Genomic DNA, 55,218 nt, shown 5'->3' with positions numbered 1-55,218 from the left:
GGCGGTGCGCAGCCGGACGCCGCCGCGGCCCCGCCGGCCGCGCTGCACCGCACCCTCGCCGAGCAACGGCAGCTGCTGAACAGCCTGGTCGGCCTCTACGCCCGCCAGTCCGGCGAGCCGCACGCGATGGTCCACGCCGAGCTGCGGCGGCTGTGCGGTGGCCCCGCCGTCTCGCACGCGACGGTCGCGCAGCTGCAGGCCCGCATCGACCTGCTCCGCCGGCGCGTGCGGAGCTGATCGCGCCGGAGCGCTATCCTCGCCGCAACGACCTTCGGAGCCGCCCGTGACCGCCGCACCTCGTCCCGAGCCGACCGCCCGCGAGCGACGCCGGTGGGCGCGCTACCTCGTCGACGAGCGCGCGGAGGCGTCGGTGTACCGGCACCTCGCCGAGCGTCGGGCGGGCGAGGACCGCGAGATCCTGCTGGCGCTGGCGGAGGCGGAGGGCCGTCATGAGCGGCACTGGCTCGCGCTGCTGGACGGCGAGCCGCCGCGCCTGCCGCGAGCGTCCTCGCGCACGCTGGTGCTCGGCTGGATGGCCAGGCGCTTCGGCTCGATCTTCGTGCTCGCCCTCGCACAGAACGCGGAGGACCGGTCGCCGTACGACGACGATCCGTGGGCGACCCCGGCGATGCGCGCCGACGAGAAGATCCACCGCGAGGTGGTGCGCGGTCTCGCCGCCCGCGGCCGACGGCGGCTGTCGGGCACGTTCCGTGCCGCCGTGTTCGGCGCGAACGACGGCCTGGTCTCCAATCTGGCGCTCGTGATGGGGATCGGCGCCACCGGGGTCGGCGCGGGCTTCGTGCTGTTCAGCGGCATCGCCGGACTGCTCGCCGGCGCGCTGTCGATGGGGGCCGGGGAGTTCGTGTCGGTGCGGTCGCAGCGCGAGCTGCTGGAGGCCACCGAGCCGAACAACTACGCCGACGAGGTGCTGCCCGACCTGGACCTCGACGCCAACGAGCTCGCGCTGGTGTACCGCACGCGTGGCATGAGCGACGAGGAGGCGACCGCTCAGGCTCGCCGTGTGGTGGAGGCCGCACGCGCCGCCGACCGCACCGCCCCGTACCGACGGCCGGCGGAGGCCGCCCCGGATCACGAGGTCGTGGGCAACGCCCTGGCGGCGGCGGCGTCCAGCTTCCTGTTCTTCGCCTCGGGCGCGCTGATCCCGGTGCTGCCCTGGATCTTCGGCCTTTCGGGGCTGACCGCGGTGCTGCTCGCCCTCGGCCTGGTCGGCATCTCGCTCATGAGCACCGGCGCGATGGTGGGTCTGCTCTCGGGCGGCCCGCCGCTGCGCCGCGCACTGCGACAGCTCGCGATCGGCTTCGGGGCCGCCGCGATCACCTATCTGCTCGGGCTCCTGTTCGGCGTCGCCGGCGCGGGCTGACGGGGCACTACAGCTGGTGCGACGCGAGGTATGCGGCGGGGTCGGCGGAGAAGAGCTCCGCCCGGGCGATCTGCTCGGGGGTGGGGGCGACGCCGGTGTAGAGCTCGAACTGCTCCTTCGCCTGGCGCACCATCACCTGGTCGCCGGTGATGACCGTCTTCCCCTCGGCGCGAGCGAGATCGACCAGCGGCGTGTCCGCCGGCAGGTAGACGACGTCGAAGACGTAGTCGGCGGCGGCCACGGCGGCTGCGTCGAAGGCGAGCGTGCCGGCCTCCGGCCCGCCGGACATGCCGAGCGGGGTCGCGTTGACGAGCAGTGCGGGGCGACGGCTGCCGAGCTCCGTATCGGTCTCGACGCCGTAGCGCCCGGCGAGGCGCGCGCCGCGCTGCGGGTTCGTGGGCGCGAGCACGACGCCGTCGCGGAGACCGGCGTCGACGAGTGCGGCGAGGACGGCCTTGGCCATGCCTCCCGCGCCGAGGAGGGCGAAACTCGCCGTCGACGGGATCCCGTGCTCGTCGAGCAGCGATCGCACCGCGATGAAGTCGGTGTTGAGACCGGTGAGCCTCCCGCCGTCGTTGACGATCGTGTTCACGGAGTCGATCGCGCGCGCCGAGTCCTCCAGGGCGTCGAGGAACGGGATGCACGACTCCTTGTACGGCATGGAGACGCTCGCGCCTCGGATGCCGAGTGAGCGGATACCGCCGATCGTGGCGCCGATGTCGGTGGAGCTGAACGACTTGTACAGATAGTTGAGGCCGAGCTCCGCGTAGAGGAAGTTGTGGAAGCGATTCCCGTGGTTGCCAGGGCGGGCAGCCAGCGAGATGCACATCGTGGTGTCTCGATCGACCATGTTCACCATATGGACGGTTCCTCGTCTTCGACGCCGGCGGGCTGCCGTTCCCCGCGGAAGCCGCCGCGGTGTGAACGAGTATATGTGGCTTTATGCCTGTTTAGTTGCGTTTGCTTCCGAATGCGACACGGCCAGCGCCGCATCCTGACGTGAGCGGGCACCGAGCCGCCACCCGGTCGCGGCGTCCTGTTCGCGCCAGAAGTCCGCGAACCGTCCGCCGGCGGCGAGGAGGCCGTCGATCGTGCCGTCCTCGACGATCCGCCCCGCCTCGAGGAAGATCACGCGGTCGGCGGCGCGGATGCTGCTGAGCCGGTGGGCCACGATGACGCGCGTGCGCGGAGTCGGATCGTCGGAGAGGGCGGCGGCGACGGCGGCCTCGTTCTCGGTGTCGAGCGCGCTGGTGGCCTCGTCCACCAGGAGCACCGGCGCAGGCTTCAGCAGGGCGCGGGCGATCGAGACGCGCTGTCGCTCGCCGCCGGACAGGCCGGTGCCGGCCTCGCCGACCCTCGCCTCCCAGCCGTCGTCGAGGCGACGCAGGATCGGGTCGACGCGCGCGAGACCGGCGGCACGGCGGAGAGCCACGTCGCCGGCGGCGGGGTCGCCGACCAGGACGTTCCCGCGGATCGTGCCGTCGAACAGGTAGGGATGCTGGAACACCATGCTCGTCAGCGCGCGGCGGGAGTCGGCGTCCAGGTCCGTGACATCGACGCCGTCGACGAGGATCCGTCCCGCGGACGGCTGGTGGAGACCGGCGACGAGTGCGAGGACGGTGCTCTTACCGGAGCCGGAGGGACCGACGATCGCCGTGGTCGTGCCGGGCTCGAGCACGAGGTCGAGCCCGTCGAGCACGGCGGGTGCGTCGGCGCCGTAGCGGAAGCCCACCCCGCGCAGCTCGATCCGGGGCGCGCCCACGGGCGACGTGCTCGTGGTCCCGACGGGCTCGGTGGGGGCGTCGAGGACGTCGCGGATGCGGCGCAGCATCCCGGTCGCCGCCTCGATGCCCGGCGTCAGCTCGGCGAGGACCGTGAACGGCTCCAGATATCGGACGATGACGACGATGAGGGCGATCGCCTGGGGCACGGTGAGCACGCCCTGCGCGGCCAGCAGCACGGTCGTGCCGGCGAGGATCAACAGCGCGAGCTGGCTGGCGAGGCCGAAGATCAGCTCACCCGGGATCTGCATCAGCAGCAGTCGGGTCGTGGCCGCGTGCTGGGCGGCGAGGGCCGCTCCGGCATGGCTTCGGGCGGGTTCGACGCGGCGGGCGGCGCGGAGCGCCTGCTGGGTGCGGGCGAACTCGACGATCCGCTCGGTCAGGGCGCTGTTCGCGTCGGAGGCGGCCCGCTCGGCCGAGCGGCCGAGCCGGCCGGCGGCCCAGAACGCGGCGAGCAGCACGGGGACGCCGCCCAGCGCGGCGAGTCCGAGCACCCAGGAGACCGGCAGCAGCGCGAGCGCGATGGCGATCGGCAGCAGGATCGCGCCGATCGCGGGGGTGATGAGGTAGACCATGAGCCCGACCAGCTCCGGGCCGGTGGCGGCGACGGCCTGACGGGCGGTGGCGGTGTGCTCGGCGGTGAACCAGGCGAGTCGGACGCGGGTGAGCCGGTCGGCGACGGTGCGCTGCCCGGTGTCGAGCAGCCCGAACCCGAGGTCGTAGCCGAGCCGGGCGGTGGCGGCGTCGGCGGCCCAGCCGGCCGCCGTCACAAGGACGAGCGCACCGGCCCAGGGCCATGCGCCGGCCGGGCGGTCGCTGAACAGCGCGCCGACCAGCGGGATGAGCAGGACGCTGCCGGCGGCGCGCAGCAGCACACCGAGCACGGACAGCGCCAGGTGGCCGGTGACGCGGCCGCGGCTGGCGTCCGGGAGCAGGGCGAGGACGGTGCGGATCATCGGGCGGCCTCCGTCTCGATCGGGCGGGCGGGCGCGGCCACGGGCCGGGCTCCCGCGTCCCAGAGCTGCCGATAACGCCCGTCCACGGCGAGGAGCTCGGTGTGCGTGCCGGTCTCGGCGATGCGGCCGTGGTCGAGGACGACGATCCGGTCGACGCCGCTGATCGTGTGCAGGCGGTGCGCGATGACGAGCACGGTGCGCCCCGCGGTCAGGCTGTTGAGAGCCTGCTGCACGAGATACTCCGATTCGGGGTCCGCGAACGCGGTCGCCTCGTCCAGGACGAGCACCGGGGTGTCGGCCAGGATGGCGCGGGCGATCGTGAGCCGTTGCCGCTCGCCGCCGGACAGGGCCGCGTCCGGGCCGAGGACGGTGTCGTAGCCGTCCGGAAGGCGCAGGATGCGCTCGTGCAGCTGCGCGGCGCGGGCGGCCGCCTCGACCCGCTCCGATGCGGCGTCGGGCACGGCGAGGGCGATGTTCTCGCGCACGGTGCCCTGCACCAGCTGGGTCTGCTGGAACACGAAGCCGACCCGCGCGTAGAGCTCGTCGGCGCTGAGCTCGCGCAGATCGACGCCGCCGACCCGGATCGCACCGTCCTCGACGTCGTGGAAGCGTGCGAGCAGCGCGGCGAGCGTCGACTTGCCCGAGCCGGACGGTCCTACCAGGGCGGTGACGGTGCCCGGCTCGAGCCGCAGCGACACGTCCTCGATGACGGGCACGCCGGGCCGGTAGGAGAAACCGACCCGGTCGAGCTCCACGAGGCCCGGCGCGACGGATGGCGCGGCGCCCGTCGGCGTCGTGGTCTCGAGCTCCCGCTCGTCGAGCGCGACCTGGATGCGGCGGGCGGCGAGGAGCCCGGCGCTCAGGCCCGACAGCCCGTAGCCGATGCCGAGCAGCCGAGAGCCGAAGGTGGTGCCCAGCAGCAGGAACGGCAGCAGCGCGACCGGCGCCATGCCGCCGGTGGCGACCAGCGCCGTGCCGGGCACGGCGATGAGGACGAGGAAGGTCGCCGGCCGGGTGACGAGGTCCATGAACGTCTTCTGGCCGACGAACGGCCGCTGCCAGTCGTTCAGGAAGCCGATGTACTCGCCGAGCCGGCCGCGGAAGGTCGAGGCGGCGGCGCCGCCGAACACCCGGATCACCGGCTGACCCTCCAGGTAGGCCCCGGCCTCGACGTTCATGCGCTCCGACCAGCGCAGCGCCTGCCCGACCTTCGGGCCGGACTGCGTGACCATGATCGACATCGTCACGACGTACACGAGCACCGGCAGGAGCAGCAGCAGTGCGATCCGCCAGTCCACGATGAACAGGTAGACGAGCACGGCGACCGGCGCGACGACCGCCGCGACCGCGTCCGGCACGGCGTGGGTGACGAGGTAGTGCAGCGAGAGCGTGTCGTCCTGCACGAGCTGCTTCACCTGGCCCGAGCCTCGCGCCTCGAACCAGCCCAGCGGCAGCCGGGCGAGCTTGGCGAGGAGGCGCTGCCGCACCGCGCGCGCGAATCGCGCGTCGACCCAGTGCAGCCAGAGCATGAGCGCGGCCGACAGCAGCACGCCGCCGCCCATGAGCGACACCGCCCAGATCCCGACCGCCCAGAGCTGCGCCGACTCGGCACCGGCCAGCAGCAGCCGGGCGAGCTCGACCAGCAGCACGAACGGGGCGAGCTGGACGAGCGTGAGGATCGCCTGGGCGATGCCGGCGACGACCATCCCCGTGCGCAGCGGCGCGATGAGCCGGCCCCCGGCTCGTGCCCGCCACGCGCCCTTCCCTGGCATGGGCTGCGCGGCGTCGTCCGGGGTCGTCTCGATACGCTCCGCCGGCGCGTCGGCCGGCACCGGCTCGGGCGCCGCCTTGGAACGATTTGCCCCGAACGCCCGTCCGTAGTACCAGTACGCCTGCGCGTGGACCTCCGACTTGGGGAAGCCGAACTCCTCGCGCAGCCGCACCCGCAGATGCTTGAGGGTGCCGGACTCCGTCGCCATCCAGGCCGCCCAGTCCGACCAGTCACGTGCCTCGATCGCTGCCGCCAACGAGGCGGCGCCGCGGCGCGGCACCCAGCGCACCGTCGCCCGCGGATGCGCGGTGAGCGGGACCAGCCGGTCGTCCTCGTGATGCTCCTCCAGGTACACCTCGATCGGGATGTCCGCAGGCACCTCGCCGAGGATGGCGTTGATCGCCGGGAGGGAGGCGGCGTCCCCGATCAGCAGGTACCCGGCCGGCAGCTCGTCCGGCAGCGAGAACCGGGTCGAGCCGAGGGACGCCGCCTGCACGGTCGTCCCCGGCACGGCGTTCCGGGCCCACGCGGAGGCGGGACCTGCCGGCTCGTGGATCACGAAGTCGCAGGCGAACTCGCCGGTCGCCTCGTCCCAGGAGGCGAGCGTGTAGCCGCGCTGCTGCTCGGCATCCGGGTCGTCGAGGTCGGGGAACCAGAACCGCAGGTACGCGGTCGGCCCGACCTCGGCCTCGCGCAGCAGGGTGGGCGAGCTCATCCGCACCCGCAGGAACTTCGGCGCGAGCCACTCCGTGCCCGTCACCGTGACGTCGTGGTCCCGCGCGCCGTAGCTGCGCATCATCACGCCGGTGAAGCCGCGTTTGGCCATCAGGCCCCCTCTTCTCGAGCATCGTGCACCCGTTCGAAGTTAGCCTTACCTAACCACCTTGCTCAAGCTCGGATCCGGCGGAGTGGGAGCCCCGTCTGTCCGGGCAGCGATGCTGCGCCCGCGGCGGGCGGACCCTGCGACAATCGAGCATGCCCAGCCCTGAGACGCTTCTCGCATTCCTCGGCGCAGCCGCGGTGCTCGCCGTGATCCCGGGCCCGAGCGTGCTGTTCGTCGTGGGCCGGCGGTCCTCGTCGCCTTCGGCGTCGGCGCCCTCATCACGGCATCGGAGATCGCCTACTGGGTGATCAAGATCGGCGGCATCCTCTATCTGATCTCCCTCGGCATCCAGGCGATCCTCACCGCCGCGCTCCCGCAGTTCGTCAGCCCGGCCGCGGGAGCGACCTGGGCGCAGCTGCTCGCATTCGAGAGCCGCGCACGGTGATAGAGCCGCAGCCGACCCGGCTCGGAGACCCCACGAGAAAAGTCCCGAGCCGCGACACGTTCGTGAACGATGTCGCGGCTCGGGACGCTCTGTGCGCGAGGGGGGACTTGAACCCCCACGCCCTATACGGGCACTAGCACCTCAAGCTAGCGCGTCTACCTATTCCGCCACCCGCGCATGGGTGTTGTGGTCGTGCAACCGAGGATCGAGCCTAGCACGTCCGGCATCCGCGGCCGACCGCCGCCGCGACCGCAGGCGAGCGCGCGCCCGCGCACCCGTTAGCCTGGGACGCATGACCTCGCCCCCGGCCTCGGACGAACTCCCCGAGGTCGTCCGCGTCGCCCGCGACCTCATCCGGATCGACACGACGAACTACGGCGGAGGACGGGCGAACGGGGAACGCGAGGCGGCCGAGTACGTCGGCGCGTACCTCGAGGCGCTCGGTCTGAGCCCGGACTTCTACGAGCCGATCGCACGGCGCACGAACGTGCACGTCCGGATCCCGGGCCGCGACCGCGCCAAGCCGGCGCTCGTCGTGCACGGCCATCTCGATGTCGTCCCGGCGGTCGCGGACCACTGGCAGGTCGACCCGTTCGCCGGCGTCATCCGCGACGGGATGCTGTGGGGCCGCGGCGCCGTGGACATGAAGGACATGGACGCCATGATCCTCACCTCGGTGGCCGACATCCTGCGCGCCGGCGAGCAGCCGGGCCGCGACCTGATCGTCACGTTCTTCGCCGACGAGGAGAACGGCGGTGTGGAGGGCTCCACGCTCGTCGTACGCGACCGGCCGGAGTGGTTCGAGGGGGCGGCCGAGGCGATCAGCGAGGTCGGCGGCTTCTCGGTCGACGTGGGCGACCGCCGCGCGTACCTGCTGCAGGTGGGGGAGAAGGCGCTCATCTGGATCCGGCTCGTCGCGCGGGGCGCGGCCGGGCACGGCAGCCGGTACCATCCCGGCAACGCGGTCACCCGTCTCGCGGAGGCGGTCGCCGCGCTGGGACGCACGGAATGGCCGATCCGGCTGACCGACACCACCCGCCAGTTCCTCGACGGCGTCTCGGCGCTGTCCGGCGTCGATCCGGCCGATCCGGACGCCGTCGCCGCGCAGGTGGGCCCGGCGGCCGCCTTCCTGAAGGCCACCCTGCGCACCACGACGAACCCGACGGGGCTCACCGCCGGCTACAAGCACAACGTCATCCCGGACCGCGCCGAGGCGCTCATCGACGTCCGCGTCCTCCCGGGCACCGAGGAGGACGCCCTCGCCGACATCCGCGCCATCGTGGGACCGGACGTCGAGATCCAGACGGTCGTCCGGGACATCGGACTGGAGACGCCGTTCGAGGGCGCCCTCGTCGACGCGATGGTCGCCGCCCTCGGCCGGCACGACCCCGGCGTGCCCGTCATCCCGTATCTCATGGGCGGCGGCACCGACAACAAGGCGCTGTCGCGCCTGGGCATCACCGGCTACGGATTCGCGCCGCTGCGACTGCCGGCCGGGCTCGACTTCACCGGCATGTTCCACGGTGTCGACGAGCGCGTGCCGCTCGACTCCCTCCTGTTCGGCCAGCGGGTCCTGACCGACCTGCTGCGCACCTACTGACCGCACCTCCCGACTCCGAAAGGCGCGCATGCACTTCCTCGAGGCGATCTTCCTCGGCCTGGTACAGGGCCTGACCGAATTCCTCCCCGTGTCCTCGAGCGCGCACCTGCGCATCGTCGGCGCGTTCCTGCCCGGCGCCGAGGACCCGGGCGCCGCGTTCACCGCCATCACGCAGATCGGCACCGAGGCGGCGGTCGTGATCTTCTTCTGGCGCGACATCGTCCGGATCATCTCGCACTGGTTCCGGGCGCTGTTCGGCCGCATCCCGCGGGGCGACCCGGACGCGCGGATGGGCTGGCTCATCATCGTGGGCTCGATCCCGATCGTCGTCCTCGGGCTGCTGTTCCAGGATCAGATCGAGACGGTCTTCCGCTCGCTGTGGCTCGTCGCGGGGATGCTGATCTTCTTCGGCGTCGTGCTCGGCATCGCGGACGCCGTCGGCGCCCAGCGCCGCCGGCTCTCCGAGCTGAACGTGGGGCAGGGCGCGGTGTTCGGCGTCGCGCAGGCCTTCGCCCTGCTGCCGGGGGTCTCCCGTTCCGGCGGAACCATCACCGCCGGGCTGTTCATGGGCTTCCAGCGTGCCGCCGCCGCCGAGTACGCGTTCCTGCTGGCGATCCCGGCGGTGCTGGGCAGCGGGTTCTACGAGCTGTACAAGTCGGTCGCCCACCCGTGCGCCTCGGCGGCGGACGGGTGCACGCCGGAGATCTTCAACCTGGGGGAGACCGCCGCCGCGACGATCGTGGCGTTCCTCGTCGCACTCGTGGTGATCAAGTACTTCATGGCATGGATCTCGAAGCACAGCTTCCTGCCGTTCGTGATCTACCGGGTCGCGCTGGGCTCGCTCGTGCTCGTGCTGCTGGCCACCGGCGCGATCAGCGCGTAGCGCTCAGCGCCGTGGCTCGTCGCGCCCGGGCTTGCCCGGTCCGTCGCCGCGCCGGCGCAGATACTGCTCGAACTCGCGGGCGATCGCGTCGCCGGAGGCCTCGGGCGAGTCCCACGTGTCGCGCGTGCGCTCCAGTCCCCGGATGTACTCGCTCATCTCGTCGTCGTCGGCCGCGGCCGCGTCGATCGAGGCCTCCCAGGCCGCCGACTCGGTGGCCAGATCGGCGCGCGGCACGCGTGCGCCGGTGAGGTCCTCGAGCCGGTCGAGCAGCGCGAGCGTGGCCTTGGGGGAGGGCGTGTGCCCGGCGACGTAGTGCGGCACGCTCGCCCACAGCGTCGCGCTGGGGATGCCGGCGTCCTCGGCCGTCTGCGTGAGCACGCTCAGGATGCCGACGGGGCCCTCGTAGCCGGAGCGCTCCAGCTCCAGCTCGTTGCGCAGCCGCTCGTTGTCGCTGCCGGCGAAGACCGAGATCGGGCGGGTGTGCGGCACGTCGGACATCATCGAGCCGAGGCCGACGAAGCCGGTGATGTCCTCCCGCAGCGCGACGTCGATCAGCTCCGCGGCGTAGGCCTGCCATGCCCGCGCCGGCTCGACACCGGTCATGAGCCACAGCTGGGGTGCGCGTCCCGGCGCGACCGGGCGCAGGATCGTCGTCTCCGGCCAGGTCAGGCGCCGGTTGCCCTCCGGGTCGATGGAGACCTGCGGGCGGGTGTACTGGTAGTCGAAGTACGACTCCGGGTCGACGGAGTAGACGGGCTCGTAGGCACCCTCCTCGCGCAGCAGGGACAGCGCCGCCGACGCGGCCTCCCCGGCGTCGTTCCATCCGTCGAAGGCGGCGACGAGAATCCGACGACCGAGTCCGTCCACGCATGTCCTCCCTTGCGACCGGTTCCCCCCAAGGATAGGCCGTCGGTGCCCACCGGGCGCCGCTGGATAGCATGGACGGATGAGTCCGCGCCTGCCCGCCGCCGTGCTGTGGGACATGGACGGGACCCTGGTGGACACCGAGCCGTACTGGATGGCGGCGGAGACGCCTCTCGTCGAGAGCTTCGGCGGCACCTGGTCGCATGAGCAGGCGCTGGCCGTCGTCGGTCTGGGGCTGGACGACGCCGCCCGCATCCTGCAGGAGGCCGGGGTGCGGATGCCGGTGCGCGAGATCGTGGATCACCTCACCGGCTGCGTGCTCAGCGCGTTGCGCGAGGGCGGTGTGCCCTTCCGGCCGGGTGCCCGCGAGCTGCTCGCCGACCTCAAGGCGGCCGGCGTGCCGACGGCCCTGGTGACGATGTCGATGCGCCGGATGGCGGAGACCGTCACCGACCTGATCGACTTCCCGGCGTTCGACCTCGTCGTCGCCGGTGACGATGTCACCCGCCCCAAGCCCTACCCCGACCCGTACCTGCAGGCGTGCGCGGCCCTCGGGGTCGACCCCGCCGACACGGTCGCGATCGAGGACTCGCCGAACGGCATCCGCGCCGCGGTCGCAGCGGGGTCCGTCACGCTGGGCGTCCCGCTCATGGTCTCGCTCACCGGCACGGGGGCGCACGCCCTCTGGCCCACGCTGGAGGGCCGCACCGCCACCGACCTCGCGGCGCTGTCCGCCGCCCACCGCCCGCAGGAGACCACGCGATGACCACACCCGCCGATGCCCCGCGCGGCCCGTTCCGTCTCGGCGATCGCGTGCAGCTGACCGATCCGAAGGGACGACTGCACACCGTGACCCTGCGGGAGGGCGGGGAGCTGCACACCCACCACGGCGTGCTGCGCCATGAGCTGATCGTGGGGGCTCCGGACGGCTCGGTGGTGGTGGGCAGCGCCGGTCACGAGTATCTCGCGCTGCGGCCCCTGCTGCGCGACTTCGTCCTGTCCATGCCGCGCGGCGCGGCGATCGTCTACCCGAAGGACGCCGCGCAGATCGTCGCGCAGGCCGACGTCTTCCCCGGTGCCGTCGTGATCGAGGCCGGCGTCGGCTCGGGCGCGCTGTCGCTCTCGCTGCTGCGCGCCGTGGGCGGCACCGGCCGGCTCCTCTCCTTCGAGCGGCGCGCCGAGTTCGCCGACGTCGCCGCCGCCAACGTGTCGACGTTCTTCGGGACGACGCCCGAGAACTGGCGGATCGTGCTCGGCGATCTCGTGGACGCGCTCCCGCAGACGGTCGCGCCCGGCGGCGTCGACCGCGCCGTGCTCGACATGCTCGCCCCCTGGGAGTGCATCGACGTCGTCGCCGACGCCCTCACGCCCGGCGGCGTCGTGATCTGCTACGTCGCGACGGCGACCCAGCTCAGCCGCGTCGCCGAGTACATCCGCGGCACCGGCCTGTTCACGGAGCCCGAGTCCAGCGAGACGATGGTCCGCGGCTGGCATGTCGACGGTCTCTCCGTCCGCCCCGATCATCGCATGGTCGCCCACACCGGCTTCCTCATCACCGCACGCCGGCTCGCGCCCGGGGTCGTCACGCCCGAGCGGAAGCGGCGGGCGTCCAAGGCGACCGGCACCGATCTCGACGTCGAGCTGTGGACGCCGGGAGCGATCGGCGACCGCGAGATCACCGACAAGAACCTCCGCAAGCGCATACGCGACGCCCAGCGCGCGGCGGACGGCGCCCGCCGCGCGCGGTCCGAGTCGGCCGTCACCGAGAACTAGACTGAGCCGGTGCGTAAACTGCCCGCCGTCCTGGCCGCCGCCGCGCTCGTGACCCTCGCCCTCGCCGGCTGCTCCGCCGGCGGCGCGCCGACCTGCGAACGCGCCGCCTCCTCCTCCGACATCGGCTCGCTCGTGTCCGTGTCCGGCGCCGTCGGCACCCAGCCGGAGGTGTCGGTGTCGACGCCGCTGCACGTGAGCGGCACCGAGGTCGCCGACGTGGTCGCCGGATCGGGCACCACCCTCGTCAGCGACGACCAGGACGTCGCGCTCGGGCTCACGATCCTCAGCGCCGACACCGGAGACGTGCTGACCCAGGAGGGATACGACTCGCTCGACGACGTCACCACGGTCTCGCAGTGGGCATCCGCGATCCCCGGGCTCGAGCAGGCGCTGATGTGCGCCGCCGAGGGCTCGCGCATCGTCGTCGGCCTGGACGCCACGGCCCTGGGCTCGAGCGCATCGACGCTGGGCCTGGGTCAGGACGACTCCGCCGTCGCCGTCATCGACGTCCGGAAGGTGTATCTGTCGGCGGCGGACGGCGCCGACCAGTACAACGCCGGGTTCGGGCTGCCGGTCGTCGTGTACGCCCCGAGCGGGCAGCCGGGCGTCATCGTGCCCGACGCGGCCGCGCCGACGGACACGGTGGTGCAGCTCCTCAAGAAGGGCGACGGCGAGGTCGCGACCGCCGCGGACACGGTCCGCGTCAACTACACGACCGTGGCCTGGGACACCAAGACCGTCACCGGCACGTCGTGGGGCGATGCCCCGTACCAGCTCGACCTGTCGGCCACCGACTCCATCTCGCAGGCGGTGGTCGGCCAGACGGTCGGATCGCAGCTGATGGTGATCCTGCCGGCGGGCAGCTCGGAGACCGGGTCGACCAGCGCCCAGGTCTTCGTCATCGACATCCTGGGCGTCGACGGCTGAGCCGGCACGCTCCGGCCGCCCCTAGGATGGCCGGGTGCCCACCCACCCCGCACCCGAGGAACGCCTCGTCAACCTGGTCGTCGCGCTCATGGCGACCCAGCACGGGTTGACGAAGGAGACGATCCTCGCGTCGGTGTCCGGCTACCGCGAGCAGTCGCAGGCCGGCGCCTCGAAGGATGCGCTGGAGAAGATGTTCGAGCGCGACAAGGAGAGCCTGCGCGACCTCGGCGTCCCGATCGAGACGATCGGCGAGCTCGCAGACCCCGACGACCTGCGCGAGGCCCGGTATCGCGTGCCGTCCGCCGAGTACGCGCTGCCGGCCGACATCTCGTTCACGCCGGCGGAGCTGGCCCTCCTGGGGCTCGCGGGCGAGGTGTGGGGGGAGAGCTCGCTGTCGTCCGATGCCCGCAGCGGACTGCGGAAGATCCGGTCGCTGGGCGGGATCGTCGACGAGCCGATCATCGGCTTCGCGCCGCGGCTCAACGTGCGCGACCCGGCGTTCGCGCCGCTGCAGCGCGCCATCGAGCAGGCTCGCCTCGTCGAGTTCTCCTATCTCAAGCCGGGTCAGGATGCCGCCCGCCGGCGGCGTGTCGCGCCGTTGGCCCTCGTCGAGTACGAGGCCCGGTGGCATGTGCTCGCGAACGATCTGGATGCGGGCGCGGAACGCACGTTCCTGCTCTCGCGCATCGTGGGCCCGGTCCGCAGCACCCGGGACGGGTTCGACCCGGCCGCCCGCGCCGGCGCCGGAGATCGCGGGCTGCGCGATCTCGAGGACCTCGCCGCCCGGCAGCAGGCGCATGTCGAGGTCGATCCCGGCACCGAGGCGGAGCTGCGGCTGCGCCGCCGGGCGACGCCCGCCGCGCAGGGCCTGCTGGTCCCGTACGTCGACGTGCATGTGCTGGCCGACGAGCTGGCCTCGTACGGCCCGGAGGTGCGCGTGGTCGAGCCGCCGCAGCTGCGCGAGCTCGTCGTCGCCCGCTTGCGCGGCGCGCTCGAGCGCCACGGGGGTGCCTGATGAGCCCTGATCGCCGCGCGCCGGCGACCGAACGCGCCGCCCTGATCCTGCAGCTCGTGCCGTATCTCATCGAACGCGGTGAGGTGTCGGTCGCGCAGGCCGCGGCGGACTTCGACGTGACCCCGGAGCAGATGCGCGGCATGGTCGAGAAGCTCACCGTCATCGGCCGGCCCGGCGACGGCGGCTTCTGGCAGCTGCCGCACGATCTGTTCGACATCGACTGGGACCTGCTCGACGAGCGCGACCGGATCGCCCTGACCCAGACCGTCGGGCTCGAGCAGGCGCCCAGGCTCACCGCGCGGGAGGCCGCCGCACTGCTCGCGGGCCTGCATCTGGCGGCCTCGTTCCCCGGCATCGGCGACTCGCCCGCGCTGCCGGGGCTGCTCGCCACGCTCGCCCGCGGCGCATCCGGCATCCCGGCGGAGGTGATCATCGCGCCGGCGCCCGTCGACGAGGTCCGCGAACGCGTGACCGAGGCGCTGCGACGCGGCGTCGCCGTCAGCTTCACCTACCGGACCCCGGAGGGTGCGGCGACCACCCGGACCGTCGACCCGGTGACCGTGCACATCGCCGACGGCCAGTGGTATCTGCAGGGGTGGTGTCATCTGCGGCAGGCGATGCGCACCTTCCATCTCGATCGGGTCGCAGACGTCGCCGTCACCGGCATCTCCGCCACGCACACCGCCGCCCCCGCGACGGCGCTGTTCGACCCCGACCGGGCCGAGATCGTCGCCCGCATCCGTTTCCCCGCGAGCCATGCGCCGCTGCTGGGGGACTACCTGCTCCACGCCGAGGTGAGCGCGTCGGGGGGGATGTGCACCGCCGAGGTGCGCATCGCGGACGAGCGGAGCCTGCGCCGACTCGCCGCCCGCTTCGGCGGCGAGGTCGAGGTCGTGGCGCCGCCGTCGGCGCGCCGGGCCGTCGTCGAGTGGGCACAGGCAGGGCTCGCTCAGTATCCGGACGCGTGAGCGCGCCGAGGTCCCCGACGACGCGCCAGGGGTAGACTCGGAGACCTAGCCGACGTAGGGACTTTGTCATGGGAATCTTTGGAAACGCGTTCGGATGGCCGCATCTGCTGATCATCCTCGCGGTGATCCTGCTCCTGTTCGGCGCGGCGAAGCTGCCGGCGCTCGCGAAGAGCCTCGGACAGTCCGCCCGGGTGTTCAAGGGCGAGATGAAGGCGATGAAGGACGACGACGCGCAGTCGAAGGCCGCGCCCGCCGCGCCGGCCGACACCGCCACCCCCGCCGCGGCCTCGGATCCTGCGATCTCGCGGACCGACGGCACCGATTCCACCCGCTAGCCGCCGGTGGCGACGATCGGCACGCCGCACGTCGAGGAGCCGGAACAGCCGCGCAACGACCGGCGGATGTCGCTGTCCGCCCATCTGGTCGAACTCCGCAAACGATTGATGATCGCGGCCGCCGCGCTGGTCGTCGCGATGGTGGTCGCGTTCTTCATCACCGATCCGGTGATCTCCGTCATCACCGAGCCGATCCGGGTGATCGCGGCCACCCGCGGCGACGACTTCTCCGCGCTCAACTTCGGCACCGTGACGTCGGCGTTCGACATGCGGATGCGGATCGCGTTCACGATCGGCATCTTCCTCTCCGCGCCCGTGTGGATCTGGCAGGTATGGGCGTTCATCATGCCTGCGATGACCCGCAAGGAGGTCCGCTACACCGTCGGGTTCGTGGGGTCCGCAATCCCGCTGTTCTTCGCCGGCTGCTACGTCGGCATCCTGATCATGCCCCATGTCATCGAGCTGATGTGGTCGTTCACGCCCGAGGGCGGTGCGAACTTCTACAACGCCCAGGACTACTACGACTTCGTCTTCAAGCTGATGATCGTCATCGGCGTCGCGTTCGTGCTGCCGGTCTTCCTCGTCGCGCTCAACGTGGCGGGCATCGTCTCGGGCAAGGCGATCCTGAAGTCGTGGCGCATCGCCGTGCTCGTCGTGGTCCTCTTCGCCGCGATCGCCACCCCCGCCGCCGACATCATCTCCATGCTCATGCTCGGAGGCATCCTGATCGTGCTGTACATCGCGGCCGCCGGCGTCTCGTTGCTCTTCGACCGCAACCGGCGCAAGCGTGAGGCGGGCGTCCTCGACGCATGACCGAGACCGAGGTGTTCGCGGCTGCGCAGCGGTTCGCGCTCGACGACTTCCAGCTGGCCGGATGCCGCTCGCTGGAGGCGGGTCGCAGCGTGCTGGTCGCCGCGCCCACCGGCGCGGGCAAGACCGTCGTCGGGGAGTTCGCGATCCACCTGGCGATGCGGCAGCCGCGGACGAAGGCGTTCTACACGACGCCGATGAAGGCGCTGTCGAACCAGAAGTTCCGCGAGCTGAGCACGGTCTACGGCGAGGAGGCCGTGGGCCTTCTCACCGGTGACACGAACATCAACGGCTCCGCGCGCATCCTGGTGATGACCACCGAGGTGCTGCGCAACATGCTCTACGCCGACTCTCCCGCGCTGCGCGACCTGGGCTTCGTCGTGATGGACGAGGTGCACTATCTCGCCGACAGGTTCCGCGGCGCGGTATGGGAGGAGGTCATCATCCACCTGCCCGCGCGGGTGCGGATGGTGTCCCTGTCGGCCACCGTGTCCAACGCGGAGGAGTTCGGGGACTGGCTCGACACGGTCCGCGGCGACACCGACATCATCGTCTCGGAGACCCGCCCGGTGCCGCTGGAGCAGCACGTGCTGGTGCGGGGCGATCTGCTGCCGTTGTTCGACGACCGCGTCGGCACCGGCGTCGCACAGGTCAATCGGGAGCTGCTGCGGCTGAGGTCGGGGTCGGCGATCACCTACGAGAACAACCGGCGCGCGATGCAGAGCCGTGGACGCCGCGGGGGAGCAGGCGGCCGGGTCGCCCCCGCCGCGGGACGGCGACGCGAGACCCGGGTGGAGCGGCCCGAGGTGATCGAGCTGCTGGGCCGCGCGGGTCTTCTGCCCGCGATCTTCTTCATCTTCAGCCGGGTGGGATGCGACTCCGCCGTCGCCCAGACCCGCCGCGCCGGCGTGCGGCTGACCACGACCGCCGAGCGCGCCGAGATCCGCGCGGTCGTGGCCGAGCGCACCGGCGCGCTGCCCGACGAGGACCTCGGCGTGCTCGGCTTCTGGCAGTGGCGGGACGATCTGGAGCGCGGCGTCGCCGCCCATCACGCGGGTCTTCTGCCGGCGTTCAAGGAGATCGTGGAGGAGCTCTTCCAGCGCAAGCTCGTGAAGGCGGTGTTCGCCACGGAGACCCTCGCGCTGGGCATCAACATGCCGGCGCGCACGGTCGTGCTCGAGAAGCTCGAGAAGTTCAACGGCGAGGCACGCGTCCCGATCACGCCGGGGGAGTACACCCAGCTCACCGGGCGCGCGGGGCGCCGCGGCATCGACGTGGAGGGCCACTCGGTCATCCAGTGGTCCGATCAGCTCGACCCGCAGGCCGTCGCCTCCCTCGCCTCGCGGCGCACCTACCCGCTGAACTCGAGCTTCCGGCCGACGTACAACATGGCCGTGAACCTCATCGACCAGTTCGGACGGCCCCGGGCGCGGGAGATCCTCGAGTCCTCGTTCGCACAGTTCCAGGCCGACCGGGCGGTGGTCGGGCTCGCCCGCCAGGTGCGGGACGCCGAGGCGTCGCTGGCGGGCTATGCCGAGGCGATGGCGTGCGACCGCGGCGACTTCGCGGAGTACTCCGGCATCCGTCGTGAGCTCGGCGACCTCGAGAAGCAGAACCGCAAGGACGCGACGGCCTCCCGCACGGCGCGCGAGAGCCGGCAACGGCAGATCCAGTCGCTGCGCAAGCGGATGCAGCGCCACCCCTGCCACACCTGTCCCGAACGGGAGCAGCATGCCCGGTGGGCGGAGCGGTACTGGAAGCTCACGCGTGACGTCGACCGGATGCGACGGCAGATCGAGACCCGCACCGGCACCGTGGCGCGTGTCTTCGACAACGTCGTGGAGGTGCTCGCCGAGCTGGGCTACGTCGCGCAGGCGGAGGGCCGGACCGTGCTCACGGCCGACGGTCGCACCATGCGACGCATCTACGGCGAACGCGACCTGCTGGTGGCGGAGTCGCTGCGCACCGGCATCTGGGAGCGCCTGGACGCGCCTGCGCTGGCGGCGATCGTCTGCGCCCTGGTGTACGAGCCGCGACGCGACGAGGGCGGGGACCGAGCGCTGCCGCGCGGACCGCTGCGCACCGCCCTGGCCGAGACCGAGGCGCTGTGGCAGCGCCTCGACGACCTCGAGCGCGAGCATCGGCTGCCCGGCTCCGAGCCGCCCGCCGCGGGGCTCTCGTCGGCGATGCACGCCTGGGCGCGGGGCGGCATGCTGGACCGGGTGCTCGCGGATGCCGACATGGCCGCCGGGGACTTCGTGCGGTGGAGCAAGCAGACCATCGACCTGCTCGACCAGCTCTCCCTCGTCGCCGACGGCAGCGTGGGCACCGCCGCCCGCGCGGCGCTGGATGCGGTGCGCCGGGGCATCGTGGCGTACAGCTCGGTGTGAGCGCCGCCGTTTAGGCTGAAGCGTGCCCGCGACCCGAACCACGGCTGCCCCCGAACGTCCTGTGCTGCCGCTGTGGGCCGCGCTCGTGGTGTCGGCGGGGGCGGGCCTGCTGCTGACGACGGCGTTTCCCTCGCTGGCCTGGTGGCCGGTCGTTTTCGTCGCCGTCCCCGGCACCCTGGTGCCCCTGATCGGCCGCCGGGTCTGGTCGTCGCTGCTGGTCGGCTTCGTCTTCGGCGCCGCGTTCTTCCTCGTGAACGTCTCGTTCACGGCACGCTATCTCGGCCCGGTGCCGTGGCTCGCGCTGACCTTCCTGGAGGCGGCGCTCACCGCCGTCGCCGGCGTCACGATCACGCTCGCGTACCGATGGCTGCCGCGGCTGCTCGCCGCGCCGTGGTGGCGGCTGACGCTGCTGCCGGCGCTCGTCGCCGCGCTGTGGACCATGCGGGAGCAGTTCCTGGGCTCGTGGCCGTACGGCGGCTTCCCCTGGGCGCGCATCGGGGTGACGCAGGCGTCGAGTCCGCTCGCGCCGGTCGCGTCGTGGGTGGGGATCTCCGGCCTGACGTTCCTCATCGTCTTCGTCGCCGCCGCGGCGGTCGAGTTCGTCCGCGTCGCGCGCCGGCGGCCGCTGACCGCGCTTCCTGCGCTGGTCGTGCTGATCGCGCTGTTCCTCGTGCCGCAGTTCCCGACGACGGACGCCGGCAGCCTGCGCGTGGGCGCGGTGCAGGGCAACGGGCCGGCCGGCTACTTCGACACCCGCAGCCGCAACGCCGTGCTCGAGGCCCAGCTGACGGCGTCCGAGGCGCTCGTCGGTCAGGGCATCGACGTGCTGCTCTGGCCCGAGGGCGGGGTCGACTCCGACCCCCTCACCAGCGCGACCACGGCCGCCGCGCTCGATGCCCTCTCCGAGAGCGTCGACGCACCGCTGCTGATGAACGCCGCGACGGCACGGGGCGGACAGTATTTCAACAGCTCGATGCTCTGGGTGGCGGGGGAGGGGGCCACCGATATATACGACAAGAGGCATCTTGTCCCGTTCGGGGAATACGTCCCGGACCGCTCCGTCTACGCCCAGCTCGCGCCCGACCTCATCGGACTGCTCCAGCTCGACGAGACGCCCGGCACGGCCGCGCCGGTCATGGACGTCGCCGGCACCACCGTCGGTCTCGCGATCTGCTTCGACGTGATCTACGACGACGTGATCTGGGACGGCGCCGCGGACGGCGCCGAGGTGTACCTGCTCCAGACGAACAACGCCGACTTCCGCGGCACCGACGAGAACCTGCAGCAGCTCGCGTTCGCGCGCATGCGGGCGATCGAGACCGGCCGCGCGGTCGTCAATCTCTCGACCGTCGGCACAAGCCAGGTGATCGCGCCGGACGGCTCCGTGATCGACGGGCTCGAGGAGGACACCGCGGGGGCGATGGTCACCGATGTGCCGCTGCGCACGGGACTGACGCCGGCCGTCGTGATCGGGCCATGGATCCAGGTCGTGCTCGGATGGGGGAGTCTGGTCGCGGTCGCAGCGTGCGGCGTGCTCGTCTGGGTGCGCCGCCGACGGACGATCGCGGCGCCGGCCCCCGAGGGAGCCGGCGCCGCGATCGTCGGGTGATGCTCAGGCGGTCTTCTTGGTGACGTCCTCGCCGGAGCCGCGGCGGGCGCGGACGAACGCCAGGCGCTCCTCGAGCAGTTCCTCGAGCTCCGGGATCGAGCGACGCTCGAGCAGCATGTCCCAGTGCGTGCGGGCGGCCTTCTCGTCGCTGTGGTCGACGGTGACGGTCGTGTCGCCGACGCGCAGGACCGCCTCTGCGCCGCAGGCCCGGCATTCCCAGGTCTCGGGCGCCTCGGCGTCGGCGGCGAACGTCAGCGTGGTCTCATGAGCGCACGTGGCGCAGACGTACGTCCGCTGCGTGCGCTCATGCAGGATGACGCCCTCTTCGCTCTGCAGGCTCTGGGCGCCGAGTCGGATGCCGCGAAGGCTGCGATCTGCCATTGTGTGGTCCTCTCGTCGCGTGTGCTCTCCGGTATAACGCGGCGACCTGGGCGGATCATCCGAAGCGGCACAGACTGTGGACAACTCACAGTCGATGTTCAGCCAGCGGCGGGCAGCTCGGCCAGCGCCAGGTCGGCCCGGTCCGTGACGATGCCGTCGACTCCGAGCGCGACCAGCCGGCGCATGTCCTCGACGTCGTTGACCGTCCAGACGTGCACCTCGGTTCCGGCGGCGTGCACCGCGTCGACGAGGCGGCGGGTGACGACGCGCAGCGGGCCGCGCCGTTCGGGTACCTGCACGGCGTCGATCCCGTCCAGCAGGCGGGTGACGCGTCGGCGCGCGCCGAACCGCACCGCCGCCAGCAGACGCACCACGGTGCCGCTGCCGGGCGAGGTCGCGGGCCGCTGCTCGGGGCGGGCTGCGACGGCCGCGGCGAGGGCGGCCCGGCGGCGCTCGTCGGAGAAGCTCGTCAGCAGCACGCGTTCGGCGGCGGGCGCCACGATGCGGCCGGCGGGCACCGCCGCATCCGCCGCCTTGACGTCGATGTTGAACCGAGTGTCCGGGAAGGCGTCCAGCGCCTGCGCCAGCGTGACGAGGCCGCCTCGGTCGGCCATGATCGTCTCGAGCTCGGCCAGCACCACCTCGCGCAGCCCGCGCGGGTCGCCGGTGACGCGGGCGAGGTCGGTGTCGTGGAAGAGCACGACCTCGCCGTCCCGTGTCAGATGACAGTCGGACTCGATGTACTCCGCGCCCGCCGCGTGCGCCGCGGCGAGGGCGGCGAAGGTGTTCTCGACGATGCCGGCGGCGACCTGGTCGGGGCCGGTGAGACCGCGGTGGGCCAGGATGCGCGGCACGCTCGCGCCCTGGAGGTACGGGTGGGTCACGACGCGTCGGAGGCTGCCGGCCCGTCACCGGCCTTCGTGACGAACGCGTCGCCGATGCCCTGCAGCGCGCGGGTGAGCTCGCTCGGCACGATCCACAGCTTGCTGGAGGGGCTCTCGCTGATCTTCGGCAGCGTCTGCAGGTATTGGTAGGCGAGCAGCTTGTCGTCCGGGTTGCCCGCGTGGATCGCCGCGAACACCGCCTGGATGGCCTGCGACTCGCCCTCTGCGCGCAGGATCTGCGCCTGCTTGTCGCCCTCGGCGCGCAGGATCTCCGCCTGTCGCCGCCCTTCCGCCTCGAGGATCTGCGACTGCTTGGAGCCCTCGGCGGTCAGGATCGCGGCTCGACGATCACGTTCGGCCCGCATCTGCTTCTCCATCGAGTCCTGGATGGAGGCGGGCGGGTCGATCGCCTTCAGCTCGACCCGGGAGACGCGGATGCCCCACTTGCCGGTCGCCTCGTCCAGGACCACCCGCAGCTGCCCGTTGATCTCGTCCCGGCTGGTGAGCGCCTCTTCGAGGTTGAGCCCGCCCACGACGTTGCGGAGGGTCGTCGTGGTCAGCTGCTCCACCGCGCCGAGATAGTTCGCGATCTCGTACGTCGCGTCGCGCGCGTCGGTCACCTGGAAGTACACGACGGTGTCGATGGACACCACGAGGTTGTCCTCGGTGATCACCGGCTGCGGCGGGAAGGAGACCACCTGTTCACGCATGTCCACGAGCGGCCTGACCCGGTCGACGAAGGGCACGAGCAGGGCGAGGCCGGGCTGGAGGGTGCGCTGATAGCGACCGAGACGCTCCACGATCCCCGCGTAGGCCTGCGGGATGATGCGGATGGACCGGAAGATCACCACGATCACGAAGATCGCGAGAACCACCAGCAGCAGGATCACGAAGATCTGGCCTACGAATGCATCGATGTCAATCACCTTCCGGACTCCTCTCCTCCGGGTCGAGCGGTGCGACCCTCACGGTGGCACCGGCCACCTCCACGACCACGACACGGGCGCCGACGCTCAGTCCGCGTACCGCCTCACGCACGGCGGGCGCCGCCGTCCACGTCTCGCCGTTGTCGAGCCTGACCGCTCCCGCGCCGTCGACGAAGGGGCCGACGACCCGCGCGCCCATGCCGCGGAGCGCGTCGACGTTCGTGCGCACGGGTTCCCGCCCGCGGCGGATCAGCCGCAGCAGCAGCGGTCGGATCGTGAACAGCAGGAGTGTCGAGATCACGGCCGCGGCGACCACCTGCAGCCACCAGGGGGCGTGGAGCAGACTCAGCCCGAGACCGCCCAGGAGCGCGCCGACGGCGAGCATGAGGAACGTGAACTCCAGCGTCAGCAGCTCGACGATGACGCAGACGAGCGCCAGCACGAGCCAGGCGATCCATAGGTACTGGATGAGGTCGGGGAGCATCGCGCGTCCTTCCCGTGCGCTTGTTCGCACCCTAACAGGCGAGGGCCCCGGACGGCGCGGATCCCGCGAGTCGATAGAGTGGAGAAGGCCGCCTCGCCCTCTGACACGCAGGAGCACCATGTCCCAGCCTCTTCCGGTGGACTCGTTGCGCGGGAAGACCGCCCTCGTCACCGGCTCCTCCCGCGGCATCGGCGCCGACACCGCCCGCTACCTCGCCCAGGCCGGCGCGAATGTCGTCATCAACTACCGGAACAAGGCGCCGCGGGCCGAGAAGCTCGCGAACGAGCTGCGCGACCTCGGCGTCGAGGTGCTCGTCGTCGGCGCGGATCTGACCGACGCGGCGTCCGTGAACGCCATGTTCGAGTCGGTGGCGGTCGCCTTCGGCGGCCTCGACGTCCTCGTGCTCAACGCGTCCGGCGGCATGGAGGGCGGCATGGCCGAGGACTACGCCCTGCAGTTGAACCGGGACGCGCAGGTGCAGGTGCTGGAGACGGCGCTGCCGCTGCTGCGCGAGGGCAGCCGCGTCGTGTTCGTCACGAGCCACCAGGCGCACTTCATCCGCACCACCCCGACAATGCCGGAGTACGAGCCGGTCGCGCTGTCCAAGCGGGCGGGGGAGGACGCGCTGCGCGAGCGCATCCCGGGCCTGAGCGCGCGGGGCGTCGAGTTCGTCGTCGTGTCCGGTGACATGATCGAGGGGACCATCACCGCGACGCTCCTGGAACGCGCGAGCCCGGGAGCGATCGCGCAGCGCCGCGAGTCGGCCGGGCGGCTGTACAACGTGGGGGAGTTCGCCGCGGAGGTGGCCCAGGCCGTCCTCGACCCGGTGCCCGCCGACAACACCCGCCTCGTGGGCGATATCAGCTCGTTCTCCGCGGCGTGACCCCGTCGCCGAGGTCAGATGCCTCGGAAAGTGAAGGCGCGCACGATCTGGATCAGGCCGAGCACGACGAGCGAGACGCCGACGAACAGCCACAGGAACGCGGCCGCGATCAGCGGCGAGAACAGCAGGATGATGCCGGCGACGAGGCTGACGACCGCGAAGAAGACCGTGAGGCCCTTGGAGGCCGCACCGGAGAGCGTGGTCAATGCGACGACGCCCTCCACGATCCAGGTGATGCCCACGAACACGGCGACGAAGATCGCGAGGAACACCGTCGTGTCGCCGAGATTCGACAGCGCGATGATACCGGCGACCACGAACAGCAGCCCGAGCAGGATGTGGCCCACGCGCGACCATCCGCCGAGGGTCTTGGAGAAGACGCCGAGGCCGGCGTAGACCAGACCCGATGCGATCGCGTAGATCGCGATGATCGCCGTTCCGACCGCGGCCGTCTTCAACGGCCAGACCAGGATGAGGATGCCCACGATCAGGGCGATGGCACCCCCGATGCCGAAGGCGGTGCGGATGGCGTTGACGGCGAGCTTGTCGCCGGTGAGAGACTCGGACATGACTGCCCTTTCTGTGAGATGCCTGGGAATGGCACGTCACAGCGTAGCGCCGGGGGAGCGGGTCCTCCGGATATGACGCGCGACGACGGTCGCGGTCAGCTGCGTCGCGGCTTCCGGTTCTCGGCGCTGACCATCCACGACAGCTGCTCGATGCGCTCCAGGACGGCGTGCAGGATGTCGGCGCTGGTCGGATCCTCGTCGTCGACCTCGTCGTGCACCTCACGGCAGGTCGCCGAGACGGCGTCCAGGCGCTCGGTCATCAGGTCGATGACCTCGGTCGTGGCGATCTCGCCCTGCGGGAACTCCGGCAGCGTGGTCGTCTCGGCGACGAGGTCACTGCGGCCGTCGGGCAGCGCGTGCAGTGAACGCATGCGCTCGGCGACGGTGTCGGAGAACTCCCGAGCGGCGTCGATGATCTCGTCGAGCTGCAGGTGGGTGTCGCGGAAGTTGGTGCCGACGACGTTCCAGTGCGCCTGCTTGCCCTGCAGGGACAGCTCGATGAGGTCGACGAGCACGCGCTGCAGGTTCTCGCTCAGCTCCTGGGAGGCCGTGAATCCGTGTTCCGCGTTCTGCTCCTTCGTGAGCTCGGCGCCTTCGCCGCCCTTCGCCGGGCGCCGGCGGTTGCGGGTCGCGGCAGCGGACGAGGTCTTGGCGGTCTGCGTGGGCATGGGAGTCGTTCCTTCCGTCGGGGTCGTTCCGAGCATAGGAATCGACTCCGGGACGGGCGCCGGGATTGCCGGTGCGCAGCCGAGATGCTACGCGCGCCTCACCACGGCGTCAGCGCGAAGCCGGCGCTGAAGAGGGTGATCCCGCCGCCGATGACACCGGTCACGACGAGCAGCGCGATCCCGGCGGCGACGACACCGTCGCTGCGCCGCACACCGGCGACGATGTGGGCGGCACTGCGCCGCGCGACCATGCCGGTCAGCGTCCCGGAGCAGGAGCGGTGCTCAGCCACGCACCTAATAGCCGATAATGCACATTATGTCATTTCAACGAGTGACATCCCGCTCGCCCGGTTCGCGGAGAAGCCCGTCCTCGAGGATCATGCCGACCGAGGTCGCGCATGCGTCACCGCGCCACGCGTCGATGCCCTCGCGGACGGCGAATCCGGCGATGACCAGGCCGGCGATCGCGTCGGCCCACCACCAGCCGAGCGTCGCATTGAGCACGAGGCCGATCAGCACGGCCGCTGAGAGATAGGTGCAGATCAGGGTCTGGCGGGAATCGGCGACGGCCGTCGCCGAGCCGAGCTCGCGGCCGGCTCGGCGTTCCGCCAGCGAGAGGAACGGCATGACGATGACGCTCGACGCGGTGAGGACGATGCCGACGGCGCTGTGCTCCGCCTCGACACGACCGATGAGCGTGAGCAGCGACGTGGCGATCACGTAGGCCGCCAGGGCGAAGAACGCCACCGCGATGACACGCAGCGTCCCCCTCTCCCAGCGCTCCGGATCGGGGCGGGTGAACTGCCACGCCACGGCGGCCGCCGACAGGACTTCGATGGTCGAGTCCAGGCCGAACGCGATCAGCGCGCCCGAGGATGCGAGAGCGCCGGCGCTGAGGGCGACGACGGCCTCGATGAGGTTGTAGCCGATGGTCGCGGCGACGATCCAGCGGATCCGTCGCTGCAGGATGTGACGACGATGGCGCGCGAGGGAAGCGGTGGTCATGCGCAGTGGCACCCCTCCCCCGCGCAGCAGTCGGGCTCAACCGCCAGGACGACCTGCAAGAGCTCGCCGAGGGCGGGAGCGAGATGCGGGTCGGCGAGCCGGTAGGACGAGCGCCGCCCCTCGGGAACGGCTTCCACGAGCCCGCATCCGCGCAGGCAGGCCAGCTGGTTCGACATCAGCTGGCGCGACACCCCCAGGTCGACGGCCAGATCCGAGGGATAGGCCGGTCCGTTCCGCAACGCCAGGAGCACGCCCGCCCGGGTCGAGTCGGAGAGGGCGTGGCCGAGGCGCGACAGCGCAGCGGTGTGCGGTCGCGTCGCCGTCGGCATGCAGGGAACGATACAGCAAAACCTGTACTAATTTCCCGTCGATCGGACATGACACGATGTACGCATGTCAGAGCTCCCGGCCCGCGCACCGGCCGGCGACGAGGAACGGGAGCTCCTGCTGTGGGCGATCGGCTGCGCTCACCGGCTGCTTCCCGTGTTCGCTGCACAACGACCCGGCGACACCCGGCTGCAGCGGTCGCTGGACACCGCGCTCGCCTACATCCGAGGCGATGCCACCCAGGGCGCGTTGCGCGCCGCGACGTTCGAGTGCCATTCCGCCGCGCGGGACGCCGGCGGCGGTGCGCCGACCGCAGCGGCGCGCGCATGCGCGCACGCCGTCGCGACCGCGCTCGCGCCCGAGCATGCCAGCGAGATCTCCTGGTACACGGTCAAGGCGCTCCCCGACGCCGGCGTCCAGCACGCCGAGCTCACGTGGCAGCGGGCGTCGCTGCCACGGCACCTCCGGACACTGGTCTACGACGACTGAGCGTTGCGCTCGGCGAGCAGCTCCACGAGCGCGGCCCAGCTCCGCCGGTCGGCACCCTCACGGTACGCCGGGATGCCGGGGAGCGTGAACGCGTGCGGGGCACCCGAGTAGACCTGCACCTGCCAGTCGAGGCCGGGGTTGGTGCGCAGCTCGTCCTGGAACGAAGCGATGGCGCTGTCCGGGACGACCGGGTCGCTCGCGCCCGTGGCGATGAGGATCGATCCCTGGATGCGGTCGACGTCCGCCGGGTCGTGCGTGTTGAGTCCGCCGTGGAAGGACGCGGTGACGACCAGGGGCGCGCCGGTGCGGGCGAACTCGAGGGACGCCGAGCCGCCGAAGCAGTAGCCGATGATCGAGATGCGTGCGGCGTCCACCTCGGGGTCCGCCGCGACGACGTCGTAGGCGGCGCGGATGCGGCCCGTCAGCAGTGCCGGGTCGGCGTAGAACCGCCCCGCGGCGGCCTTCGCCTGCTCCGGGTCGTCATAGCTGACGCCGGCGCCATACACGTCCACGGCGAAGGCGTGGTATCCGAGCCGGGCCAGCATCTGCGCTCGCGCCTTCGCATAGTCGCGCAGGCCGTACCAGTCATGCACGACCAGGACGGCGGGCCGCTTCGCCCCCGCGTCCGTTCGCCGCGCCTCGTGACCGCGCAGCGCGACCCCGTCGTGGGCGTAGTCGACGTCACGCGCCTCGACGCGCGCGCCCTCGGGCAGGGGCACACGCTCGACGAGCTCGACGTGGATGGGCGAGAGATCGGTCATGCGGGCTCCTTGGCGTCACGGGTGGGAAGGGTCGGCCGCGCGGTCATCGCGTCACCGCCGGCTGCAGCTCCACCCAGTCCGGGTACTTGGCGGTGCGTCCGTCACCCGAGGAACGGCCCGTCAGACGGCGCTTCACCCAGGGCGCCACGTGCGCCCGGTAGTACGCCGGTCCGCCGAGATGGGAGGCCGGAAGACGGTCCGGAAGCGACCACCACTCCCCCGGCGGCTCCAGGCCGAGCTCGGTGAGCACTCGGGCCGCGACACGATGATGGCCGCGCGCGTTCATGTGCAGGCGGTCCGGCGACCAGTAGGCCGACCCCGCCAGCTCCCGGTCCGGCCAGTTCAGGGCGCGTACGACATCGGCCCGGTCTCGGATACGGCCGACCACGGCATCCGAGAGCTCGTCGCCGCGACGCTGGATGAGACGCCGCATCGGAAGCCCGGCCGAGGGGTTCGCGCCGGAGAGCAGGATCAGCGTCACACCCTCCTCGTCGCAGCGTCGCAGCACCCGGCTGAACGCGTCGGCGACGTGCGCGATCGTCGTGCGCGGGCGCAGCATGTCGTTGCCGCCGCCGTTGAACGAGAGGTGCGTCGGCTTCAGCGCGAGCGCCGGCTCGAGCTGCTGCTCCACGATGGGCCAGACGAGCTTGCCGCGGATCGCGAGGTTCGCGTACGAGATCGCCTCGCCGGCGGCATCCGCCCACCCCTGGGCGACGATGTCCGCCCAGCCGCGGACCGACCCGTCCGGCTGTTCGTCGCCCACGCCCTCGGTGAACGAGTCGCCGATCGCGACGTAGCGGACGGATGTCACCGGCTCAGCCTACGCCCGCGCCCGCCGCCTCCTCGGCCAGGAGCTCGCGCACCCGCGGCACGACGCGAGTGCCGTACAGCTCGATCGAGCGCATCAGCTCGCCGTGCGCCAGCGTGCCGTGCGCGAACTTCAGATCGAAACGGTCGAGGTCGAGGCGGTGCACCGTGTCGGCGATCTTGCGCGCGACGGTCTCCGGCGATCCGGCGTAGATCGCGCCGGACGGCCCGACGTCACGCTGGAACTGCAGCCGGCTGTATGGCGGCCAGCCGCGCTCGGCGCCGATGGCGTCCCGGTTGGCGGCCAGCGGCGGGTACAGCTCGTTCCACGCCTGCTCGTCGGTGTCGGCGACGTGCCCGGGCGAGTGCACGCCCACCGGCAGGCGGTCGAAGCCGTGCGCGGGCGCGGCGCGATGGAACAGGTCGACGAAGGGCCGGAACTGCGCCGGCGAGCCGCCGATGATCGCGAGCATGAGACCGAACCCGTGGCGGGCGGTGCGCACGACCGAATCCGGTGAGCCGCCGACGCCCACCCAGGTGCGGATGCCGCCCTCGGTCTTCGGGAACACGTCGGCGTCGGTCAGCGCGGCACGGGTGCGTCCCTCCCAGCTGACGGGCTCCTCGCGCAGCAGCTCGCCGAACAGATCGAGCTTCTCCTCGAAGAGCGCCTCGTAGTCCTTCAGGTCGTATCCGAACAGCGGGAACGACTCCGTGAACGACCCCGGGCCGAGCGTGACCTCGGCCCGGCCCGCGGAGACGGCGTCCAGGGTCGCGAACCGCTCGTACACGCGCACGGGGTCGTCCGAGGACAGCACGGTCACCGCCGTGCCGACCCGGATGCGACGAGTGCGGGCCGCGATGGCGGCCAGCACGATCTCGGGGCTCGAGACGGCGAACTCGTGCCGGTGGTGCTCCCCCAGCCCGAACGCGTCGATGCCGACGGCGTCAGCGAGCTCGGCCTGGGTGACGATGTCGCGGATCGTCTCCGCGTCGGTCTTCAGCGTGCCGTCCGGATTCGTCGTGACGTCGCCGAACGTGTCCAGCCCGAATTCGAGCGTGCGAGCCATGATCCACCTTTCATTCATATGGATGGAACCGGGATGCCCTCGTCGGCATTCCCCCGGCAGCGCACGCTAGGAGGCCACGACGACGACCTCGTCCAACGCGGCCTGCAGCCCGCCCGGCTCGCGGATCGCACGACGCGCATCGCCCAGCGCTCGACGCGCGCGCGGATCCGGCGCGGCCAGGAGCAACGCCGTCGCCTCACGGCTCCGGTCCACCCATCCCACCGCCCGCGGACGCCACGAGGCGGGGAGCCACCGCACGGGGCCGTCGAAGGGGCGTGCCCGGCGGTCCAGCGCGCGCAGCGCGGTCCTCACCCGCAGTGCCGCCTCGTCCCGCCCCGATCCCTCCTCGCCGGCGGCGACCGTCAGCCAGTCGGAGAGAGCTGCCAGGACATCGGCGATCGCGCGGCGGACGCTCGCCTCCGAGGGCACGGGCAGCACCAGCGCCGCGACCACGACGGCGATGATCCCGCCGACCACGATCTCCTCCCAGCGCTCCCCCAGCGGGAACGGCCCCGTCGTCAGTCCCTGCGCGACCGCCAGCACGACGGTGACCGCGAATGCCCACCACACGTAGCTGATGTGCCGCAGCACCAGGCCTGCGAACAGCACCACCAGGGCTGCGACGATCTCCAGCCCCGGCCCGGACGCGGGGACGAGCACGACGACGAGGGCGACGATCGAGCCGGCACCGGCACCGACGACGCGCTGGAGCGCCTTGTCGGCGACATCCGCGCGCCCGGTGTTCCCGACGGTCACCGTGAGCGCGGTGATCACCACCCATGCCCAGCGGTCGCCGAACCCGAGGAACCCGACCGCGAAGGCGATCGCGAGCGTCACGAGCATCTGCACCGCGAGGCGGGTCGTGGCATCCGGCCGCGACGAGCTCGGCGGCGCGGGCTGCACGACGACCGCGGTCACGACGCGGGGCAGGACGCCGACCCGGACGGCGGTCAGCTGGAACACGGTCACGGCCGCCCACGCGACCAGGCCCACCACCGTCGCGCACGCCGCAGCCGCCCACCCGCTGAGCCGGTCGCTGTGCACCGGCGCCACGAGCAGTGCCGCGAACGGGAGGACGAGAAGACCGCCGAGGCGCCGCCCCCGCTCTCCGAACCGCCGACAGTACACGGAGGCCGCTCCCGCCAGGCAGAACGCCGCCGCCCCGACGAACGGTGCCGTGGACAGGGCGAAGCCGACCGCGGCGCCCAGGAGCGCGATCGCGGGAAGCGCGACGCCGGCCTCCAACCGCCCCCGCAGATCGCGTTCCAGCTGGCTGCTCGAGAGACTGATCGCCAGCAGCGTCCCGAACACGGCGAGGCCCGGCTCCGGGTCGATGAGCACCGCCGCCGCGACCGTGACCAGCACCGCGATCATCGTGACGGCAGCGGGCGCGACCCCCGCACGCAGTCGCGCCGCGGTCACCTCCGCAGCGCGGCGCGCAGCGTGTCGAGCCCCACCCCGCCGACGTCGAGCGCGCGGCGATGGAAGTCGCGCAGCGAGAACGCGTCGCCGGCGGCCGTGCGCGCGTCGTCGCGGATCTGCTCCCAGATGCGCTGCCCGACCTTGTAGGACGGCGCCTGCCCGGGCCAGCCGAGATAGCGGTTGACCTCGAACTGCACGAACTCGTCGGGCATGTTGACGTTGCGCCGCAGGAACGCGAGCGCGTAGTCGTGATCCCAGGCTCCGTCGCCATCCGGCCGCGGTTTGCGCAGGTGCACGCCGATGTCGAGCACCACACGTGCGGCGCGCATGCGCTGACCGTCCAGCATCCCGAGCCGGTCGGCCGGGTCGTCGAGGTAGCCGAGGTCGGCCATCAGCCGCTCCGCGTACAGCGCCCAGCCTTCGGCGTGACCGGATGTCCCGGCCAGCATCCGGCGCCACGCGTTCAGCTGCGCCCGATTGTACACGGCCTGGCCGATCTGCAGATGATGCCCCGGCACGCCTTCGTGGTACACGGTGGTCAGCTCGCGCCAGGTGTCGAACTCCGTGACACCCTCCGGCACCGACCACCACATGCGCCCGGGCCGGGAGAAGTCGTCGGTCGGCCCGGTGTAGTAGATGCCGCCCTCCGCCGTCGGCGCGATGCGGCACTCCAGCCGGCGCACCGGCTCCGGGATGTCGAAGTGGGTGGCTCCGAGCTCGGCGACGGCCAGGTCGCTGACGGTCTGCATCCACTGCCGCAGGGCGTCGGTCCCGCGCAGCTTGCGCGCGGGGTCGGCCTCCAGCAGCGCGACGGCTTCTTCGACGCTCGCCCCGGGCGCGATCTCGTGGGCGACGCGCTCCTGCTCCGCGACCATCCGGGCGAGCTCCTCGAGTCCCCACTCGTACGTCTCGTCGAGATCGATCACGGCGCCGAGGAACCGGCGCGAGTGGAGGGCGTACAGGTCACGGCCCACCGCGTCGTCCTCGGATGCGGCCGGCTCGAGCTCGGTGCGCAGGAACGTGGCGAAGCCGTCGTAGGCGGTGCGGGCGGCATCCGCGCAGGCGGCCAGGGAGCGCAGCAGGACCTCGGGCAGCTCACCCGCCGCCGGCGCCGCGGTGCGGGCGAAGCGGTCGAAGAAGCCCTCGGCGGTCGTGTAGCGGTCGACCTGCACGGCGACCTCCCGTACCTGACGGCGCGCCGGGACGACGTTCCGCGCGACACCGTCGCGAAGCGCCTGCACGTATCCGTCGAGCGCGGCGGGGACGGCGGCCAGTCGCGCGGCGATGACCTCCCAGTCCTCCTCCGTGTCGGTGGGCATCAGATCGAACGCCGAGCGGATGTTCTGCGCCGGTGAGTCGATCACGTTCAGGTCGCGCAGATGCGCGTCGGCGTCGTGCAGCTCGATCTGCAGCTCGAGCTCACGGCCGAGGTCGGCGCGCGTGATCTCGTCGATCGCGTCCGTGGGCGAGGCGTCGGCGAGCTCCGCGCGCGTCGCCTGTGCGGCGTCCGCCGACGCCGCCGCCCCGGACGGTGAGTAGTCCGCGAACCGGCCGTTGTGCTCGAACCGGCCGATGTAGGTCGCCGTGAGCGGATCGAGCGCGGCGACCGTGTCGACCCAGCGGTCGGCGATCTCGTCGATCGCGGTGGGGATGCGTGCAGCCTCGGTCATCCTAGGAGCCTACGCGGCGTGCGGGCGCTCAGTGCGCGGCGTCGTCCCAGTTCGCGCCGCGCCCGATCTGCACGTCCAGCGGCACGCTCAGCAGCGCCGCATCCGCCATCCGGGCGCGCACGACGCGCTCGGCGGCGTCCCACTCCCCCGGCGCGACCTCCACGACCAGCTCGTCGTGGATCTGCAGCAGCACGCGCGAGGCGAGCCCGGCGGCCTGGAACTCGTCGTGGATGCGCACGAGCGCGATCTTCATGATGTCGGCGGCGCTGCCCTGGATGGGGGCGTTGAGCGCAGCGCGCTCGGCGTTCTCGCGCAGCACCCGGTTCGGGCTCGCCAGGTCGGGGAAGGGGCGCCGCCGGCCGAAGATCGTCTCGGTGTACCCGTCGATGCGCGCCTGCTCCACCGATCGGCGCAGATAGTCGCGCACCGCGCCGAACCGCGCGAAGTACTCCCCCATGAGCTGCTTGGCCTCGGACTGGTCGATCCGCAGCTGCTTGGACAGGCCGAAGGCGCTCAGACCGTACACGAGACCGTACGACATCGCCTTGACCTTGGTGCGCATCGGCGGCGTCACATCGGCCGGGTCGACACCGAACACGCGTGCGCCGACGAAGCGGTGCAGGTCCTCCCCCGCGTTGAACGCCTCGATGAGCCCCGGGTCCTCCGACAGATGCGCCATGATCCGCATCTCGATCTGCGAGTAGTCGGCGGTCAGGAGCGTCTCATAGCCGGCGCCGACCTCGAACGCGGCGCGGATGCGGCGGCTCTCCGCCGTGCGGACCGGGATGTTCTGCAGGTTCGGGTCGGTGCTGGACAGGCGCCCCGTCTGCGAGCCGGTCTGCAGATACGTCGTGTGGACGCGGGCGTCGTCGGCGATCGCCGTGTCGAGGGACTCGATGATCTGCCGCAGCTTGGTGGCCTCGCGATGCTGCAGCAGCAGGTCGAGGAACGGATGCGGCGCCTTCTCCTGCAGGTCGGCGAGCACGGCCGCGTCCGTCGAGTAGCCGGTCTTCGTCTTGCGCGTCTTGGGCAGCTGGAGCTCGTCGAACAGGACCTCCTGCAACTGCTTGGGAGAGCCGAGGTTGACCTCACGGCCGATGGCGGCGTACGCGTCCTGCGCGATCGCGTCGGCCCGCGCGCCGAGCTCTCCCGAGAACGCCGACAGCTTGTCGTGGGACACCGCCACCCCGGCCAGCTCCATGTCGGCGAGGGCGCTCGTGGTCGGCAGCTCGATCGCGGTCAGCAGCTGCAGCACGGATGCCGGGAGCTGCTCGCGTTGCGCGTCGGCGACCCGTCGCGTGTACCACGACAGCTGCCCCGGCGTCGCGCCGTCGTCCTCGGGCACGAGCTGGTTCGGGTCGGCTTCGGGGAGCTTCTCGTCGAGGTGCCGTTCGACCAGATGCCCGAGGGTCTTGTCGGGGAAGCTCGGTCGCGCGAGCCAGCCGGCCAGCAGGGTGTCGAATCCGACGCCGGACAGGTCGATGCCGGCGCGACGCAGGGCCTTGCGCTGCGGTTTCGCGTCGTGCAGCACCTTCGGCGACGGGCCCTCGAGCCAGTCGCGGAGTGCGCCGGCGGCAGCGTCCGTCCAGCTCAGCTCGGCGGCGGCATCCGCGCGGGACAGGCCGAGCCGGACCGGCAGGCCGTTCTCGACGACGACCGTCAGCGCGACCTCGTCGCCGGACGCCGCGAGCCACGCGGCCGCCGCCTCCGCATCGAGCTCGGCGGGTGCGGGGGCCGCCGCCGTCGGCATCGCCTCGTCTGCGCCCGGGGCGCCGCCGGTCGCCTCGAACACGCGCGGCAGCAGGGTGCGGAACTCGAGCCGGGCGAACACGTCGCGCACCGCCTGCGCGTCGACGGGGGTCCGGACGAGCTCGGCCGGGCCCACCGGGAGCTCCACATCGCGCAGCAGCCGGTTGAGCGAGCGGTTGCGGCGGACGTCCTCGACGTGCGCGCGCAGGTTGCCGCCGACGACCCCCGTGATCTCGTCCGCGTGGGCGAGCACCTCGTCGAGCGATCCGAACTGGGTGAGCCACTTGACCGCCGTCTTCTCCCCGACCTTGGGCACGCCCGGCAGGTTGTCGCTCGTCTCCCCCACCAGCGCCGCGATCTCGGGATACTGCGCCGGCGGGACGCCGTAACGCTCCTGCACGGTCTGCGGGTCGTAGCGCTTCAGCTGCGAGACCCCCTGCACGCTCGGGTACAGCAGGGTGACCTCGTCGGTGACGAGCTGGATCGTGTCGCGGTCGCCGGAGCAGACCAGCACCCGGTAGCCCTGCTCGGATCCCTGCGTGGCGAGGGTCGCGAGGATGTCGTCCGCCTCGATGTCCTCCTTGGCGAGCACCGTGACGCCCATCGCCTGCAGGCATTCCTGCAGCAGCGGGATCTGCCCGGCGAACTCGGGCGGCGTCTCGTTGCGAGTGGCCTTGTACGCGGGGTATTCGCGGGTGCGGAACGACACCCGCGAGGTGTCGAAGGCGACCGCGACATGGCTCGGCTTCTCGTTCTTGAGCAGGTTCACGAACATCGACAGGAACCCGTACACACCGTTGGTGTGCTGCCCGTCCCGGGTCGTGAAGTTGTCCACCGGCAGCGCGAAGAAGGCGCGGAAGGCGAGCGAATGGCCGTCGACGACCAGGAGGGTAGGCTTCGAGGAGTCCGGCACCCTCACAGCCTAGACGCGGCGTCGGACACCCGCCTCGACACCGCAGGGAGACGCATGACGCCCGCCGACTCCCCCGATCCGGCTGCCGGCCTGGCGTGGGTGACCTCGCGCGGAACCGGTGCTCTCGCCGAGAAGATGGGCTTCGAGTGGCTGGAGTGCACGCCCGAGCGGGCGGTGGCGCGGATGCCGGTGGCCGGCAACACGCAACCGGTCGGCCTGTTCCACGGGGGCGCCTACGTCGTACTGGGCGAGAGCCTCGGGTCCATGCACGCGAACTACCACGCGTTCCTCACCGCGAACGGCGCGAGGCGCCTCGCGGTGGGCATCGACATCAACGCCACGCACACCCGGTCGGCGCGCGAGGGCTGGGTCACCGGCACGTGCACGCCGCTGCATCTGGGCCGCTCGCTCACGGTGCACGAGATCGTGTGCCGTGACGACGAGGGCCGCCGGCTGTCCACGGTCCGCATCACGAACCTGATCAAGGACCTCTGAGCCGACCCCCTCACGCGAGACGGGGGTCGCCGGGTCAGGACTTCTTGGGCGCCAGCTGCTCGATGATCGCCTTCGCGACGTCCTGCATCGTGAGCCGGCGGTCCATCGACGCCTTCTGGATCCAGCGGAACGCCTCGGGCTCGGTCAGCCCCATCTTCTCGTTGAGCAGTCCCTTGGCCCGGTCGACGAGCTTGCGGGTCTCGAAGCGCTCGACCATGTCGGCGACCTCGGACTCGAGGGTGATGATCTGCTCGTGCCGGGCGAGCGCGATCTCGATCGCCGGCAGCAGGTCGTTCGGCGTGAACGGCTTGACGACGTAGGCGAGGGCGCCGGCCTCGCTGGCCCGCTCGACGAGCTCCTTCTGGCTGAACGCCGTCAGCAGCACGACCGGGGCGATGTGGGCCTTGCTGAGCTTCTCCGCGGCGGAGATGCCGTCGAGCTGCGGCATCTTGACGTCCATGATCACCAGGTCCGGGCGCAGGTCGGTGGCCAGCGCCACGGCGGTCTCCCCGTCGCCGGCCTCGCCCACGACGTCGTAACCGTTGTCGCGGAGGATCTCGACGATGTCGAGCCGGATGAGCGATTCGTCCTCGGCCACGACGACGCGTCGCGGGGCGGGAGCTGATTTCTCGGTTTCCTCGAGGTCGGTCACCTTTGAATCCTACGGTATGGCCGTTCCTGCGCGGTGACGACCGCGCGGGCCGCGCTGCGATAGGCTCGACCGGCTGGCCGGCGTGGCGGAATGGCAGACGCGACCGACTCAAACTCGGTTGCCCGCGAGGGCGTGTGGGTTCGACTCCCACCGCCGGCACGGAGTCGGACAGCACGAAGGGGATGCCGGCCGGCATCCCCTTCGTGCTGTGTCCGGGTCAGACGTTCTTGTAGATCGGCGCCTTGCCGTGCACGGCGTCGCCGATCAGGTGCACCCGGATGTCGTTCGTCGACCCGATGATGCCGGGAGGCGAGCCGGAGATCACGACGACCTTGTCGCCGACGGCCGCCAGGTCGTTCGAGAGGAAGTAGTCGTCGACCTGGATGAACATCAGGTCGGTGTGGGCGACGTGCTCGACCAGCGTCGACTGCACCCCCCAGGTGATCGCCATGCGGCGGCGCACCGACGGGTCCGGAGCGAACCCGATGATCGGGATCTTCGGCCGCAGCCGCGACATCCGTCGGGCCGTGTCGCCGGACTCGGTGAAGATGCAGAGGTACTTCGCGCCCACGAACTCCGCGACCTCGTTGGCGGCGAGGGTGATCGCCCCGCCCTGGGTGCGGGGCTTCGTCGTGAGCGGGTGGATGCGCTCGAGCCCGTGGTCCTCGGTGGAGGCCACGATGCGCGCCATCGTCTCCACGACCCCGACCGGATACTTGCCGACGCTGGTCTCCCCCGAGAGCATGACCGCGTCCGCGCCGTCGAGCACCGCGTTCGCGACGTCGCTGGTCTCCGCGCGCGTCGGCACCGGGTTCTCGATCATCGACTCGAGCATCTGGGTGGCCACGATGACCGGCTTGGCCATGCGGCGGCACAGCTCCACGGCCTGCTTCTGCACGATCGGCACGGCCTCGAGCGGCAGCTCCACGCCGAGATCGCCGCGGGCGACCATGATGCCGTCGAAGGCGTCGATGATCTGCTCGAGGTTCTCGACCGCCTGCGGCTTCTCGATCTTCGCGATGACCGGGATGTGGCGCCCTTCCTCGGCCATGATCACGTGGACCCGCTGCACGTCCTTCGCGTCCCGCACGAACGACAGCGCGATGAAGTCCGCGCCGATGCGCAGCGCCCAGCGCAGGTCGGCCTCGTCCTTCTCGCTCAGCGCGGCCACGTTGACGGCGACGCCGGGCAGGTTGATGCCCTTGTTGTTGGACACCGCGCCGCCCACGATCACCTCGGTGGTCACGACCACGCCGTCGGTCTCCAGGACCTTCACGCGCACCTTGCCGTCGTCGATCAGGAGGAAGTCGCCGGGCTTGACGTCCTGCGGCAGCCCCTTGAACGTGGTCGAGACGAGCTCCTTGGTGCCGGGCACGTCGTCGACCGTGATCTTGAAGATGTCCCCGGGGGCCAGCTCGTGCGGCCCGTCCGCGAACTTGCCGAGCCGGATCTTCGGGCCCTGCAGGTCGACGAGGACGGCGACGGCCCGGCCCGCGTCATCGGCGGCCCGGCGCACGTTCGCGAAGTTCGCGTCGTGCACCGAGTAGTCCCCGTGGCTGAGGTTCAAGCGGGCGACGTCGACGCCCGCATCGATGATCGCGCGGACCATCTCGTAGGTGGATGTGGCAGGTCCGAGTGTTGCGACGATCTTCGCGCGTCTCATCCGGTTCGTACTCCGTGGGTGTCGGGTTCAGGGCTCTGGTCAGCCTAGGCGAGTTGCAGACCGATGGCGATGTCGGTGGGAGCCACCGGCGCCGGCAGCGCCGTCTCGCCCATCAGGTACCGGTCGACGGCGGCCGCGGCCGCCCGTCCTTCCGCGATCGCCCACACGATGAGCGACTGCCCGCGGCCGGCGTCGCCCGCCACGAACACGCCCGGCGCGGTGGTCTGGAAGTCGGCGTCGCGCTCGAGGTTGCCGCGGCCGGTGAACTGCGCGCCGAGGTCGGATTCGAGGCCGCTGCGCTCCGGACCGGTGAAGCCCATCGCGATGAGGACCAGGTCGGCGGGGATCTCGCGCTCGGTGCCGCTCTTGGGCACCCGGCGCCCGTCCACGAACTCGGTCTCGGCCACGCGCAGCGCGCGCACCTCGCCCGCCTCGTTGCCGAGGAACTCGACGGTGGAGGCGAGGTAGACCCGCTCGCCGCCCTCCTCGTGGGCGGACTGCACCTCGAAGATCGTCGGCATCATCGGCCAGGGCTGCGCATCGGTGCGGCTCGCGGCCGGCTGCTTGCCGATCGCGAGGTTGGTGACGCTCAGCGCCCCTTGACGGTGGGCGGTGCCGATGCAGTCGGCACCGGTGTCGCCGCCGCCGATGACGACGACGTGCTTGCCCTCCGCGGTGATCTGGTGCGGCACCTGGTCTCCGGCGCCCGCCTTGTTCGACTCGACGAGGTACTCCATGGCGAAGTGGACGCCCGCCAGGTCGCGACCGGGGATCGCCAGCTCACGCGGCACCGTGGCGCCGGTGGCGACCACGACCGCGTCGTAGCGGTTGCGCAGATCGGCCCAGGTGATGTCGACGCCGATCTCGACACCGGCGCGAAAGCGGGTGCCCTCGTCCTGCATCTGACGCAGCCGCGCCTCGATGTGGCGCTTCTCCATCTTGAAGTCGGGGATGCCGTACCGCAGCAGCCCGCCGATGCGGTCGTCACGCTCGAACACCGCGACGGTGTGCCCCGCCCGAGTGAGCTGCTGGGCGGCGGCGAGGCCGGCGGGTCCCGAGCCGACGACGGCGACGGTCTTCCCGGTCAGGCGCTCCGGCGGCTCGGGCTCGACCCATCCGTTGCCGAAGGCCTCGTCGACGATCGACACCTCGATCTGCTTGATCGTGACCGCCGGCTGGTTGATGCCGAGCACGCAGGCGCTCTCGCACGGCGCCGGGCACAGCCGGCCGGTGAACTCCGGGAAGTTGTTGGTGGCGTGCAGGCGCTCGATCGCCGCGCGCCCCTCGCCGCGCCAGGTCAGGTCGTTCCACTCCGGGATGAGGTTGCCGAGGGGGCATCCCTTGTGACAGAACGGGATGCCGCAGTCCATGCAGCGGCCGGCCTGGCGCCGCAGCACCGCCGAGTCGCCGGGCTCGTACACCTCGCGCCAGTCGAGGATGCGCACCGGCACGGGCCGCCGCTTGGGCAGCTCGCGCTCGGTGACCTTCAGAAAGCCTTTGGGATCAGCCACCGGTCACCTCCAGGATGCGATGCCACACCACGTCGCCGTCGGGGTCGAGACCCTCCGCCAGCGCGTTCTCGCGGGTCTGGAGCACCGCCGCGTAGTCGCGCGGGAGCACCCGCACGAAGTTCTTCACTTCCTCCTCGAAGTTCTCGAGGAAGGCGGCCGCCAGCGCCGAGTCGGTCTCGGCGACGTGGCGGGTGAGCAGGTCGTGGAGCATCTCGGCATCCCCCGACCCGAGCTCGCCGAGCACGAGCTCACCGGAGGCGAGCGCCTCGCGGTTGACCTGCGCGGCGTCCAGCCCGTGGATGTAGGCCATGCCGCCGGACATGCCGGCGCCGAGATTGCGGCCGGTGGGGCCGAGGATGACGGCGAGGCCACCGGTCATGTACTCGAGCGCATGGTCGCCCACGCCTTCCACCACCGCGGTCGCGCCCGAGTTGCGCACGAGGAAGCGCTCGCCCACGATGCCGCTGAGGAACATGGTCCCCTGCGTCGCGCCGTAGCCGATGACGTTGCCGGCGATCACGTTCCGCGCCGCGTCGAAGGACGCGCCGCGCGGCGGCCGCACGACGATCTGCCCGCCCGAGAGCCCCTTGCCGACGTAGTCGTTGGAGTCGCCCTCCAGGCGCAGGGTGATGCCGGCCGGCATGAACGCGCCGAAGGACTGGCCCGCCGAGCCGGTGAGGCGGACCTCGATCGACCCGGACGGCAGCCCGTTCACGCCGTGCGCCTTCGTGACCTGGTTGCCCAGCATCGTGCCCACCGCGCGCGCGGTGTTGCGCACGGGCAGCTCGATGCTCACGTGACCGCCGTGGGCGATGACGTCCTGGGCGCGCTCGATCAGCTGCACGTCGAAGTGCTCGTCGAGCTCGTGGTCCTGGCCGCGCATGTTGCGGCGGGGCTCGTCGTCCGCGAAGGCCGGCCCGTCGAGCACCGGCGTCAGGTCCAGCCCGCTCGCCTTCCAGTGCTCGATCGCCGGGTCGGCGTCGATGAGCTCGGCGTGACCGACGGCCTCGTCGATCGACCGGAAGCCCAGCTCGGCGAGGTACTCGCGCACCTCCTCGGCGATGAACTCCATGAAGTTGACGACGAACTCGGGCTTGCCGGTGAAGCGCGAGCGCAGCACGGGGTTCTGCGTGGCGACGCCGACCGGGCACGTGTCGAGGTGGCAGACCCGCATCATGACGCAGCCCTCGACCACCAGGGCGGTGGTCGCGAAGCCGAACTCCTCGGCGCCCAGCAGTGCCGCGATGACCACGTCACGCCCGGTCTTGAGCTGCCCGTCGGCCTGCACCACGACCCGGTCGCGCATGCCGTTGAGCATGAGCGTCTGCTGGGTCTCGGCCAGACCCAGCTCCCAGGGGGTGCCCGCGTGCTTGAGCGAGTTCAGCGGGCTCGCGCCGGTGCCGCCGTCGGAGCCGGAGACCAGGATGACGTCTGCGAGGGCCTTGGCGGTGCCCGCCGCGACCGCGCCGATGCCGGACTGGCTCACGAGCTTGACGTGCACGCGCGCGGCGGGGTTCGCGCGCTTCAGGTCGAAGATGAGCTGCTTGAGGTCTTCGATCGAGTAGATGTCGTGGTGCGGCGGCGGCGAGATGAGACCGACGCCGGCCGTGCCGCCGCGGGTGCGCGCGATCCACGGGTACACCTTCCCCGGCGGCAGCTGACCGCCCTCGCCGGGCTTCGCACCCTGGGCGAGCTTGATCTGGATGTCGTCGGCGTTGGTCAGGTACATGCTCGTCACGCCGAACCGGCCCGAGGCGACCTGCTTGATCGCGCTGCGCCGCTCCGGGTCGAGGAGGCGGTCGAGGTCCTCGCCGCCCTCCCCCGTGTTCGACTTCCCGCCGATGCGGTTCATCGCGATCGCGAGGGTCTCGTGTGCCTCCTTGGAGATCGAGCCGTAGCTCATCGCGCCGGTGGAGAACCGCTTCACGATGGACGACACCGGCTCGACCTCGTCGAGCGGCACGCGCGGACGCAGGCCCGTGCGCAGCCGGAACATGCCGCGCAGGGTCTTCAGCTCCGCGGACTGGTCGTCGACGAGCTTCGTGTACTCGCGGAAGATGTCGTAGCGGCGGGTGCGCGTCGAGTGCTGTAGCCGGAACACCGTGTCGGGGTTGAACAGGTGGGGGGCGCCGTCGCGACGCCACTGGTACTCGCCACCGGTCCACAACCGCTCGTGGGCGCGCGCCGCCTCGTCCTCCGGGTAGGCGAAGGCGTGGCGGGCGGCGTTCTCGGCCGCGATGACGTCGAGCCCGATGCCGCCGAGCTTGCTCCCGGTGCCGGTGAAGTACGCGTCCACCAGTGCCTGCGACAGGCCGACCGCCTCGAACACCTGCGCACCCGCATAGGACGAGATCGTGGAGATGCCCATCTTGGACATGATCTTCAACACGCCCTTGCCGAGCGCGTAGATCAGGTTCTTGACCGCCTTCTCGGGCGAGATGCCCGTGATGAAGCCGGCACGCACCAGATACTCGACGGTCTCCATCGCCAGGTAGGGGTTCACCGCCGACGCGCCGAAGCCCATCAGGGTGGCGACGTGGTGGACCTCGCGCACGTCGCCGGCCTCGACGACGAGACCGACCTTCATGCGGGTCTCGTTGCGGATGAGATGGTGATGCACGGCGGAGATCATCAGCAGCGACGGGATCGGCGCGAGGTCCTTGTTCGAGTCGCGGTCGCTGAGCACGATGAACTCCGCGCCGTCCTCGATGGCACGGTCGGCCTCGGCGCACATCTGCGCCAGGCGCTTCTGCATGCCCTTGTGGCCGCCCTCGACCCGGTACAGGCCGCGGATCGTCACCGCCGTGCGACCGGGCAGAGCCGTGTCGATGTGCTGGATCTTCGCCAGCTCGTCGTTGTCGATCACCGGGAAGTCGAGCGTGACCGCGCGCGCATGGTCCGGTCCCCAGCTGAGCAGGTTCGCCTCGGGGCCGAGCCCCAGCGACAGCGAGGTGACGACTTCTTCCCGGATCGAGTCCAACGGCGGGTTGGTCACCTGCGCGAACTGCTGGACGAAGTAGTCGAACAGCAGCCGCGGACGGTCGCTGAGCACCGCGACCGGGGTGTCGCTGCCCATCGCGCCGAGGGGCTCGGCACCGTTCTGCCCCATCGGGGTCAGCAGGATCCGCACCTCCTCCTCGGTGTAGCCGAACGTCCGCTGACGGCGGGTGATCGAGGCGATCGGATGCACGATGTGCTCGCGCTCCGGCAGGTCGGCCAGGCGCACGCGCCCGGCGTCCAGCCACTCCTGCCACGGGTGCAGGCCGGCGAGCTCGCGCTTGATCTCCTCGTCCTCGATGATGCGGCCGGCGGCGGTGTCGACGAGGAACATGCGGCCCGGCTGCAGGCGTCCGCGGCGCTTGATGCGCTCGGGCGCGAAGTCGAGCACGCCGGTCTCGCTGCCGATGACCACCAGGCCGTCCGTCGTCTCGGTCCACCGTCCCGGGCGCAGCCCGTTGCGGTCGAGGGTGGAGCCGACGACCGTGCCGTCCGTGAAGATGAGGGCGGCCGGCCCGTCCCACTGCTCCATCTGCATCGAGTGGTATTCGTAGAAGGCGCGCAGCTTCGGGTCTACCTCGGCCTGCTTCTCGTAGGCCTCGGGGACCATCATCATGATGGCGTGCGGCAGGCTGCGCCCGGTCAGGCTCAGCAGCTCCAGCACCTCGTCGAAGGATGCCGAGTCGCTCGCGCCCTCGGTGCAGATCGGCAGCAGCGGACGGATGTCGCCGAGCAGCTCGGACTCCAGCTGCGACTGGCGCGCCCGCATCCAGTTGCGGTTTCCGTTGACGGTGTTGATCTCGCCGTTGTGGGCGAGCATGCGCAGCGGCTGCGCGAGCGGCCACGAGGGGAAGGTGTTGGTCGAGTAGCGCGAGTGCACCACGGCGAGCTCGGAGGCGAACCGCTCGTCCTGCAGGTCGGGGTAGAACGGCTCCAGCTGGAGCGTGGTGACCATGCCCTTGTATCCGAGGGTGCGCGCCGACAGCGACACGAAGTAGGCGCCGGCCTCGCGCCGCGCGCGCTTGCGCAGCCGGTAGACACGGCGGTCCAGCGCGATGCCGCTCAGCGCCGGGGCGTCGCCGACCGCGGGACGGGACACGAACAGCTGCTCGAACGCGGGGCGCGCCTCGTAGGCGAGCTTGCCGAGGTGCGCGTCTGCGGTGGGGACCTCGCGCCAGCCGAGCACGACGAGGTTCTCGCTGACGGCGATCTGCGCGATCTGCTCCTTGATCGCGGCGCGCTCGTCGTCGTCGCGGGGCAGGAACGCCAGGCCCGCGGCGTACTCCCCCACCGGGGGCAGCTCGAAGTCGACGACGGCGCGCAGGAAGGCGTCCGGCATCTGGGTGAGGATTCCGGCGCCGTCGCCGGTGCCCGCGTCCGATCCGATCGCGCCGCGGTGCTCGAGGTTGCGCAGGGCCGTGAGCGCGAGGTCGATGATGTCGTGGCCGGGCTCGCCGCGCAGCGTCGCGACCATGGCGAGGCCGCAGGCGTCCTTCTCGTGGGCAGGGTCGTACATCCCCTGCTTGTGCGGGAAGGAGCCGAGGTAGTCGGCGCTGAAACGGGGGCTCGATGCCATAGGTACCGTCCTCACAGTGGGTGCTGGATCTAGGGACGACTCTGGCCCGGTTGTTATTTCGCTGGCGCTCCGCTTGTGGCTTGTCCCTCGGCGACCACGGTCGTGGGCGGTTCGCTGACATCCACGAAGTCGTCGGTCTCCTGCGATTGTACAGGCGCTTCGACCCCCGGCTCGCGCCCGGGACGATAGGGCGAGGGCTCCAGGCCGGGGTGCCGTCGCTTCTGCACGAACATGATGATCAGCCCCAGGATCACGCCGCCGATCGCCGCCCACACGTTGGTGCGCAGGCCGAGGATGACGTCGCTGGGATCGATGCGGATGGACTCCCACACGATGCGCCCTGCGCTGTACCAGACCAGGTACAGCCCGAACAGGCGGCCCCACTGCAGGGTGAGGCGCCTGCCGACCCACAGCAGCACCGCGGCGCCGAGCAGGTTCCAGATGACCTCATAGAGGAACGTGGGCTGGAACAGGGTGTCCGCGGGCAGCCCGGGCGGGAAGGCGGCGTTGTCGGAGTCGATCTGCAGACCCCACCAGCCGTCGGTGGGCTGACCGAACAGCTCCTGGTTGAAGTAGTTGCCGAACCGACCCATGGCCTGCGCGATGATCAGGCCCGGGGCGAGGGCGTCGGCGAAGGTCCAGAAGCGGATGCCGGTCCAGCGGCATCCGATCAGCGCGCCGATCGCGCCCCCGATGAGGGCGCCGTAGATCGCGATGCCGCCCTCCCAGATGTAGAGCGCGGTCCAGGGGTTCGCCCCGGCTCCGAAGTAGAAGCCCCAGTGGGTGAGCACGTGATAGATGCGGGCGCACACGATCGAGATCGGCACGGCGAACAGGGCGATGTCGATGACGGCCCAGTTCTCCACCCCGCGCTTGACCAGGCGGCGGTTGGTCAGCAGCACCGCGACGATGATGCCGGCGATGATGCACAGGGCGTAGAAGTGGATGCGCAGCGGACCGATGTCGATGTAGCTGATCGAGGGGCTCGGGATGCTGGCGGACACGAGGGCCGAGAGAGTCACCTCGCGAGTCTACTGGCGCGCCGGAGCCGCGCTGCGCGGCTCGGGTGGCGGGTCTGTGACGGTCGGTGTGTCATAACTCCGCCAGATCGGGCGCCCGGACATCTGACACCCGCGCCAGGACACGGGCGTCGGACCCGCGGGGCGCAGATCAGGCGGAGTTATGACACGCGGCGTCGCCGTGAGGTGTGATGTCAGCGGCGGGTGGCGGCGGCGAGGGCCGTGGCGGCGGCGCGCAGGCCGTCGACGCCGCCGTCGCGCAGCGCGCGCACCAGGGCGGAGCCCACGATCGCCCCGTCGGCGTACGCGACCGTCGTGGCCACGTGCTCGGGCGTCGAGATGCCGATGCCGACGCACGCGTGGTCGACGCCGTGGTCGCGCAGGCGGGCGACGAGCGTGCGGGCCGCGGCGTCCAGCTCGGCCCGCTCCCCCGTGATGCCCATCGTCGAGACCGTGTAGACGAACCCGGTCGAGCTCGCGGCGACCAGGTCGAGACGCTCGTCGCCGGAGGTCGGGGCGGCGAGGAAGATGCGGTCGAGGCCCGTCCGCTCGCTCGCGGCGATCCAGTCGGCCGCGGCATCCGGGGTGATGTCGGGCGTGATCAGCCCCGCACCGCCCGCGGCGGCCAGGTCGTCGGCGTAGCGGTCGACGCCGTACTGGAAGACCGGGTTCCAGTACGTCATCACCACGACCGGGACGTCCGTGCGCGAGGTGATCTCGGCGACCGCCGGGAACAGGTCGCGCAGCCGGAAGCCGTTCGCCAGCGCGGCCTGCGTGGCCTCCTGGATGATCGGTCCGTCCATCACCGGGTCGGAGTAAGGCGGTCCGAGCTCGATCACATCGGCGCCGGACTCGGCGAGGGCGACGGCCGCCTCGACGCTCGTAGCCAGGTCGGGGTAGCCCAGCGGCAGGTAGCCGACGAACGCGCCGCGGCCCTCCGCGTGGGCCGCGTCGATCGCGGCGGAGACGCGGGAGGTCACAGCTCGATCCCCTCTCCGGTCGCGGCCTCGTCGTCCGCGGGCGGCGCCACCGGCGTCTCCCCCTCGTCGTACAGGCGGAAGTAGCGGGCGGCGGTGTCCATGTCCTTGTCGCCGCGGCCGGACAGGCTCACCAGGATCAGCGCGTCGGGGCCGAGCTCGCGGCCGACGCGGAGCGCGCCCGCCAGCGCGTGCGCGGACTCGATGGCCGGGATGATGCCCTCGGTCTCGCTGAGCAGCCGCAGCGCCTGCATCGCCTCGTCGTCGGTCGCAGGGATGTAGGAGGCGCGGCCGATCGAGGCGAGCCAGGAGTGCTCGGGCCCGACACCCGGGTAGTCGAGGCCGGCCGAGATCGAGTGCGACTCGATCGTCTGCCCGTCCTCGTCCTGCAGCACGTACGTCTTCGCGCCGTGCAGCACCCCCGGACGTCCCCGCTCGATGGAGGCCGCGTGCTTCTCGGTGTCGACGCCGTCGCCGGCCGCCTCCACCCCGAACAGCCGCACGCCCTCGTCGTCGAGGAACGCGTCGAAGATGCCGATGGCGTTGGAGCCGCCGCCGACGCAGGCGAAGACCGCGTCCGGGAGCCGGCCGACCTCGTCCAGCAGCTGGGCGCGGGCCTCCTCGCCGATGACCTTCTGGAAGTCGCGCACCATCGCCGGGAAGGGGTGCGGGCCCGCCGCCGTGCCGAAGATGTAGTTGGTCGTCTCGACGCTGGCCACCCAGTCGCGGTAGGCCTCGTTGATGGCGTCCTTCAGCGTGCGCGAGCCCGTCTTCACCGGCACGACCTCCGCGCCGAGCAGCCGCATCCGTGCGACGTTGAGCGCCTGCCGCTCGGTGTCGACCTCGCCCATGTAGACCGTGCAGTCGAAGCCGAACAGGGCGGCGGCGGTGGCGGTGGCGACGCCATGTTGACCGGCGCCGGTCTCGGCGATCACGCGGGTCTTGCCCAGGCGCTGGGTCAGCAGCGCCTGCCCGATGACGTTGTTGATCTTGTGCGAGCCGGTGTGGTTCAGGTCCTCGCGCTTGAGGAACACCCGGGCGCCGCCGGCGTGCGCGGCGAACCGCGGCACCTCGGTGATCGCGGACGGGCGTCCGGCGTAGGAGTGCAGCAGCCGCGTGTACTCCGCGCCGAAGGCGGGGTCCGCCATCGCCTGCTCGTACACCTCGGTCAGCTCGTCGATCGCGGCGATGAGGGACTCCGGCATGTACCGGCCCCCGAACTCCCCGAAGAACGGGCCCTTGGCGTCACGCAGTCTCATGCTTGTCCTCCGAGGAAGGCGCGCAGCGTCGCGACCGGGTCGCCGGTGACCAGCGCCTCGCCGACCAGCACCGCGTCGGCGCCGGCCGCACGGTAGTGCGCGACGTCGGCGGGCGTGAGGACGGCGGACTCGGCGACCTTGATCGCGCCGGCGGGGAAGGCGTCGACGAGCCGGCGGAACAGGTCGCGGTCGAGCTCGAAGGTCGTCAGGTCGCGCGCGTTGACGCCGACGAGACGGGCGCCGAGATCGGCCGCACGGGACAGCTCGTCCACGGAGTGCGCCTCCACCAGCGGGGTCATGCCCAGCTGCACGACCAGGTCGTAGAGCTCGGCGAGCAGGCTCTGCTCGAGCGCCGCCACGATCAGCAGCACCAGATCGGCACCCGCGGCGCGGGCCTCGAGCACCTGGTACGGCGTGGCCACGAAGTCCTTCCGCAGCACCGGGACGCTCACCGACCGCCGCACCGCGCGCAGATCGTCGAGGCTGCCTTTGAAGCGGCGCTGCTCGGTGAGGACCGAGATCGCGCTCGCTCCCCCGGTCTCGTAGAGCCGCGCCTGGTGGGCCGGATCGGGGATCGTCGCGAGGTCGCCGCGCGAGGGGCTGGCCCGCTTGACCTCGGCGATGATCCGCACCCGGTCGGTCGGGGCGAGCGCGCTCAGCGCGTCACGCGCCGGCTGCTGGGCGACGGCGAGATGTTCGACCTCGGCGAGCGGGTGCCGTGCGGCGCGGGCGTCCGCATCCTGCACCGCACCGGCCGTGAGGTCGGCCAGGAGGTTCAATGCTCTTTCGGCGTGTACTTCGAGCCGTTGACGCCGTATCCGGCCTTCGCCAGGATCCAGCCCACGATCAGCCCGACGACGACCAGGCCCGCGCACGCCCACACCAGCACAGGAAGCTCGAACCAGAAGAAGAGCGTGCCCAGCGCGATCGCGCCGAGCATGATGATGACGGCCGTCCAGGCGGCCGGCGAGTGTCCGTGGCCGGGGTCGCCGATGGGGTTGCTCATGTGTCTCCTTCAGTGCCGGGGCGGTGCCCGACCGTCAGTCTATCGGGCGGCGGCCGGTCGGATCGGTGCCGCGGCTCAGGTCGTCCCACGAGTCGATCGCGTCGAGCGGGCCGTCGCCGGACGCCGCGGCGTGAGCGGTCGCGGTCTCGTACTTGCGGCCGCCGCGGCGCCAGCGCGAGGCGGTGAGCAGGGCCAGCAGCCCGCCGGCCAGGAGGAGGGCGAAGCCCGCCAACGCCAGCCACGGCCACGCCGTCAGCGTGGTGCCCGCCACCAGCTCGGCGACGGCGGCGTCCCCGGTGATCCCGGTCGAGTCGGTCACGGTGGGAGCCAGCGCCGAGGTCGGCGGCCCCGTGAGCACCGCGATCGTCAGCCACACCAGCGTCCCGCCCGCGGCGATGCTCAGCACCGCGAACGCGTACCGCAGCCACACCCCGACGATCGACAGCGCGAGCCCCAGTGCGAGCACGGCGAGGCTCAGCGGCGCCAGCACCGAGATCGCGTCCGCGCCGGCCACCTCGAGATCAGCGGTGGATGCGCCCACGAGCGTGACGTGCACCCAGGTCTGCGTGGACGAGAGCACGCCGATCGCGCCGGCGAGCAGGATCGCGGTGACCGAGAGCAGCCGCGCCCGGCGGGTCACGCCGGCACCGCGTCGAGGTCGTCGGCGTCGAAGCAGGTGCGGGTGCCGGTGTGGCACGCCGCGCCGACCTGGTCGACGGTCACCAGCACGGTGTCGCCGTCGCAGTCGAGGCGGGCGCCCTTGACGAGCTGGATGTGCCCGGACGTGTCACCCTTGCGCCAGTACTCCTGGCGGGAGCGCGACCAGAAGGTCACACGGCCGCAGGTCAGCGTGCGGCGCAGCGCCTCGGCGTCCATCCATCCGAGCATCAGGACCTCCTTCGTGTCCCACTGCTGGATGATCGCGGCGACCAGCCCGTCCGCGTTGAAGCTCACGCGCGCCAGTCGCTCCTCGAGCGGCTCGCTCATTCCCGCACCTCGATCCCGTCCGCGGCCATCGCGGCCTTCACCTCGCCGATCGTCAGCTGCCCGGAGTGGAACACGGACGCCGCCAGCACCGCGTCGGCGCCGGCGCGCACCGCGGGCGCGAAGTCCTCGGCGCTTCCGGCGCCGCCGGAGGCGATCACCGGCACGCTGGAGATCTCCCGCATGAGGCCGACGAGCTCGAGGTCGAAGCCGTCCTTGGTGCCGTCGGCGTCGATCGAGTTGACCAGCAGCTCGCCGGCTCCGCGCTCGATCGCCTCGCGTGCCCAGGCGAGCGCGTCGAGCCCGGTCCGGGTGCGTCCGCCGTGGGTCGTCACGACGAAGCCGGACGGCCTCGTCCCGTCGCGCGTGACGTCGAGCGAGAGCACGAGCACCTGCGCCCCGAAGCGGTCGGCGATCTCGTCCAGCAGGGCGGGCCGGGCGATCGCGGCGGAGTTCACGCCGACCTTGTCCGCACCGACAGACAGCAGTCGCGCCACGTCGTCGGCGCTGCGGATGCCGCCGCCGACCGTGAGCGGGATGAACACCTGCTCGGCGGTGCGGCGCACGACGTCGTAGGTCGTGGCGCGCTCGTCGACGGTGGCCGTCACATCCAGGAAGGTCAGCTCGTCGGCGCCCTGCTCGAAGTACAGCCGGGCGAGCTCGACCGGGTCGCCCACCTCGCGCAGGTTCTCGAAGTTCACGCCCTTGACCACGCGCCCCGCGGCGACGTCGAGGCACGGGATGACGCGGCACACGAGCGTCATGTCAGAGCCTCGCGTTGTGGATCGCCGTCACGAGGATGGCGCGGGCGCCCAGGGCGTACAGATCGTCCATCACCTGGTTGACGGTCCCCCGCGGCACCATGACCCGCACCGCGACCCAGGCCGCGTCGCGCAGTGGCGAGATCGTCGGCGACTCGATGCCGGGCGCGATCTTCACCGCGTCCTCGACCAGCGCGGCCGGCAGGTCGTAGTCGATGAGCACGTAGCGGCGGGCGACGAGGACGCCGCGCAGGCGCCGCAGCAGCGTGTCCAGGCCGTCCGGCTCGGTGGCCCCGGTGATCAGCACCGCCTCCGACTCGAGAAGCACCGGCCCGAAGATCTCGAGGCCGGCCTGACGCAGCGTGGTGCCGGTGGAGACGACGTCGGCGACCGCGTCGGCCACGCCCAGCTGCACCGCCGACTCGACGGCGCCGTCCAGCGGCACGAGGTCGACGGCCACGCCCTGCTCGTCCAGGAACGCGTCGACCAGGCCCGGGTACGCCGTCGCGACCCGCAGTCCCTCGAGATCGGCGACGGCGCCGAACCGGCCGGGGGCGCCCGCGAAGCGGAACGTGGAGCCGCCGAAGCCGAGCGCCTCGATCTCGCGGGCGCCCGGCATCCGCGCGTCGCGCAGCAGGTCCCGGCCGGTGATGCCCACGTCCAGCGCGCCGGATCCCACGTAGGTGGCGATGTCCTTGGGGCGCAGGTAGAAGAACTCGACGTCGTTGACGGGATCTGAGACGAACAGGTCCTTCGGGTCCCGGCGTCCGATGTAGCCGGCTTCGGCGAGCATCTCGGCGGCGGTCTCCGCGAGGGAGCCCTTGTTCGGCACGGCGATACGCAGCATGGGTGTGCAGTGGCTTTCGGGTGGTGAGCGGGCGGGCGGGGGCGCTCAGAGATGTCGGTAGACGTCCGCGAGGGTGAGGCCCTTGGCGAGCATGAGCACCTGCACGTGGTAGAGCAGCTGCGAGATCTCCTCGGCGGCGGCCTGGTCGGTCTCGTACTCGGCGGCCATCCAGACCTCGGCCGCCTCCTCGACGATCTTCTTGCCGATCGTGTGGACGCCGGCATCCAGCTCGGCGACCGTGCCGGATCCCTCGGGGCGCGTCGCCTGCTTCTCTTGCAGTTCGGCAAAAAGCCCCTCGAACGTCTTCACCCCACCAGGTTACCGAACGCGAGGGGGCTCGCGGTCGCACGCTGTTTCCCGCGAGACCGCATCTGCGTGCCGAGGCGGTGGGGTGACACCACGGTCTCGGCGCCGGGTTGCGGTCTCGCGATCAATGGGCGTGTGCGTGGGCGGATGCCGCGCCGGCGCGCAGCGCCGCGATCGCGAGGTCGGGGTCGTCGGCGCCGAAGACGGCCGACCCCGCGACGAACGTGTCTGCCCCCGCCTCGGCCGCCTGCGCGATCGTCGAGGCGGAGATGCCGCCGTCGACCTGCAGCCACACGGCGGACCCGTGCCGCCGCGCCTCGGCCGCGAGGGCGGCGAGCTTCGGCATGGTCTCGGGCATGAACGACTGGCCCCCGAAGCCGGGCTCGACGGTCATCACGAGGATCTGGTCGAACTCGTCGAGCACGTCGTAGAGGCTCTCGGCGGGAGTGCCGGGCTTCACGGCGACGCCGGCGCGGGCGCCGATCGCGCGCAGGCGCCGCGCCAGGGCGACCGGCTCGGACGACGCCTCGAGGTGGAACGTGACGGATGCCGCGCCCAGCTCGGCATAGCCCGGCGCCCAGCGCTCGGGGTCGTCGATCATCAGGTGGACGTCGAGCGGGACGGGGCTCGTCTCCTGGATCCGCTGCACCATCTGCGGCCCGAAGGTGAGGTTCGGGACGAAGTGGTTGTCCATCACGTCGACGTGCACGAAGTCGGCGGCGGCGATGCGGTCGAGGTCGGCCTGCATGTTGACGAAGTCGGCCGAGAGGACGGACGGGTTGATTCGGATGCCGCTCACCCGCCCATTATCTCGCGCGAGGACGTCACTTCCGGAGCAGCGCGACGAACATGCCGTCGGTGCCGTGGCGGTGCGGCCACAGCTGCGCGTGGCCGGATCCGTCCGCAGGGGCGGGCAGGTCGAGCGGGGTGCGGGCGACGCGCTGCAGCACGGCACGCGCGTCGATCTCCTCGAGGACGGGACGCGCGCGCATCACGTCGGCGACGACCGCGGCGGTCTCGGCCAGGTGCGGCGAGCACGTCACGTACGCGACGATGCCGCCCGGCGCCAGCGCGTCGACGGCCGCCGTCAGCAGCTCGGTCTGCAGCGCGCTGAGCGCGGGCACGTCCGCGGCCTGCTTGCGCCACCGCGCCTCGGGACGCCGGCGCAGGGCGCCGAGGCCGGTGCAGGGCGCGTCGACGAGGATGCGGTCGTAGGTGCCGGCGCCGGCGCGCTCGCGCCCGTCCTGCTCGCTGACCTGGACCGCCAGCGGCACCGCCGCCAGCGCCTGGCGGACGAGTCCCGCCCGGGCCGGAACCGGCTCGTTCGCCTCGAGCACGGCGCCGTGCGCGAGCGCCTCGGCCGCGAGCAGCGCCGTCTTCCCGCCCGGGCCCGCGCACAGGTCGAGCCAGCGCTCGCCGGAGCGCACCGGCGCGGCACGCGTCAGGGCGAGCGCGGCCAGCTGCGAGCCCTCGTCCTGCACGCGCACGAGACCCGATGCGACGACGTCCCGTGGGTCTCCCCCGCCGGAGCGCATCCCGACCGGCGAGTACGGGGTCGGCGCGAGTCCGGCGGGCCGCTCGCCCAGCCCGGGCAGCACCGCCAGCGTCACCCGCGGCGAGGCGTTGTCGGCGCGCAGCAGCTCGTCGAGCTCGTCGGCCCGACCCTCCGCCGCCAGCGCCCGGCGGAAGGCCCGGATGATCCACACCGGGTGCGACCCGGCGTAGGCGAGGCGTTCGTCGTCCGAGCGTGCGGCGGACTCGATGCGGGTGAGCCACTCGCCGGGCGTGTCGCGGGCGATGCGACGCAGCACGGCGTTCGCGAAGCCGGTGCGGCCCTGCCCGGCGACGCGACGCACGAGCGACACGGTCTCGTGCACCGCGGCGTGCGAGGCGATGCGGGTGGAGAGGATCTGATGCGCCCCCAGGCGCAGCGCGTCGAGCACCTCCGGGTCGATCGCGGTGACCTCCCGTCCCGCGGCATCGGCGATCACGGCGTCGTAGGTGCCCTGGCGTCGCAGGGTGCCGTAGGTCAGCTCGGTGGCCAGGGCCGCGTCCTTCTCCGTCAGCCCGGCGCGGTCGATCGCGGCGGGCAGCAGCAGGTTCGCGTAGGCGTCCGATTCGTGCACGGCGCGCAGCACGTCGTACGCGACGCGGCGGGAGTCGCTCATGAGCCGGCCACCGCCTCGGCCTGGCGCTGCCCGCGCCACCAGGCGCCGGCGTCCATCGCCTGCTTGCCCGCCGGCTGCACCCGGGCCAGCGCGATCGGCGCGGTCGCCGTGCCCACGAGCACCTGACCCGCGTGCAGGGCGATGCGGCCCGCCGCCAGCGGCGGCTCACGGTCGGCGCGGTGCGCGGCGAGCACCTTGAGCCGCGCGCCGGCCACGGTCGTGAACGCGCCGGGCTCGGGGGTCGTGCCACGGATGCGGGAGAGCACGGCGTCCGCGGTCTCGTCCCACCGGATGCGCCCGTCATCGGCGGTCAGCTTGGCGGCGTACGTCACCTCCCCTTGCTGGGGCGTCGCGGATGCCGTGCCGGCGGCGATGCGGTCCACGACCCGCACGAGCAGCTCCGCGCCCTGGTCGGCGAGGGCGGCGAGCACGTCGCCCGCCGACGCGCGCGGCGGGACCGGGTAGCGCAGCTCGTCGTAGACGTCGCCGGCGTCGAGCTCGGGCACCAGCCGGAACACGCCGGCGCCGGTGACCGGGTCGCCGGCGATGAGCGCGTGCTGCACCGGGGCCGCCCCGCGCCACCGCGGCAGGAGTGAGAAGTGCAGGTTGATCCAGCCGTGCGGCGGCGTCGACAGCAGCGGCTCACGCACGAGTCCGCCGTACGCGACGATCACGCCGAGGTCCGGCGCCAGCGCGGTGATGCCGGCGGTCGCACCGGCATCGAGCCGGTCGGCCTTGATCGTCGGCAGGCCCAAGGACGCTGCCGCCGCAGCGACCGGAGACGGCGTCAGCACCCGCTTGCGGCCGAGCGGCGCGTCGGTGCGCGTGACGACCGCGACGATCTCGTGCGGCGAGTCGTGCAGCGCCCGCAGGGACGGCACGGCGGGCGCGGGCGTACCGGCGAAGACGAGGCGCATGGCGCTCCAGACGGGTGGATCAGAGATCGGGATCGGGCACGTCGACCCGCACCCTGAGTGTATTCCGCGCTCCCTGTGACCGCCGTGGACCCCGCCCGCGCACCGCCGCGGCGACGACGGCGGCACGCAGGGACGCCGTCGCGGCGGCGCCCGCGGCGTAGTCGAACCGCACGAGCGCGCGGTCGGTGCGCACATCGGCGGACACCGGGACCGGGCCGAGCACGGCGTCGGGACCGAGGTCGGGCACGTCGGCGCGCAGCGTCTCCAGCGCGAGGGCGACGGCGGCCGGCGGACCTTCCACCGAGGCGACCCGGACGGTGGGGGGCATGCGCAGCGGCGCGCGCTCGGACAGCTCGGCGCGGGCGTAGGCGGGCTGGGTCCACGTCGCGAGGGCCCGCGCGACCGGACCGGTGACCCCCACGAGGTGGACCGGCGCGCCGGGAGCGGCGAGGGCGGCGGCGTTGGACCACCAGCGCAGGCAGTGCTCGCCGATCCGCAGGTCGTCGGCGAGCAGCATCCGCGGTCCGTCCAGCAGGAGGACCGCGCGGTAGCCGCCGTCCGGGACGGGCTCGGCGCCGCGGGTGGCCACGACCAGGGCCGGACGGCCGTCGAGCCGGGTCACCGGGTGCTCGGCGTCCGCGACGATCACCCGTGTGTTCGGGAAGGCGCGGCCGAGCTCGTCGGCGGTGCGCTCGCTGCCCGCGCCGGCCGGCCGCAGGCGGGTGCCGTCGCAGTGCGCGCAGC

52 protein-coding genes, 2 tRNA genes and 2 pseudogenes are annotated in these 55,218 nt (G+C 71.9%); 18 read left to right on the top strand and 38 right to left on the bottom strand.

Annotated features, from left to right (window positions below):
* Together QM626_RS09715 and QM626_RS09710 are read left to right on the top strand one after the other, a co-directional pair.
* Positions 1–237 (top strand): annotated as a pseudogene (locus QM626_RS09715) (ATP-dependent helicase); the annotation flags it as partial.
* A gap of 46 nt (positions 238–283) precedes the next feature.
* Positions 284–1,381 carry a VIT1/CCC1 transporter family protein gene (locus QM626_RS09710; RefSeq protein ID WP_415076444.1) on the top strand — a complete coding sequence of 366 codons (1,098 nt, stop codon included), beginning with the start codon at positions 284–286 and terminating at the stop codon, positions 1,379–1,381.
* 7 nt (positions 1,382–1,388) lie between these two features.
* Here QM626_RS09710 and QM626_RS09705 read toward each other — a convergent pair whose 3' ends face one another.
* From QM626_RS09705 to QM626_RS09695, 3 genes are all read right to left on the bottom strand, one after another.
* Positions 1,389–2,231, bottom strand: a complete 843-nt coding sequence (locus QM626_RS09705) for a shikimate 5-dehydrogenase (RefSeq protein WP_415076442.1) — start codon at positions 2,229–2,231, stop codon at positions 1,389–1,391.
* Between the two features lie 90 nt (positions 2,232–2,321).
* Positions 2,322–4,118 carry an ABC transporter ATP-binding protein gene (locus QM626_RS09700; protein ID WP_415076440.1) on the bottom strand — a complete coding sequence of 599 codons (1,797 nt, stop codon included), beginning with the start codon at positions 4,116–4,118 and terminating at the stop codon, positions 2,322–2,324.
* Positions 4,115–6,715, bottom strand: coding sequence for an ABC transporter ATP-binding protein/permease (locus tag QM626_RS09695; RefSeq protein WP_415076438.1), 2,601 nt, complete (start codon positions 6,713–6,715; stop codon positions 4,115–4,117). The genes QM626_RS09700 and QM626_RS09695 overlap by 4 nt, the downstream gene beginning before the upstream one ends.
* Before the next feature lie 301 nt (positions 6,716–7,016).
* On the opposite strand from QM626_RS09695, the gene QM626_RS09690 reads away from it, so the two are divergent.
* Positions 7,017–7,157, top strand: coding sequence for a hypothetical protein (locus tag QM626_RS09690; protein WP_415076436.1), 141 nt, complete (start codon positions 7,017–7,019; stop codon positions 7,155–7,157).
* A 92-nt stretch (positions 7,158–7,249) separates the two neighbouring features.
* Here the strand turns inward: QM626_RS09690 and QM626_RS09685 are convergent.
* Positions 7,250–7,334 (bottom strand) — tRNA-Leu (locus tag QM626_RS09685).
* Between the two features lie 115 nt (positions 7,335–7,449).
* Between QM626_RS09685 and QM626_RS09680 the strand changes: the two genes are divergently transcribed.
* Complete coding sequence (locus QM626_RS09680; protein WP_415076434.1) at positions 7,450–8,757, top strand: M20/M25/M40 family metallo-hydrolase; 1,308 nt, start codon at positions 7,450–7,452, stop codon at positions 8,755–8,757.
* A 28-nt stretch (positions 8,758–8,785) separates the two neighbouring features.
* On the top strand, positions 8,786–9,640 hold the full coding sequence (locus tag QM626_RS09675; RefSeq protein WP_415076432.1) for an undecaprenyl-diphosphate phosphatase: 855 nt from the start codon (positions 8,786–8,788) through the stop codon (positions 9,638–9,640).
* A gap of 3 nt (positions 9,641–9,643) precedes the next feature.
* On the opposite strand, the gene QM626_RS09670 is transcribed toward QM626_RS09675, so the two are convergent.
* Positions 9,644–10,507 carry a PAC2 family protein gene (locus tag QM626_RS09670; RefSeq protein WP_415076430.1) on the bottom strand — a complete coding sequence of 288 codons (864 nt, stop codon included), beginning with the start codon at positions 10,505–10,507 and terminating at the stop codon, positions 9,644–9,646.
* A 79-nt stretch (positions 10,508–10,586) separates the two neighbouring features.
* Between QM626_RS09670 and QM626_RS09665 the strand changes: the two genes are divergently transcribed.
* The 9 genes from QM626_RS09665 (at position 10,587) to lnt (ending at position 20,331) form a co-directional block, all read left to right on the top strand.
* Positions 10,587–11,270, top strand: a complete 684-nt coding sequence (locus tag QM626_RS09665; RefSeq protein ID WP_415076428.1) for an HAD family hydrolase — start codon at positions 10,587–10,589, stop codon at positions 11,268–11,270.
* Positions 11,267–12,277: a tRNA (adenine-N1)-methyltransferase gene (locus tag QM626_RS09660; RefSeq protein WP_415076426.1), complete on the top strand. Its 1,011-nt coding sequence runs from the start codon at positions 11,267–11,269 to the stop codon at positions 12,275–12,277. The genes QM626_RS09665 and QM626_RS09660 overlap by 4 nt, the downstream gene beginning before the upstream one ends.
* A gap of 9 nt (positions 12,278–12,286) precedes the next feature.
* A complete protein-coding gene (locus QM626_RS09655) occupies positions 12,287–13,204 on the top strand; it encodes an FKBP-type peptidyl-prolyl cis-trans isomerase (protein ID WP_415076424.1) in 918 nt (305 codons plus the stop codon).
* Between the two features lie 88 nt (positions 13,205–13,292).
* Positions 13,293–14,219 (top strand): helix-turn-helix transcriptional regulator, encoded by a 927-nt coding sequence (locus QM626_RS09650; RefSeq protein ID WP_415076448.1) that lies wholly within the window; start codon positions 13,293–13,295, stop codon positions 14,217–14,219.
* Complete coding sequence (locus tag QM626_RS09645; RefSeq protein WP_415076422.1) at positions 14,219–15,187, top strand: helix-turn-helix transcriptional regulator; 969 nt, start codon at positions 14,219–14,221, stop codon at positions 15,185–15,187. The genes QM626_RS09650 and QM626_RS09645 overlap by 1 nt, the downstream gene beginning before the upstream one ends.
* Before the next feature lie 68 nt (positions 15,188–15,255).
* A complete protein-coding gene (tatA, locus tag QM626_RS09640) occupies positions 15,256–15,522 on the top strand; it encodes a twin-arginine translocase TatA/TatE family subunit (protein WP_415076420.1) in 267 nt (88 codons plus the stop codon).
* A gap of 66 nt (positions 15,523–15,588) precedes the next feature.
* Positions 15,589–16,335 (top strand): twin-arginine translocase subunit TatC, encoded by a 747-nt coding sequence (tatC, locus tag QM626_RS09635; RefSeq protein WP_415076446.1) that lies wholly within the window; start codon positions 15,589–15,591, stop codon positions 16,333–16,335.
* Positions 16,332–18,722, top strand: a complete 2,391-nt coding sequence (locus tag QM626_RS09630) for a DEAD/DEAH box helicase (RefSeq protein ID WP_415076416.1) — start codon at positions 16,332–16,334, stop codon at positions 18,720–18,722. Before tatC ends, QM626_RS09630 begins: the two co-directional genes overlap by 4 nt.
* Positions 18,723–18,744: 22 nt before the next feature.
* The gene (gene lnt, locus QM626_RS09625) at positions 18,745–20,331 is read left to right on the top strand and encodes an apolipoprotein N-acyltransferase (protein WP_415076414.1); all 1,587 of its coding nucleotides are present in this window, start codon (positions 18,745–18,747) and stop codon (positions 20,329–20,331) included.
* Positions 20,332–20,334: 3 nt separating this feature from the next.
* Here the strand turns inward: lnt and QM626_RS09620 are convergent, their stop codons facing one another.
* The 4 genes from QM626_RS09620 to QM626_RS09605 all read right to left on the bottom strand — a co-directional run bounded on the left by QM626_RS09620 (position 20,335) and on the right by QM626_RS09605 (position 23,006).
* Positions 20,335–20,712: an RNA polymerase-binding protein RbpA gene (locus QM626_RS09620; RefSeq protein WP_415076412.1), complete on the bottom strand. Its 378-nt coding sequence runs from the start codon at positions 20,710–20,712 to the stop codon at positions 20,335–20,337.
* A gap of 98 nt (positions 20,713–20,810) precedes the next feature.
* The gene (locus QM626_RS09615) at positions 20,811–21,596 is read right to left on the bottom strand and encodes a glycerophosphodiester phosphodiesterase family protein (RefSeq protein ID WP_415076410.1); all 786 of its coding nucleotides are present in this window, start codon (positions 21,594–21,596) and stop codon (positions 20,811–20,813) included.
* The gene (locus tag QM626_RS09610; protein WP_415076408.1) at positions 21,593–22,522 is read right to left on the bottom strand and encodes an SPFH domain-containing protein; all 930 of its coding nucleotides are present in this window, start codon (positions 22,520–22,522) and stop codon (positions 21,593–21,595) included. The genes QM626_RS09615 and QM626_RS09610 overlap by 4 nt, the downstream gene beginning before the upstream one ends.
* Complete coding sequence (locus QM626_RS09605) at positions 22,515–23,006, bottom strand: NfeD family protein (RefSeq protein ID WP_415076406.1); 492 nt, start codon at positions 23,004–23,006, stop codon at positions 22,515–22,517. The genes QM626_RS09610 and QM626_RS09605 overlap by 8 nt, the downstream gene beginning before the upstream one ends.
* A 118-nt stretch (positions 23,007–23,124) precedes the next feature.
* On the opposite strand from QM626_RS09605, the gene QM626_RS09600 reads away from it, so the two are divergent.
* On the top strand, positions 23,125–23,889 hold the full coding sequence (locus QM626_RS09600) for an SDR family oxidoreductase (protein WP_415076404.1): 765 nt from the start codon (positions 23,125–23,127) through the stop codon (positions 23,887–23,889).
* Positions 23,890–23,903: 14 nt separating this feature from the next.
* Here the strand turns inward: QM626_RS09600 and QM626_RS09595 are convergent, their stop codons facing one another.
* From QM626_RS09595 to QM626_RS09575, 5 genes are all read right to left on the bottom strand, one after another.
* Positions 23,904–24,458, bottom strand: a complete 555-nt coding sequence (locus QM626_RS09595) for an HdeD family acid-resistance protein (protein ID WP_415076402.1) — start codon at positions 24,456–24,458, stop codon at positions 23,904–23,906.
* A gap of 95 nt (positions 24,459–24,553) precedes the next feature.
* Positions 24,554–25,126: a Dps family protein gene (locus QM626_RS09590; protein ID WP_415076400.1), complete on the bottom strand. Its 573-nt coding sequence runs from the start codon at positions 25,124–25,126 to the stop codon at positions 24,554–24,556.
* Positions 25,127–25,224: 98 nt separating this feature from the next.
* Positions 25,225–25,416, bottom strand: coding sequence for a hypothetical protein (locus QM626_RS09585; protein WP_415076398.1), 192 nt, complete (start codon positions 25,414–25,416; stop codon positions 25,225–25,227).
* Positions 25,417–25,450: 34 nt separating this feature from the next.
* Positions 25,451–26,131, bottom strand: coding sequence for a cation diffusion facilitator family transporter (locus QM626_RS09580; protein ID WP_415076396.1), 681 nt, complete (start codon positions 26,129–26,131; stop codon positions 25,451–25,453).
* Positions 26,128–26,460: an ArsR/SmtB family transcription factor gene (locus QM626_RS09575; RefSeq protein ID WP_415076394.1), complete on the bottom strand. Its 333-nt coding sequence runs from the start codon at positions 26,458–26,460 to the stop codon at positions 26,128–26,130. Before QM626_RS09575 ends, QM626_RS09580 begins: the two co-directional genes overlap by 4 nt.
* Positions 26,461–26,524: 64 nt before the next feature.
* On the opposite strand from QM626_RS09575, the gene QM626_RS09570 reads away from it, so the two are divergent.
* Positions 26,525–26,947 (top strand): putative immunity protein, encoded by a 423-nt coding sequence (locus tag QM626_RS09570; RefSeq protein WP_415076392.1) that lies wholly within the window; start codon positions 26,525–26,527, stop codon positions 26,945–26,947.
* Here the strand turns inward: QM626_RS09570 and QM626_RS09565 are convergent.
* The 6 genes from QM626_RS09565 to polA form a co-directional block, all read right to left on the bottom strand.
* Positions 26,935–27,708, bottom strand: a complete 774-nt coding sequence (locus QM626_RS09565) for a dienelactone hydrolase family protein (protein WP_415076390.1) — start codon at positions 27,706–27,708, stop codon at positions 26,935–26,937. The genes QM626_RS09570 and QM626_RS09565 overlap by 13 nt on opposite strands.
* Before the next feature lie 43 nt (positions 27,709–27,751).
* Complete coding sequence (locus tag QM626_RS09560) at positions 27,752–28,519, bottom strand: SGNH/GDSL hydrolase family protein (RefSeq protein WP_415076388.1); 768 nt, start codon at positions 28,517–28,519, stop codon at positions 27,752–27,754.
* A gap of 4 nt (positions 28,520–28,523) precedes the next feature.
* Positions 28,524–29,582: an LLM class flavin-dependent oxidoreductase gene (locus QM626_RS09555; RefSeq protein ID WP_415076386.1), complete on the bottom strand. Its 1,059-nt coding sequence runs from the start codon at positions 29,580–29,582 to the stop codon at positions 28,524–28,526.
* 66 nt (positions 29,583–29,648) lie between these two features.
* Positions 29,649–31,004: an FUSC family protein gene (locus QM626_RS09550; RefSeq protein ID WP_415076384.1), complete on the bottom strand. Its 1,356-nt coding sequence runs from the start codon at positions 31,002–31,004 to the stop codon at positions 29,649–29,651.
* Complete coding sequence (locus QM626_RS09545) at positions 31,001–32,674, bottom strand: DUF885 domain-containing protein (RefSeq protein WP_415076382.1); 1,674 nt, start codon at positions 32,672–32,674, stop codon at positions 31,001–31,003. The genes QM626_RS09550 and QM626_RS09545 overlap by 4 nt, the downstream gene beginning before the upstream one ends.
* Positions 32,675–32,702: 28 nt before the next feature.
* Positions 32,703–35,336, bottom strand: a complete 2,634-nt coding sequence (gene polA, locus QM626_RS09540; protein WP_415076380.1) for a DNA polymerase I — start codon at positions 35,334–35,336, stop codon at positions 32,703–32,705.
* A 54-nt stretch (positions 35,337–35,390) separates the two neighbouring features.
* Here polA and QM626_RS09535 point away from each other — a divergent pair, with 54 nt between their 5' ends.
* Positions 35,391–35,831 carry a PaaI family thioesterase gene (locus QM626_RS09535; protein WP_415076378.1) on the top strand — a complete coding sequence of 147 codons (441 nt, stop codon included), beginning with the start codon at positions 35,391–35,393 and terminating at the stop codon, positions 35,829–35,831.
* A gap of 34 nt (positions 35,832–35,865) precedes the next feature.
* Here QM626_RS09535 and QM626_RS09530 read toward each other — a convergent pair whose 3' ends face one another.
* On the bottom strand, positions 35,866–36,483 hold the full coding sequence (locus tag QM626_RS09530) for an ANTAR domain-containing response regulator (protein WP_415076376.1): 618 nt from the start codon (positions 36,481–36,483) through the stop codon (positions 35,866–35,868).
* A 76-nt stretch (positions 36,484–36,559) separates the two neighbouring features.
* Between QM626_RS09530 and QM626_RS09525 the strand changes: the two genes are divergently transcribed.
* Positions 36,560–36,642: transfer RNA gene (locus QM626_RS09525), tRNA-Leu, on the top strand.
* A gap of 58 nt (positions 36,643–36,700) precedes the next feature.
* Here the strand turns inward: QM626_RS09525 and pyk are convergent.
* The 17 genes and pseudogenes from pyk to QM626_RS09440 form a co-directional block, all read right to left on the bottom strand.
* Positions 36,701–38,146, bottom strand: coding sequence for a pyruvate kinase (gene pyk / locus QM626_RS09520; RefSeq protein WP_415076374.1), 1,446 nt, complete (start codon positions 38,144–38,146; stop codon positions 36,701–36,703).
* A gap of 44 nt (positions 38,147–38,190) precedes the next feature.
* The gene (locus QM626_RS09515; protein ID WP_415076372.1) at positions 38,191–39,657 is read right to left on the bottom strand and encodes a glutamate synthase subunit beta; all 1,467 of its coding nucleotides are present in this window, start codon (positions 39,655–39,657) and stop codon (positions 38,191–38,193) included.
* A complete protein-coding gene (gene gltB / locus QM626_RS09510; protein ID WP_415076370.1) occupies positions 39,650–44,230 on the bottom strand; it encodes a glutamate synthase large subunit in 4,581 nt (1,526 codons plus the stop codon). The genes QM626_RS09515 and gltB overlap by 8 nt, the downstream gene beginning before the upstream one ends.
* Positions 44,231–44,283: 53 nt before the next feature.
* Positions 44,284–45,252 (bottom strand): prolipoprotein diacylglyceryl transferase, encoded by a 969-nt coding sequence (lgt, locus tag QM626_RS09505; RefSeq protein ID WP_415076368.1) that lies wholly within the window; start codon positions 45,250–45,252, stop codon positions 44,284–44,286.
* A gap of 191 nt (positions 45,253–45,443) precedes the next feature.
* Positions 45,444–46,229 (bottom strand): tryptophan synthase subunit alpha, encoded by a 786-nt coding sequence (gene trpA, locus QM626_RS09500; protein ID WP_415076366.1) that lies wholly within the window; start codon positions 46,227–46,229, stop codon positions 45,444–45,446.
* Complete coding sequence (trpB, locus tag QM626_RS09495) at positions 46,226–47,485, bottom strand: tryptophan synthase subunit beta (RefSeq protein ID WP_415076364.1); 1,260 nt, start codon at positions 47,483–47,485, stop codon at positions 46,226–46,228. The genes trpA and trpB overlap by 4 nt, the downstream gene beginning before the upstream one ends.
* On the bottom strand, positions 47,482–48,264 hold the full coding sequence (gene trpC, locus QM626_RS09490) for an indole-3-glycerol phosphate synthase TrpC (RefSeq protein WP_415076362.1): 783 nt from the start codon (positions 48,262–48,264) through the stop codon (positions 47,482–47,484). Before trpC ends, trpB begins: the two co-directional genes overlap by 4 nt.
* Positions 48,261–48,491: a DUF6704 family protein gene (locus QM626_RS09485; RefSeq protein WP_415076360.1), complete on the bottom strand. Its 231-nt coding sequence runs from the start codon at positions 48,489–48,491 to the stop codon at positions 48,261–48,263. Before QM626_RS09485 ends, trpC begins: the two co-directional genes overlap by 4 nt.
* Positions 48,492–48,525: 34 nt before the next feature.
* On the bottom strand, positions 48,526–49,131 hold the full coding sequence (locus tag QM626_RS09480) for a Trp biosynthesis-associated membrane protein (protein ID WP_415076358.1): 606 nt from the start codon (positions 49,129–49,131) through the stop codon (positions 48,526–48,528).
* Positions 49,128–49,478 carry a phosphoribosyl-AMP cyclohydrolase gene (gene hisI, locus QM626_RS09475; protein ID WP_415076356.1) on the bottom strand — a complete coding sequence of 117 codons (351 nt, stop codon included), beginning with the start codon at positions 49,476–49,478 and terminating at the stop codon, positions 49,128–49,130. Before hisI ends, QM626_RS09480 begins: the two co-directional genes overlap by 4 nt.
* Positions 49,475–50,239, bottom strand: a complete 765-nt coding sequence (hisF, locus tag QM626_RS09470) for an imidazole glycerol phosphate synthase subunit HisF (protein ID WP_415076354.1) — start codon at positions 50,237–50,239, stop codon at positions 49,475–49,477. The genes hisI and hisF overlap by 4 nt, the downstream gene beginning before the upstream one ends.
* A 1-nt stretch (position 50,240) precedes the next feature.
* Positions 50,241–51,083, bottom strand: a complete 843-nt coding sequence (hisG, locus tag QM626_RS09465; protein ID WP_415076352.1) for an ATP phosphoribosyltransferase — start codon at positions 51,081–51,083, stop codon at positions 50,241–50,243.
* Positions 51,084–51,128: 45 nt separating this feature from the next.
* Positions 51,129–51,392, bottom strand: coding sequence for a phosphoribosyl-ATP diphosphatase (locus tag QM626_RS09460; RefSeq protein WP_415076350.1), 264 nt, complete (start codon positions 51,390–51,392; stop codon positions 51,129–51,131).
* A 121-nt stretch (positions 51,393–51,513) separates the two neighbouring features.
* Positions 51,514–52,188: a ribulose-phosphate 3-epimerase gene (rpe, locus tag QM626_RS09455; protein ID WP_415076348.1), complete on the bottom strand. Its 675-nt coding sequence runs from the start codon at positions 52,186–52,188 to the stop codon at positions 51,514–51,516.
* Between the two features lie 25 nt (positions 52,189–52,213).
* Complete coding sequence (locus QM626_RS09450) at positions 52,214–53,557, bottom strand: RsmB/NOP family class I SAM-dependent RNA methyltransferase (RefSeq protein ID WP_415076346.1); 1,344 nt, start codon at positions 53,555–53,557, stop codon at positions 52,214–52,216.
* Positions 53,554–54,474, bottom strand: a complete 921-nt coding sequence (gene fmt, locus QM626_RS09445; protein ID WP_415076344.1) for a methionyl-tRNA formyltransferase — start codon at positions 54,472–54,474, stop codon at positions 53,554–53,556. Before fmt ends, QM626_RS09450 begins: the two co-directional genes overlap by 4 nt.
* 19 nt (positions 54,475–54,493) lie before the next feature.
* A pseudogene (locus QM626_RS09440) lies at positions 54,494–55,218 on the bottom strand (primosomal protein N'); the annotation flags it as partial.

Origin of the sequence: Microbacterium sp. (assembly GCF_047606385.1) — a bacterium.
Classification (GTDB): Bacteria; Actinomycetota; Actinomycetes; order Actinomycetales; family Microbacteriaceae; genus Microbacterium.
This window is presented reverse-complemented; position numbering and strand designations above follow the sequence as displayed.

Excerpts from the sequence above, each read along its gene's own strand:
- QM626_RS09645 (WP_415076422.1), top strand. The coding sequence starts at position 14,219 with ATGAGCCCTGATCGCCGCGCGCCGGCGACCGAACGCGCCGCCCTGATC.
- QM626_RS09485 (WP_415076360.1), bottom strand. The coding sequence starts at position 48,491 with ATGAGCAACCCCATCGGCGACCCCGGCCACGGACACTCGCCGGCCGCC.
- QM626_RS09675 (WP_415076432.1), top strand. The coding sequence starts at position 8,786 with ATGCACTTCCTCGAGGCGATCTTCCTCGGCCTGGTACAGGGCCTGACC.
- QM626_RS09575 (WP_415076394.1), bottom strand. The coding sequence starts at position 26,460 with ATGCCGACGGCGACGCGACCGCACACCGCTGCGCTGTCGCGCCTCGGC.
- QM626_RS09630 (WP_415076416.1), top strand. The coding sequence starts at position 16,332 with ATGACCGAGACCGAGGTGTTCGCGGCTGCGCAGCGGTTCGCGCTCGAC.
- QM626_RS09680 (WP_415076434.1), top strand. The coding sequence starts at position 7,450 with ATGACCTCGCCCCCGGCCTCGGACGAACTCCCCGAGGTCGTCCGCGTC.
- fmt (WP_415076344.1), bottom strand. The coding sequence starts at position 54,474 with ATGCGCCTCGTCTTCGCCGGTACGCCCGCGCCCGCCGTGCCGTCCCTG.
- tatA (WP_415076420.1), top strand. The coding sequence starts at position 15,256 with ATGGGAATCTTTGGAAACGCGTTCGGATGGCCGCATCTGCTGATCATC.
- QM626_RS09600 (WP_415076404.1), top strand. The coding sequence starts at position 23,125 with ATGTCCCAGCCTCTTCCGGTGGACTCGTTGCGCGGGAAGACCGCCCTC.
- tatC (WP_415076446.1), top strand. The coding sequence starts at position 15,589 with ATGTCGCTGTCCGCCCATCTGGTCGAACTCCGCAAACGATTGATGATC.
- QM626_RS09565 (WP_415076390.1), bottom strand. The coding sequence starts at position 27,708 with ATGACCGATCTCTCGCCCATCCACGTCGAGCTCGTCGAGCGTGTGCCC.
- QM626_RS09595 (WP_415076402.1), bottom strand. The coding sequence starts at position 24,458 with ATGTCCGAGTCTCTCACCGGCGACAAGCTCGCCGTCAACGCCATCCGC.
- trpB (WP_415076364.1), bottom strand. The coding sequence starts at position 47,485 with ATGAGACTGCGTGACGCCAAGGGCCCGTTCTTCGGGGAGTTCGGGGGC.
- QM626_RS09695 (WP_415076438.1), bottom strand. The coding sequence starts at position 6,715 with ATGGCCAAACGCGGCTTCACCGGCGTGATGATGCGCAGCTACGGCGCG.
- pyk (WP_415076374.1), bottom strand. The coding sequence starts at position 38,146 with ATGAGACGCGCGAAGATCGTCGCAACACTCGGACCTGCCACATCCACC.
- QM626_RS09580 (WP_415076396.1), bottom strand. The coding sequence starts at position 26,131 with ATGACCACCGCTTCCCTCGCGCGCCATCGTCGTCACATCCTGCAGCGA.
- QM626_RS09535 (WP_415076378.1), top strand. The coding sequence starts at position 35,391 with ATGACGCCCGCCGACTCCCCCGATCCGGCTGCCGGCCTGGCGTGGGTG.
- QM626_RS09705 (WP_415076442.1), bottom strand. The coding sequence starts at position 2,231 with ATGGTCGATCGAGACACCACGATGTGCATCTCGCTGGCTGCCCGCCCT.
- hisI (WP_415076356.1), bottom strand. The coding sequence starts at position 49,478 with ATGAGCGAGCCGCTCGAGGAGCGACTGGCGCGCGTGAGCTTCAACGCG.
- QM626_RS09450 (WP_415076346.1), bottom strand. The coding sequence starts at position 53,557 with ATGAGCGACTCCCGCCGCGTCGCGTACGACGTGCTGCGCGCCGTGCAC.
- QM626_RS09545 (WP_415076382.1), bottom strand. The coding sequence starts at position 32,674 with ATGACCGAGGCTGCACGCATCCCCACCGCGATCGACGAGATCGCCGAC.
- QM626_RS09570 (WP_415076392.1), top strand. The coding sequence starts at position 26,525 with ATGTCAGAGCTCCCGGCCCGCGCACCGGCCGGCGACGAGGAACGGGAG.
- QM626_RS09555 (WP_415076386.1), bottom strand. The coding sequence starts at position 29,582 with ATGGCTCGCACGCTCGAATTCGGGCTGGACACGTTCGGCGACGTCACG.
- hisG (WP_415076352.1), bottom strand. The coding sequence starts at position 51,083 with ATGCTGCGTATCGCCGTGCCGAACAAGGGCTCCCTCGCGGAGACCGCC.
- QM626_RS09590 (WP_415076400.1), bottom strand. The coding sequence starts at position 25,126 with ATGCCCACGCAGACCGCCAAGACCTCGTCCGCTGCCGCGACCCGCAAC.
- QM626_RS09605 (WP_415076406.1), bottom strand. The coding sequence starts at position 23,006 with ATGCTCCCCGACCTCATCCAGTACCTATGGATCGCCTGGCTCGTGCTG.
- QM626_RS09660 (WP_415076426.1), top strand. The coding sequence starts at position 11,267 with ATGACCACACCCGCCGATGCCCCGCGCGGCCCGTTCCGTCTCGGCGAT.
- QM626_RS09665 (WP_415076428.1), top strand. The coding sequence starts at position 10,587 with ATGAGTCCGCGCCTGCCCGCCGCCGTGCTGTGGGACATGGACGGGACC.
- hisF (WP_415076354.1), bottom strand. The coding sequence starts at position 50,239 with ATGACGCTCGTGTGCCGCGTCATCCCGTGCCTCGACGTCGCCGCGGGG.
- QM626_RS09700 (WP_415076440.1), bottom strand. The coding sequence starts at position 4,118 with ATGATCCGCACCGTCCTCGCCCTGCTCCCGGACGCCAGCCGCGGCCGC.
- QM626_RS09620 (WP_415076412.1), bottom strand. The coding sequence starts at position 20,712 with ATGGCAGATCGCAGCCTTCGCGGCATCCGACTCGGCGCCCAGAGCCTG.
- gltB (WP_415076370.1), bottom strand. The coding sequence starts at position 44,230 with ATGGCATCGAGCCCCCGTTTCAGCGCCGACTACCTCGGCTCCTTCCCG.
- QM626_RS09650 (WP_415076448.1), top strand. The coding sequence starts at position 13,293 with ATGGCGACCCAGCACGGGTTGACGAAGGAGACGATCCTCGCGTCGGTG.